The organism is uncultured Aquimarina sp. (genome assembly GCF_947496855.1).
Lineage (GTDB): Bacteria > Bacteroidota > Bacteroidia > Flavobacteriales > Flavobacteriaceae > Aquimarina.
The window spans coordinates 576,713-634,383 of record NZ_CANMED010000003.1 but is presented as its reverse complement, the minus strand read 5'-3'; the positions used below and the strand labels follow the sequence as shown (position 1 = coordinate 634,383).

At 32.2% G+C, this 57,671-nt stretch carries 50 protein-coding genes (2 of these 50 running past the window's edge); 22 read left to right on the top strand and 28 right to left on the bottom strand.

What is annotated here, in order from left to right; translation table 11 throughout:
* Window positions 1-365, bottom strand: the beginning of a protein-coding gene (locus Q0921_RS12240) for a LuxR C-terminal-related transcriptional regulator (protein WP_299257190.1). 622 nt of this gene lie to the left of the window's left edge; only the first 365 of its 987 coding nucleotides appear in the window; the start codon lies at window positions 363-365; its stop codon lies beyond the left edge, outside the window.
* A 145-nt stretch (window positions 366-510) separates the two neighbouring features.
* Window positions 511-2,397 (bottom strand): molecular chaperone HtpG, encoded by a 1,887-nt coding sequence (gene htpG, locus Q0921_RS12235; RefSeq protein WP_299257188.1) that lies wholly within the window; start codon window positions 2,395-2,397, stop codon window positions 511-513.
* 257 nt (window positions 2,398-2,654) lie between these two features.
* Here htpG and Q0921_RS12230 point away from each other — a divergent pair, with 257 nt between their 5' ends.
* The 4 genes from Q0921_RS12230 (at window position 2,655) to Q0921_RS12215 (ending at window position 7,524) form a co-directional block, all read left to right on the top strand.
* Window positions 2,655-3,320: a TetR family transcriptional regulator C-terminal domain-containing protein gene (locus Q0921_RS12230; RefSeq protein WP_299257186.1), complete on the top strand. Its 666-nt coding sequence runs from the start codon at window positions 2,655-2,657 to the stop codon at window positions 3,318-3,320.
* A gap of 42 nt (window positions 3,321-3,362) precedes the next feature.
* Entirely contained in the window at window positions 3,363-4,670 is a 1,308-nt protein-coding gene (locus tag Q0921_RS12225; RefSeq protein WP_299257184.1) for an AarF/UbiB family protein, read from the top strand.
* A gap of 537 nt (window positions 4,671-5,207) precedes the next feature.
* Window positions 5,208-5,339: a hypothetical protein gene (locus tag Q0921_RS12220; RefSeq protein WP_299257182.1), complete on the top strand. Its 132-nt coding sequence runs from the start codon at window positions 5,208-5,210 to the stop codon at window positions 5,337-5,339.
* 1,174 nt (window positions 5,340-6,513) lie between these two features.
* Window positions 6,514-7,524 (top strand): 3-oxoacyl-ACP synthase III family protein, encoded by a 1,011-nt coding sequence (locus Q0921_RS12215; protein WP_299257179.1) that lies wholly within the window; start codon window positions 6,514-6,516, stop codon window positions 7,522-7,524.
* A 268-nt stretch (window positions 7,525-7,792) separates the two neighbouring features.
* Here Q0921_RS12215 and Q0921_RS12210 read toward each other — a convergent pair whose 3' ends face one another.
* A complete protein-coding gene (locus tag Q0921_RS12210) occupies window positions 7,793-10,213 on the bottom strand; it encodes a TonB-dependent receptor (protein ID WP_299257176.1) in 2,421 nt (806 codons plus the stop codon).
* A gap of 435 nt (window positions 10,214-10,648) precedes the next feature.
* Between Q0921_RS12210 and Q0921_RS12205 the strand changes: the two genes are divergently transcribed.
* Window positions 10,649-11,011 carry a CoA-binding protein gene (locus tag Q0921_RS12205; RefSeq protein ID WP_299257174.1) on the top strand — a complete coding sequence of 121 codons (363 nt, stop codon included), beginning with the start codon at window positions 10,649-10,651 and terminating at the stop codon, window positions 11,009-11,011.
* On the opposite strand, the gene Q0921_RS12200 is transcribed toward Q0921_RS12205, so the two are convergent.
* From Q0921_RS12200 to Q0921_RS12185, 4 genes are all read right to left on the bottom strand, one after another.
* Window positions 10,988-12,445: a sodium:solute symporter gene (locus Q0921_RS12200; RefSeq protein WP_299257172.1), complete on the bottom strand. Its 1,458-nt coding sequence runs from the start codon at window positions 12,443-12,445 to the stop codon at window positions 10,988-10,990. The genes Q0921_RS12205 and Q0921_RS12200 overlap by 24 nt on opposite strands.
* 611 nt (window positions 12,446-13,056) lie before the next feature.
* Window positions 13,057-13,743 carry an ABC transporter ATP-binding protein gene (locus tag Q0921_RS12195; RefSeq protein ID WP_299257170.1) on the bottom strand — a complete coding sequence of 229 codons (687 nt, stop codon included), beginning with the start codon at window positions 13,741-13,743 and terminating at the stop codon, window positions 13,057-13,059.
* Between the two features lie 66 nt (window positions 13,744-13,809).
* A complete protein-coding gene (locus Q0921_RS12190) occupies window positions 13,810-14,382 on the bottom strand; it encodes a hypothetical protein (RefSeq protein ID WP_299257168.1) in 573 nt (190 codons plus the stop codon).
* 21 nt (window positions 14,383-14,403) lie between these two features.
* The gene (locus tag Q0921_RS12185) at window positions 14,404-16,269 is read right to left on the bottom strand and encodes an ABC-F family ATP-binding cassette domain-containing protein (protein WP_299257166.1); all 1,866 of its coding nucleotides are present in this window, start codon (window positions 16,267-16,269) and stop codon (window positions 14,404-14,406) included.
* A gap of 151 nt (window positions 16,270-16,420) precedes the next feature.
* Between Q0921_RS12185 and Q0921_RS12180 the strand changes: the two genes are divergently transcribed.
* The gene (locus Q0921_RS12180) at window positions 16,421-17,872 is read left to right on the top strand and encodes a hypothetical protein (protein WP_299257164.1); all 1,452 of its coding nucleotides are present in this window, start codon (window positions 16,421-16,423) and stop codon (window positions 17,870-17,872) included.
* 31 nt (window positions 17,873-17,903) lie between these two features.
* Here the strand turns inward: Q0921_RS12180 and lnt are convergent, their stop codons facing one another.
* Together lnt and Q0921_RS12170 are read right to left on the bottom strand one after the other, a co-directional pair.
* Window positions 17,904-19,490 (bottom strand): apolipoprotein N-acyltransferase, encoded by a 1,587-nt coding sequence (gene lnt / locus Q0921_RS12175; protein ID WP_299257162.1) that lies wholly within the window; start codon window positions 19,488-19,490, stop codon window positions 17,904-17,906.
* A gap of 93 nt (window positions 19,491-19,583) precedes the next feature.
* Window positions 19,584-20,672 (bottom strand): PorV/PorQ family protein, encoded by a 1,089-nt coding sequence (locus Q0921_RS12170; RefSeq protein ID WP_299257160.1) that lies wholly within the window; start codon window positions 20,670-20,672, stop codon window positions 19,584-19,586.
* A gap of 127 nt (window positions 20,673-20,799) precedes the next feature.
* On the opposite strand from Q0921_RS12170, the gene Q0921_RS12165 reads away from it, so the two are divergent.
* The 4 genes from Q0921_RS12165 to Q0921_RS12150 are packed head-to-tail and all read left to right on the top strand — an operon-like array spanning window position 20,800 to window position 25,578.
* A complete protein-coding gene (locus tag Q0921_RS12165) occupies window positions 20,800-21,570 on the top strand; it encodes a CDP-alcohol phosphatidyltransferase family protein (RefSeq protein ID WP_299257158.1) in 771 nt (256 codons plus the stop codon).
* Window positions 21,571-21,583: 13 nt separating this feature from the next.
* The gene (locus Q0921_RS12160; RefSeq protein WP_299257156.1) at window positions 21,584-22,129 is read left to right on the top strand and encodes a hypothetical protein; all 546 of its coding nucleotides are present in this window, start codon (window positions 21,584-21,586) and stop codon (window positions 22,127-22,129) included.
* Between the two features lie 15 nt (window positions 22,130-22,144).
* On the top strand, window positions 22,145-24,616 hold the full coding sequence (locus tag Q0921_RS12155) for a DUF3160 domain-containing protein (protein WP_299257154.1): 2,472 nt from the start codon (window positions 22,145-22,147) through the stop codon (window positions 24,614-24,616).
* 20 nt (window positions 24,617-24,636) lie between these two features.
* A complete protein-coding gene (locus Q0921_RS12150; protein ID WP_299257151.1) occupies window positions 24,637-25,578 on the top strand; it encodes a CapA family protein in 942 nt (313 codons plus the stop codon).
* Window positions 25,579-25,591: 13 nt separating this feature from the next.
* Here the strand turns inward: Q0921_RS12150 and lptB are convergent, their stop codons facing one another.
* The 4 genes from lptB to Q0921_RS12130 form a co-directional block, all read right to left on the bottom strand.
* Complete coding sequence (gene lptB / locus Q0921_RS12145; protein ID WP_298546783.1) at window positions 25,592-26,332, bottom strand: LPS export ABC transporter ATP-binding protein; 741 nt, start codon at window positions 26,330-26,332, stop codon at window positions 25,592-25,594.
* 169 nt (window positions 26,333-26,501) lie between these two features.
* Window positions 26,502-26,852: a carboxymuconolactone decarboxylase family protein gene (locus tag Q0921_RS12140; protein WP_299257149.1), complete on the bottom strand. Its 351-nt coding sequence runs from the start codon at window positions 26,850-26,852 to the stop codon at window positions 26,502-26,504.
* The gene (gene tatC, locus Q0921_RS12135) at window positions 26,852-27,682 is read right to left on the bottom strand and encodes a twin-arginine translocase subunit TatC (protein ID WP_299257147.1); all 831 of its coding nucleotides are present in this window, start codon (window positions 27,680-27,682) and stop codon (window positions 26,852-26,854) included. Before tatC ends, Q0921_RS12140 begins: the two co-directional genes overlap by 1 nt.
* Before the next feature lies 1 nt (window position 27,683).
* Window positions 27,684-28,649 (bottom strand): KpsF/GutQ family sugar-phosphate isomerase, encoded by a 966-nt coding sequence (locus Q0921_RS12130; protein ID WP_299257145.1) that lies wholly within the window; start codon window positions 28,647-28,649, stop codon window positions 27,684-27,686.
* A 230-nt stretch (window positions 28,650-28,879) separates the two neighbouring features.
* Here Q0921_RS12130 and Q0921_RS12125 point away from each other — a divergent pair, with 230 nt between their 5' ends.
* On the top strand, window positions 28,880-31,087 hold the full coding sequence (locus Q0921_RS12125; RefSeq protein ID WP_299257143.1) for an ATP-dependent DNA helicase RecQ: 2,208 nt from the start codon (window positions 28,880-28,882) through the stop codon (window positions 31,085-31,087).
* 72 nt (window positions 31,088-31,159) lie between these two features.
* Here the strand turns inward: Q0921_RS12125 and Q0921_RS12120 are convergent, their stop codons facing one another.
* The 8 genes from Q0921_RS12120 to Q0921_RS12085 all read right to left on the bottom strand — a co-directional run bounded on the left by Q0921_RS12120 (window position 31,160) and on the right by Q0921_RS12085 (window position 41,385).
* On the bottom strand, window positions 31,160-31,387 hold the full coding sequence (locus Q0921_RS12120) for a hypothetical protein (protein ID WP_299257141.1): 228 nt from the start codon (window positions 31,385-31,387) through the stop codon (window positions 31,160-31,162).
* A 260-nt stretch (window positions 31,388-31,647) separates the two neighbouring features.
* Complete coding sequence (locus tag Q0921_RS12115; protein ID WP_299257139.1) at window positions 31,648-32,853, bottom strand: hypothetical protein; 1,206 nt, start codon at window positions 32,851-32,853, stop codon at window positions 31,648-31,650.
* Window positions 32,854-32,990: 137 nt separating this feature from the next.
* A complete protein-coding gene (locus Q0921_RS12110; protein ID WP_299257137.1) occupies window positions 32,991-34,196 on the bottom strand; it encodes a lanthionine synthetase C family protein in 1,206 nt (401 codons plus the stop codon).
* 77 nt (window positions 34,197-34,273) lie between these two features.
* Window positions 34,274-34,522 carry a hypothetical protein gene (locus Q0921_RS12105; RefSeq protein WP_299257135.1) on the bottom strand — a complete coding sequence of 83 codons (249 nt, stop codon included), beginning with the start codon at window positions 34,520-34,522 and terminating at the stop codon, window positions 34,274-34,276.
* A 236-nt stretch (window positions 34,523-34,758) separates the two neighbouring features.
* Entirely contained in the window at window positions 34,759-37,449 is a 2,691-nt protein-coding gene (locus Q0921_RS12100) for a CHAT domain-containing protein (protein ID WP_299257133.1), read from the bottom strand.
* A 57-nt stretch (window positions 37,450-37,506) separates the two neighbouring features.
* Window positions 37,507-38,004: a hypothetical protein gene (locus Q0921_RS12095; RefSeq protein ID WP_299257131.1), complete on the bottom strand. Its 498-nt coding sequence runs from the start codon at window positions 38,002-38,004 to the stop codon at window positions 37,507-37,509.
* A gap of 152 nt (window positions 38,005-38,156) precedes the next feature.
* Window positions 38,157-40,871: a CHAT domain-containing protein gene (locus Q0921_RS12090; RefSeq protein WP_299257129.1), complete on the bottom strand. Its 2,715-nt coding sequence runs from the start codon at window positions 40,869-40,871 to the stop codon at window positions 38,157-38,159.
* 31 nt (window positions 40,872-40,902) lie between these two features.
* On the bottom strand, window positions 40,903-41,385 hold the full coding sequence (locus Q0921_RS12085) for a hypothetical protein (protein ID WP_299257127.1): 483 nt from the start codon (window positions 41,383-41,385) through the stop codon (window positions 40,903-40,905).
* A gap of 103 nt (window positions 41,386-41,488) precedes the next feature.
* Here Q0921_RS12085 and Q0921_RS12080 point away from each other — a divergent pair, with 103 nt between their 5' ends.
* The 5 genes from Q0921_RS12080 to Q0921_RS12060 all read left to right on the top strand — a co-directional run bounded on the left by Q0921_RS12080 (window position 41,489) and on the right by Q0921_RS12060 (window position 45,850).
* Window positions 41,489-42,055, top strand: coding sequence for an RNA polymerase sigma factor (locus Q0921_RS12080; RefSeq protein WP_299257125.1), 567 nt, complete (start codon window positions 41,489-41,491; stop codon window positions 42,053-42,055).
* Complete coding sequence (locus Q0921_RS12075) at window positions 42,052-42,849, top strand: hypothetical protein (RefSeq protein ID WP_299257123.1); 798 nt, start codon at window positions 42,052-42,054, stop codon at window positions 42,847-42,849. Before Q0921_RS12080 ends, Q0921_RS12075 begins: the two co-directional genes overlap by 4 nt.
* Before the next feature lie 480 nt (window positions 42,850-43,329).
* Window positions 43,330-44,262 (top strand): peptidylprolyl isomerase, encoded by a 933-nt coding sequence (locus Q0921_RS12070; RefSeq protein ID WP_299257121.1) that lies wholly within the window; start codon window positions 43,330-43,332, stop codon window positions 44,260-44,262.
* A 255-nt stretch (window positions 44,263-44,517) separates the two neighbouring features.
* Window positions 44,518-45,318, top strand: a complete 801-nt coding sequence (locus Q0921_RS12065) for a hypothetical protein (protein ID WP_299257119.1) — start codon at window positions 44,518-44,520, stop codon at window positions 45,316-45,318.
* A 10-nt stretch (window positions 45,319-45,328) separates the two neighbouring features.
* Window positions 45,329-45,850 carry a YfiT family bacillithiol transferase gene (locus tag Q0921_RS12060; RefSeq protein WP_299257118.1) on the top strand — a complete coding sequence of 174 codons (522 nt, stop codon included), beginning with the start codon at window positions 45,329-45,331 and terminating at the stop codon, window positions 45,848-45,850.
* Here the strand turns inward: Q0921_RS12060 and Q0921_RS12055 are convergent.
* Together Q0921_RS12055 and Q0921_RS12050 are read right to left on the bottom strand one after the other, a co-directional pair.
* Complete coding sequence (locus Q0921_RS12055; RefSeq protein ID WP_299257117.1) at window positions 45,840-46,370, bottom strand: GNAT family N-acetyltransferase; 531 nt, start codon at window positions 46,368-46,370, stop codon at window positions 45,840-45,842. The genes Q0921_RS12060 and Q0921_RS12055 overlap by 11 nt on opposite strands.
* 3 nt (window positions 46,371-46,373) lie before the next feature.
* A complete protein-coding gene (locus Q0921_RS12050) occupies window positions 46,374-46,931 on the bottom strand; it encodes a thioredoxin family protein (RefSeq protein WP_299257115.1) in 558 nt (185 codons plus the stop codon).
* An 89-nt stretch (window positions 46,932-47,020) separates the two neighbouring features.
* Here Q0921_RS12050 and Q0921_RS12045 point away from each other — a divergent pair, with 89 nt between their 5' ends.
* Complete coding sequence (locus tag Q0921_RS12045; RefSeq protein WP_299257113.1) at window positions 47,021-47,485, top strand: DUF962 domain-containing protein; 465 nt, start codon at window positions 47,021-47,023, stop codon at window positions 47,483-47,485.
* Window positions 47,472-48,350 (top strand): alpha/beta hydrolase, encoded by an 879-nt coding sequence (locus Q0921_RS12040; RefSeq protein ID WP_299257111.1) that lies wholly within the window; start codon window positions 47,472-47,474, stop codon window positions 48,348-48,350. The genes Q0921_RS12045 and Q0921_RS12040 overlap by 14 nt, the downstream gene beginning before the upstream one ends.
* A 54-nt stretch (window positions 48,351-48,404) precedes the next feature.
* Here Q0921_RS12040 and Q0921_RS12035 read toward each other — a convergent pair whose 3' ends face one another.
* From Q0921_RS12035 to Q0921_RS12020, 4 genes are all read right to left on the bottom strand, one after another.
* Window positions 48,405-49,049 carry an alpha/beta hydrolase gene (locus Q0921_RS12035; protein WP_299257109.1) on the bottom strand — a complete coding sequence of 215 codons (645 nt, stop codon included), beginning with the start codon at window positions 49,047-49,049 and terminating at the stop codon, window positions 48,405-48,407.
* A gap of 14 nt (window positions 49,050-49,063) precedes the next feature.
* Window positions 49,064-51,577, bottom strand: a complete 2,514-nt coding sequence (locus tag Q0921_RS12030; protein ID WP_299257107.1) for a M14 family metallopeptidase — start codon at window positions 51,575-51,577, stop codon at window positions 49,064-49,066.
* Between the two features lie 104 nt (window positions 51,578-51,681).
* Entirely contained in the window at window positions 51,682-52,077 is a 396-nt protein-coding gene (locus Q0921_RS12025; RefSeq protein ID WP_299257105.1) for a PUR family DNA/RNA-binding protein, read from the bottom strand.
* A 78-nt stretch (window positions 52,078-52,155) separates the two neighbouring features.
* Window positions 52,156-53,913: an ABC transporter ATP-binding protein gene (locus Q0921_RS12020; RefSeq protein WP_299257103.1), complete on the bottom strand. Its 1,758-nt coding sequence runs from the start codon at window positions 53,911-53,913 to the stop codon at window positions 52,156-52,158.
* Window positions 53,914-54,054: 141 nt separating this feature from the next.
* On the opposite strand from Q0921_RS12020, the gene Q0921_RS12015 reads away from it, so the two are divergent.
* The 4 genes from Q0921_RS12015 (at window position 54,055) to yajC (ending at window position 57,062) form a co-directional block, all read left to right on the top strand.
* Complete coding sequence (locus Q0921_RS12015) at window positions 54,055-55,149, top strand: Glu/Leu/Phe/Val dehydrogenase dimerization domain-containing protein (protein WP_299257101.1); 1,095 nt, start codon at window positions 54,055-54,057, stop codon at window positions 55,147-55,149.
* A 166-nt stretch (window positions 55,150-55,315) separates the two neighbouring features.
* Window positions 55,316-56,227: a transcription antitermination factor NusB gene (nusB, locus tag Q0921_RS12010; protein WP_299257098.1), complete on the top strand. Its 912-nt coding sequence runs from the start codon at window positions 55,316-55,318 to the stop codon at window positions 56,225-56,227.
* 49 nt (window positions 56,228-56,276) lie between these two features.
* Entirely contained in the window at window positions 56,277-56,756 is a 480-nt protein-coding gene (locus Q0921_RS12005; RefSeq protein WP_118457773.1) for a DUF1573 domain-containing protein, read from the top strand.
* Between the two features lie 6 nt (window positions 56,757-56,762).
* Entirely contained in the window at window positions 56,763-57,062 is a 300-nt protein-coding gene (gene yajC, locus Q0921_RS12000; protein WP_299257096.1) for a preprotein translocase subunit YajC, read from the top strand.
* Window positions 57,063-57,135: 73 nt separating this feature from the next.
* Here yajC and Q0921_RS11995 read toward each other — a convergent pair whose 3' ends face one another.
* On the bottom strand, window positions 57,136-57,671 hold the 3' portion of the coding sequence (locus Q0921_RS11995) for a mechanosensitive ion channel domain-containing protein (RefSeq protein ID WP_299257094.1). Its footprint extends 343 nt past the window's final position; the window shows 536 of its 879 coding nt (coding positions 344-879); its start codon lies beyond the right edge, outside the window; the stop codon is at window positions 57,136-57,138.

The window sequence follows — 57,671 nt, the reverse complement described above, 5'->3', positions numbered from 1 at the left end:
GTTCCTTTTTCAAAGGAGATGGAATCATTATTTGATAAAATGAATAATTTAGAGTTTTTAGGTATATCTGTATGTCTTGATACTGATTTAATTGGATTAATATGAACTTTATATATTTGGTCTTTGTTATCAAACCATTTTTGATCAAACGAAAAATACCCTTCTTTAGTAATAACCGAAGAAGCAACAGGTATATAAGTATGTCCATTAGCTGTACCGTCGTTTAATTGTACTCTGCTTAGATTCACTTTTTCTTCCCATTTCTCGGGCTTTTCTAAATGTAAATATCCAGAAACAATTTCTTGTCCATTCGCTTTAAAGCAAAGTAATAGTGTTAGTACGAAAAGAAAGATTATATTTTTCATTTGTCTTATTATCTAGATAGAAAAGCAATATTGTAAAAATAATAAAATATGTAATACATAGGCCAGAAATAAAAAACCGCTCCAACTGAATCTAACAGTGAAGCGGTTTAAAATCTAATAGCATTAGCGATCTAATTGCTAACTTTTATTTTATCATTTCGAAACTACGTTTAACAAATTCAGTCAATTCTTCACCTTTTAATAGATTTTGAGAAAGTCTTGCTAAATCCAGTGATTGCTTAATCAAACGCTCTTTCTTCTTATCTGTTTTAGTATCTTTAATTTGACCAATCAACTCGTGATTTGTATTTACAATCAGATTGTACATTTCGGGCATATTACCAAACATGTTCATTCCGCCACCGCCAGTCTGTTGCATCTCTTTCATACGACGCATAAACTCTGGTTGTGTAATCATAAATGGAGAAGCATTGCTATCCATAGCTTCCATCTGTACAGTGTACTTTGCAGCAGGAATAACTTTTTCCAGATCAGCTTTCAGGCTGTCTTTTTCTTCATCAGATAATTTAGAAATAGTTTCCTCATCTTTTTTAATCAGGTTATCAATGTGATCACCATCAACACGAACAAAAGAAATATTTTCCTTACTAGTTTCTAATTTTTGGATCAGATGTGAAACAATAGGTGAATCTAGTAATAATACTTCGTATCCTTTGTCTTTTGCCGCAGATATATAAGCGTGCTGCTCATCTTTGTCAGAAGCATACAAGATAACTAGTTTATTATCTTTATCTGTTTGATTTTCTTTGATCTTTTCATGTAACTCTTCAAAAGTAAAAAAGGTTTCATCAACAGTAGGATACAAAGCAAATTTATCAGCTTTCTCAAAGAATTTGTCTTCCGAGAGCATTCCATATTCAATCACTACTTTAATATCATTCCATTTCTTTTCAAAATCTTCTCTATCATTTTTGAATAAAGAGCTTAGTTTATCTGCCACTTTACGCGTGATATAACTAGAAATTTTCTTTACAGCACCATCAGCTTGTAAGTATGATCTGGAAACATTTAATGGAATGTCCGGAGAATCAATCACACCACGAAGCATTGTTAAAAATTCAGGAACAATACCTTCTACATTATCCGTTACGAAAACCTGATTTTGATATAATTGAATTCTATCCTTCTGCGTATTTATATCCTGACCAAGCTTAGGGAAGTATAAAATCCCCGTTAGGTTAAACGGGTAATCTACATTAAGGTGAATATTAAACAAAGGTTCTTCGAACTGCATTGGATACAATTCTCTATAAAAACCTTTGTAATCTTCATCTTGTAGATCAGCAGGTTGTTTAGTCCAGGCTGGATTAGGATTATTAATAATGTTCTCTACCTCCTGAGTTGGTGCAGGATCTTCTTCTTTTGCTCCTTCTGGTTTCGGTAATGTTTCTGTTTTAGTTCCGAATTTAATCGAAACAGGCATAAACTTATTGTATTTTACCAATAATTCATTAATTCTACTTTCTTCCAGAAATTCTGTGTCATCGTCCCCAATATGTAGGATGATCTCTGTTCCTCTTTCTGTTTTATCGTGAGCTTCTATTGTATATGTAGGAGAACCATCACATATCCAATGTGCAGCTGGTGCATCTGTATACGATTTAGAAATAATCTCTACTTTAGTAGCGACCATAAATGCTGAGTAGAATCCTAGACCAAAATGCCCTATGATTCCAGAATCTTTTGCGCTGTCTTTATATTTTTCTAAGAATTCTTCAGCACCAGAAAAAGCGACCTGGTTGATATATTTTTCAACCTCTTCTGCTGTCATACCGATTCCTTGATCGATAATGTGTAGTAACTTGTTTTCTTTGTCAATTTTAACTTCAATCTTAGGATCGCCATATTCTACATTAGCTTCACCAATATTAGTTAAATGTTTTAGTTTTAGAGTCGCATCTGTTGCGTTAGATATTAACTCTCGTAAAAAGATCTCATGATCAGAATACAAGAATTTTTTAATCAAAGGAAAAATGTTTTCTACTGATACATTAATACTTCCTGTTGCCATTTTATTTATGTTTTAATTTTAATTATCTCTTATAAAATCTTTATAGTCAAAAAAAATACCAATTCTACATTGCTGACAAACTGACACAGAAGTAATAGGTAGATTTATAAAACGTAAGGATATTATCACTGTTTCGTCTATTATAAAACGAAGAAATTAAGTTTCATTTTTTCTGAAACAACTTTAACAAATTTTTTGTTTAGGTTTTTTATAAAAAAGTTAAACAATCGTTATCTTTACAACATAAATTAAGAATTATGGCTTCTCCAAAAAAAAAACAGACAATTGATAGTCACTATATTATTACCAAGTATATGAATTATGTTTTAGAGCATGATTCTTATCCCAAGTCAGTTTTTAAATTCTGTAAAGAATCTAAAATAAAAGAAGAAGAGTTTTATGAATTCTTTGGTAGTTTAGATAGTGTAAATAAAAGAATTTGGAATACTTTTTTTAGCACTACAATAGATGCAATGAATAGCAATGAGGAATTTGAAAAATTATCTAGTAAAGATAAAATGCTCACTTTCTTTTACACGTTTTTTGAGTTATTAACTCTAAATCGTAGTTATGTACTGTTTGCATTAAACTATCATGAAATGCCTCTTAAAAATATGAGTCAGTTGAAGGGACTTCGAAAACATATAAAAGACTTTGCGAAGGAACTTATTGAAGTTGATAATGATGATAAAATGTTTCGAATCGCTAAAAATCCAGTTTCTATTTACTCAGAAGGTGCGTGGTTACAGTTTTTATTTCTTTTGAAATTTTGGATCGATGATGAATCGGCTGGATTCGAAAAAACGGACATTGCAATAGAGAAATCGGTGAATACAATTTTTGATTTATTTGACAATACGCCACTTAGTAGTGTTTTGGATTTTGGAAAGTTTCTTTGGAAAGAAAAAACAATGTGGAACTAATTATTACAGATAATCAAATCATAAATATTTTAAAGATATAAAATGAAGACTATAGATAAAATACCAACCACAAAATTAGGAAGAACAACAGAATTGGTGAAAACCGGTGTGAAAGTGGGTGGAAATTATCTGAAGTATTATAGTAAAAAAGCCGTTAATCCTAAGACTACTAGAGATCAGCTTAATGAAAACAATGCTGCTGATATCTATGATGGATTGAAGAACCTGAAAGGTAGTGCACTAAAGGTAGCGCAGATGCTTTCTATGGAGAAAAATATACTACCTAATGCATATGTTGAGAAGTTTTCTCTAGCACAATTTAGCGTTCCTCCATTGTCTGCACCATTAGTTAGAAGAACATTTAAAAAATATCACGGAAAGTATCCGGAAGATTTATATGATACGTTTGCAACTCAATCTGTTAATGCTGCCAGTATCGGACAGGTACATAAGGCTTCTAAAGACGGGAAAAAACTTGCTGTGAAAATTCAATATCCTGGAGTTGCAGACAGTATAAGTTCTGATTTGGCGATGGTAAAACCCATCGCCATCAGAATGTTTAATTTAAAAGGTAAAGATTCTGATAAGTATTTTCAAGAATTAGAAGGAAAGCTCTTAGAAGAGACAGATTATATACTAGAAGTGCAACAAAGTAAGGAAATAACTGGAGCTTGTTCTAGAATTCCTAATCTTAATTTTCCTAAATATTATGAAGAATTGTCCAGCAAACGTATTATTACGATGGACTGGATGGATGGTGTGCATCTAAGCGAATTTGCAAAACAAAATACAGATCAAGAAAAGGCTGATAAAGTAGGACAGGCCCTTTGGGATTTTTATATGTATCAAATGCATATCCTTAAAGCAGTCCACGCAGATCCACATCCTGGTAATTTCTTAGTTGATAAAGATGATAATTTAATAGCAATAGATTTCGGTTGTGTTAAAAAAGTTCCGTTAGAGTTTTATAAGCCTTATTTCGAATTAGCTGAAAAAGAAAATATAGAAAATCCGGAATTTTTTGCCCTGAAAATGTTTGAGTTGGAAATACTTCGAGAAGATGATTCTCCTGAAGAAAGAACTTTCTTCTCGGAGTTGTTCCATGAAATGCTCAGTCTTTTTACTACTCCTTTTCAGAAGGATACATTTGATTTTGCAGATGAAAAGTTCTGGGGGGCAATAACAGAATTGAGTGAAAAATATTCTAAAGACACAGAAATTAGAAAAATGAATGGTAATAGAGGTAGTAAACACTTCCTGTATATCAATAGAACATTTTTCGGTTTGTATAACTTATTACACGATTTAGGAGCGACAATTCGTGTCAAAAATTTTGAAAAGTACCTTTAGTCAGTCTACGACTGGCTTTGGTTTGTTTATTTATTGGTTAGGTTGTTAGAAAGGCATGCTGTGGTTGGCGTGCCTTTCACTTTTTTAGCTATAATAAGATTAAGAATGATTGTGAGATTTTTATAAAAAAAACCGGAAGCTATGGGGCTAGCTCCCGGAAAACACCTTTTAAAATTAAATTAGATGATTGTGTGTTAAGTTTAATTCAAAGATATTTTTTTGGTTGGGGACAAATTTATATCCGGAGGGCAATTATAATTAAATAAGAAACCTCCGGAAAAACGACAATACTAAATAACCCGCTGTGCACTTTAAAACACCAAAATAGAGTATTGCGTTTATGGTTTCGTAAAACCGGGAACTAAATAATAGTTCCCGGAACCAATTCTGTGAAATAGTGAAAATGGAGGCTGCTATCTTAACTAACAGATTTTCATGGTTTTCAAGATTGGTTTTGCTGTCTATATGATATTTTAATCAATCATTATATATGTTTTTAATCATCTCTAAGTTTATGCTACTTAAAAAACTTGAAGAATGATGCAGGCAATAAGTAAAACGATTATTAAGGCAGTTAAGAATAAAGAAGTTTTGGTTAATATGCGATGGAATTTATCAAATCTATTCATTATACGTTCCGTAGCATTGAACCCGCTTATTCCTGATTAAAAGGAGATGAGATTTGCTTAAGTAAAGATGGTAAAAATTTAATATTGTTTCCATAGTTTATTATTTAGAGTTGGTTGCTCTTTTTTGAATTTTTACTATGATAACAGCCTCGGGTCAAATGTAGGAATTACACTTCGATAATAAATATGGTTTTACATGAATTAAAATATGGTTTTGACTTATTTTTATATTTTTAAGATATTTTAAACATCTTTAATTAAGATGTTTAATGTGTTAAATTAACGATATTTTATGTTTAATTTAACAATTGTTATTGTAGGTTTAAACGGGTGTTTTAACATTTTGTAAACTCTTTTGTCGGGATATCGTACTATTTGATAGAAAGTAGTTTTTATGTTTCACAAGAGGTGCAAACTTTATTTCAAATTTTTAATAAGGGATTTTTCCGATGTTAGTATCATGATATTTACTGTTTAATGAGTTATCTTATTAGAAACTAAAAATCATGTAATTCGTTTTTCTGTTTTTTTTAGAAAATGATAATCGAAGGTTATTATTGATATACGTTTGTAGATTTTATTAATCATTAGTCGAAAAAAGTGATTTTTACAAAAAGTTTTCGCGCTACTCAGATATTTTAAATCAGTAGTTTTAGTCATAATGATTCTTAATATTAATTCTATCTAAAGTATTAAGAATTATTATTTTGAAACAAGAAAATAGTTTAATATGAATACACATTCTATATTTAAAAATGATTTAAAGGAAACTTTAGAGTATGCATTTTCTGTATATTTAATTTAATCTTCAAATGTTATTTATATAGATTTAGATGAGGAGGATGCTAATGTTTCTTTTGTCTTATATAATAAAAAAAGGCAAATTATAAAATCAAAAAATAATTTGTCTTTAAATTCTTTTCTTCAGGAGTGTATAGGGTTGAGGTCACTGATAATGTGAATAAAATATCAAAAGAAATATTAAAGTTTTAACTGTTCTTTTTGTGTTAGGTTATTGCCAATAAACATAGTATTTTCTTGGAATACTCTTAATATGTAATTGAAGAACACGGTGATTTTGTTATGCGTGCATACAATAAGATTGCGGTTTCTTTTATCAAAAAGGCAAGAATACATATCTTGCTCTTTAGTTTTTCTAGCATAATAAGTATTATGCTATAATTACGCACAATACACACTCAATATTATAATATATGTATACTTCAAAAGTAACAGGATTAGGTAGTTATGTTCCTGAAAATGTTGTAACTAATAACGATCTTTCTAAAGTAATGGATACTAATGATGCCTGGATTCAGGAACGTACCGGTATAAAAGAAAGACGTCATATCAAAAAGGGAGATGGAAATAGTACTTCTGTTATGGGAGTAAAAGCAGCAAAAATAGCTCTAGAAAGAGCAAAATTAACAAAAGATGATATAGACCTTATCATTTTTGCAACATTGAGTCCAGATATGTATTTTCCAGGAGGCGGAGTCAGGGTTCAGGATATGATGGATATGAATACGATACCGGCCCTAGATGTTCGTAATCAGTGCAGTGGATTTGTATATGCGGTATCTGTAGGAGATCAGTTTATTAAAACGGGCATGTATAAGAACGTTTTGATTATAGGTAGTGAAAACCATAGTGGAGGACTTGATATGACTACAAGAGGTAGAGGAGTTTCTGTAATATTTGGTGATGGAGCAGGAGCAATGATATTATCCAGAAATGAAAAAGAAGATGGAAGCGGTGTGTTATCTACACATTTACATAGTGAAGGTGCGCACGCTAAGGAGTTATCATTAGAAGGGCCAAGCACAGAACATTGGGTTCCTGAGATTATTGAAGAAAATGATCAGGAAAATATACCTTATTATCCATATATGAATGGTCAATTTGTATTTAAAAATGCAGTAGTGCGTTTCTCTGAAGTTATCAATGAAGGATTACAGAAAAATAATCTTGCTGCTACGGATATAAACATGTTGATACCTCACCAAGCCAATCTAAGAATTTCTCAATTTGTGCAAAAGCAATTTAGATTATCCGACGATCAGGTATATAATAATATTCAGCGATATGGTAATACTACCGCGGCTTCAATTCCAATTGCTCTAACAGAGGCTTGGGAAGAAGGAAAAATTAAAGAAGGTGATTTAGTAGTGTTAGCAGCTTTTGGTAGTGGTTTTACCTGGGGGAGTGCAATTATTAAATGGTAAAAAGAATTAAAACTTGAATAAAATAAAAATCGCGAAACTAGTTAGCTTCGCGATTTTTTATTACCGGGTTATTTTTTTTCTTTAAAGGCTAATTCAAATAAATTATAACCATGATGGTACTGTAATAGACGTAACAATTTTCATAGTGTTACAAAAACAGTATATTTTTTGCGTTTTTTTAACTTTGAGTGTTTTTTGTTTGTGTAATATATAAAATTAACAAATAATATACGAATAATTTATATAATTAACATATTGTTTGACTTCTCTAAAGTATTCCTCCACCTGATTTTTCATTTTTATCTCTTCTTTTTCTGGAAACTTTTCTGTTTTTTCCACTACCAAAACGATATGATAATCCAAGAAAAACGGTTTGCGTTTCTCCTTGAAACTCTCCATTTTGTTCAAAAGGAAAATCTCCAGAAAATCGAAAGCGCATTGTATTAAAAATATCATTAAAATTAATACTTGCAGTCCCTTTTCCTTGTAAGAAATTATAACGTGCTCCAGTATTAACGAAATAAAATGGTTTTGTTTTAAATTGGATTCCTTCTTGTTCGCCTCGGTAAAACCCAAATATTTGAAAGGTTAAGTTTTTGGTAGCTTTAAAATTATTGTTTATTCTAAAATTATAAACTAGAGCTTCCACTTCACTAGATACTTGGATAATTTCATCCATTCCATTAACTTCTATAATATCTTCTACAATACCTTTTTGAGTCTGAGCATAGAGATCAAAACTTGCATTAAAATTCCACCATTTTGTTGGACGATAATTACTGGAAATTTCTATTCCATAGGCAGAATTATTGTCAAAATTTTCAAAAGTAAGTATCTGACCTTCTTCTACAGTTGGATCCGCCAGTAATGTTTGATTGATTTCATCATTAATAAGACGATAAAATGTTCCAGCAGTAATGGATCCGCCAATTAGTTTACGAGTGTAATTTAACTCAATAGAATTTGTGAATTGAGGATCTAACTCAGGATTTCCTCTAGAAGTAATTCTAGGCGTACTCCATTCTCTAATTGGGTTTACTTGATTTAATCCTGGTCTATCTACTCTACGACTATAGCTTAATTGATAAGTGTTTTTTTCTTCTGGCGCGTAGGTTAGATAAGCAGATGGATAGATCGTAAAAATATCATCTTCAAATACCTTCTCATTATTAAAAATTGCTTCTACTTGATAATTTTCCAATCTCGCTCCAAGTTGATATGACCATTTCTCATAGTTTTTTCCATAAGTAGCATATAGTGCGTGAATATCTCTATCATATTGATACTTAGAATCATCAAATAAAGTAGACTCATATTCGTTATCAGTTCGCCTTAATCGACCTTCATAACCTAGTTCTAGTTTTGCTTTTTCTGATAAAGGGTTAACATAATCCAAGTTGATTGTTGTGTTTGTTCTTTCGTTATTTAGTACATCATTATAATTTAATGTAGATCCTCCAATAAAGTTGAAATCATCGTCGCTATCCCCATCGAAAACATTATAATCAACTTCTAGTTCTATGTTGTGCCCTTCTTTTTTGAAGTCATGCTTATAATCAAAGTTATAAGTAGACCCAAGATTATTATTGTTATTTATAAGATCTTGAAAAATATTGTCTTCTGGTGTATCAAAAAAGAGTATATCTGTTGTTCCCGACGTGGCGCCGTCGAATAAATTTTGATTTGTGTAAAAGGATACTGTATTATGGTCATTTATATAATAATCAAATCCTACCTTAAATAAGTGAGATTTGTTGTTATCCTGAAAACGAAAATTAGTTCTATAATTTTGGTCTCCTCTAAAAACAAAACCTTGATTTAAGTTTTTGGTAATGTTTGCACCATAATTTCCGTATACATTTATTTTACCACTTCTGTAGTTTAGATCTATGGAACTGTTAAATCGTGCGTTTTTATCCCAATTTACTCCTAGATTTATGTTTCCATTAAATCCGATATTGGCGTTTTTACGTAATACAATATTAATAATACCACTCATTCCTTCTGGATTATATTTGGCAGAAGGGTTGGTAATTAACTCTACAGATTTAATAGAAGTAGAAGGAATTTGTTTCAATAGTTGTGTTGGAGAAATATTGGTGGGTTTACCATCTATTAGTATTTGTACATTGGGATTACCACGTAATGCAATATTACCATCTTGATCCACATTTACCGATGGAATGTTTTGCATAATTTCAGCAGCAGTACCTCCAGTAGTTGTTAGATCTTTTCCAATATTAATTACCTTTCTATCGATTTTTTGCTCTATTGTGGTTCGCTCCGCAATAATGGTGACATCATCTAATGCCTGAGCTTCTTCTTCTAAATAAATTATACCCGCATTTATATCTTTACTTTTTCTAGAAACTTCAATAGGTTGGGTATAACTAGTATATCCTATAAATTGTATTTTTAAAGTATAACTTCCTTTTGGAATATCCGTAATTAAAAAAGTTCCGTCTTCTTTGGTAATACCACCACTGATTAATTTTTCAGCCCCATCATTAATAATAATAGTGGCGTAGGGTATAGGTTGGTTAAGACCTTTATCGATTACTGTTCCCTTTACAGTTCCTATAACTGCATCATTATTGGGTTGTGCTGTTACTATAGCACAGCATAATGATAGAAAAAAAAGAATTAGTTTTTGGCCTGTATATCGACCAAGTAGATTGATTGTTTTCATCTGAACGTTTATTTGATTGATTTTTATGTTAAGCAATGTACTTTGTATTGCATAATACGTTTGCACATGTTTTCAGTTCTTGCACACGTTGATTAGGCGTGTTTGATATATGACGACTTAGTGTAAAATCTGTTACACCATAAGTCTTTTTTAACAATAAATTATATAATCAAAGACCGCCCCTGGATAAGGGGCGGTCTTCTATAATAATCAAATAGTAACACTAACCATCAACTATGAATAAAATTTGATTATTAAGTAACTAACTAACTAACTAAATTTATGAAAAATCTTATTTCTTTCTTATAAGACGCGAGAGGCAGGGCTTATGTTACAGCTCGTTTTTGTTTTTAACATTTTTGGGTTTATTTTTAACGTTTAAACGATGAAACACTATGGTATTAACTTTATTTTGCGGTTAAATTATTAAGTAATATGTCCAAAAAGACCTTGGTATTGGGAGCTTCCTTAAAATCTAATCGATATTCTAATCTAGCTATTCATAGATTAGTAAACCATAAACAGAATGTAGTTGCTTTTGGGCTTCGCGAAGGAGAAGTGTCTGGGATTAAAATAGAGACTGATTTGATTGATTTTGATGATATTGATACCATTACGTTATATCTTAATCCAGCTCGACAAAAGCAATATTATGAATATATCGTGAGTCTTAATCCCAGAAGAGTCATTTTTAACCCGGGAACTGAAAACCCAGAATTGTATGACATCCTGAAGCGATCTACTATAGAAGCTGAGGTTGCTTGTACATTAGTGTTACTTTCTACGAATCAATATTAGTCCTATGAATGTAAGTAACCCATTAAGCGGAAGTAATTCATAACCAATTTTATAATCACCGATTAATTCAGAAGGTATTTTCCATACACCAATAATAACCAAAACAGAGATCAACGCTACAATCCACGTATACTTATCCTTTACTTTGTGATTGGTAAAAATCCCGAAAGCAAATAATCCTAGTAATGGACCGTAGGTGAAAGTAGCAACAGTTAGTAAATTACTGATTACATTTTCGGTTAATACATGTTTGAAAATTATAATCACAATAATTAATAAGACACTCATAGCAATATGAGTCTTCTTTCTGATCGCTACTTGATCTTGCTTGTCTTTTTTCTCGATTCCTAAAAAATCAATACAGAAAGAAGTTGTTAGGGAAGTCAGTGCACTATCTGCACTACTATATGCTGCAGCGACTAAACCAAGAATAAAGGCGACAGCCAATACGATGCCTAATCCACCATTAATTGCTATTTCAGGAAATAACAAATCTGTTTTGGTATTTCCATCTACTATTGGAGTAGCTATATTAAATTGATCTGCGTATATAAAAAGTAAAGCACCTAATAAAAGAAAAATAAAGTTTACTACAATTAGTACTAGACTAAAAGAAACCATGTTTTTCTGTGCCTCTTTTAAATTACGACAAGTTAAGTTTTTTTGCATCATATCCTGATCTAATCCTGTCATACATATAGCAATAAACATACCTCCGATAAATGACTTGAAGAAATGATTTTTTTCTAAAAAGCTGTCAAAGAAAAATATTTTATCATAGTTTTTTAATTCTTCGGAAGAAAGAAACTCTGAGAATGACCATCCTAATTGATCATTAATATAAAATATCGCAGTCCCTACTGCTATTAACATAAATAATGTCTGTAATGTATCTGTCCAAACAATTGTTTTGATGCCTCCTCTAAAAGTATATATCCATATAAGAAGTATCGAAAGGATAACAGTAATTTCGAAAGGTATATTCCATTCATCAAAAATGTATTGTTGCAATACAATTGCCACAAGATATAGTCTAAAAGAAGCACCTAAAACTCTAGATATGAAGAAAAAGAAAGCTCCTGTTTTATAACTAACTACTCCAAACCTTTCTTCTAGATATTGATAAATAGAGGTGACATTCAATTTGTAATAGATAGGCATCAAGATATATGCAATGATAAAATACCCAACCAGATATCCGAAAACAACCTGCATATAACTAAACTGTGCACCCTCGACCCATCCAGGAACAGAAATAAATGTTACTCCACTTAATGAGGCACCAATCATTCCAAAAGCAACTATATACCAAGGGGATTGTTTATTTGCTTTAAAAAAAGCTTCATTTCCTGAACTTTTTCCTGTGAAATATGAAATTAAAAGTAATACACCAAAGTAAGCAGCGATTAAAAGCAGAATATGTATGGGTTGCATATAGAAATCCGAATTAGTAAAACACCAAAATACGAATTAATTTTATTGATGCATGTTTTTATGAAAAATCTTATAACCTAAGAATTCGATTCATATTATTTCTGCTATATCAAGTGTCAATATAATTGTTAAAGATAAACCTAGTAGTGAGGCTATCGTATTTGTATTTCCTAATTGGGATTTTGGAATGTTATAAGTTAAACTGCTAATTATGCGTAAGTTCATTAAAAATATAAACAAAATAGAAAATAAAATCACTAGTAAAAATAAAATAATTTCTAAGGTTAGTATGTCATCTAAAATTTCAAATATGAGAGAAAATAAAGTTTTAAAAAAGAAAAAATAGAAATAAGAAGTCATAAAAATCCAGCCTATTTTCTTGTTTAAAAAAATTCCAATAAATGGCAAAAATAGAATGGATACAGGACGGAGATATTTTCGATTAAACATCATTCGTAAGTAGCTGAATACTCCAGAATTATCATTCAGGTTATATTCAAAATTTAATTCTTTAAAACCTTTATACGTATATAATAAGAATAAAAATAAAATGATTGATTTTATAAAACAAAGTAAATAAAAGTGTGTTGTATTTTGTTTAGAAATTAACACTATCGATTCCTTACATCACTTTCGACTATACCATCTCGTAATCTAATTACACGATGTGCGTGAGCGGCTACTTCTTCTTCATGTGTTACTAAAATCACAGTATTACCCGCAGCGTGAATGTCATCAAATAATTGCATGATCTCTAGAGAAGTTTTAGAATCTAAGTTTCCAGTTGGTTCATCTGCTAGAATAATAGAAGGTTTATTGACCAATGCACGACCTACAGCAACTCGTTGTCGTTGACCTCCTGAAAGCTGATTAGGTTTATGATCCATACGATCTGCCAGTCCAACATCTGTTAATACTTCTTCAGCTCTTATATTCCTATCTTTTTTAGAAATTCCGGCATATACCATGGGTAAAGCAACATTATCTAGTGCAGTGGTTCTTGGTAGAAGGTTAAAGGTCTGGAAAACAAAACCAATTTCTTTATTTCTAATATCCGCTAATTCATCATCCGTCATTTTACTTACATCATTACCGTTTAGATCATAAGTTCCATCTGTTGGTGTATCAAGACAGCCTAAAAGATTCATTAAAGTAGATTTTCCAGATCCAGAGGGTCCCATAATGGCAATGTAATCTCCTCTTTTTATTTCCAGATCAATGCCTTTAAGTACATAAACGGTTTCCTGACCCAATTGAAAATTTCTAATGATACCTTTAATATCGATAACGTTTTCCATGCGATGTATTATGTTACAGTTGTAAGATACAATTTTAGTCTATATGACGCATCATCGATAAAGTTGTTACAATCTAATTACAAAATGTTCCTTTTCCTGCTCTTTTCTGAAAAATACAAACCCAAAATGATACGTATTAATGGTTACTTTAGCTTTGGGGTGATTCTGTAATTGTTCCCAAATACTTTGATTTTCTTTGGACTTATTTATCGAATTTAGAAGAAGAAGAGAATCATTATGGACTTTAGAAAACAAAATATCCAAAAACTTTTGATGTTTTTTCAATTGATCAATATCCAAATAAATGAAATCAAACTGACCCAGGTCTTCTAATGAATAATAGATTGTAGAAGAATTATCAATTGATAAAACCTGCCCTATGAAATTCCATGAATTATCAAGAATTAATATCTTCTTATATTCAAGATATGCTATTAACCTGTTTAGAAGCTTTATGTTCTTTAAGCTTATCTCCGGAGTATTGTCTTTATGGATAGCTATAATCGATGGATAAGATGCTCTTTGCTTTCTATTGTAAAAACATTTTGTAACTAGGTTGTATACAAAAGGAGAATGTACACCATGTTGATTGGTGGATTTCCATAAAAAATATAGATATGATTTAATTTTAAATAGCATCAGTACTAGAAATAGATTTAGTTACTCCATTTTCTCAGATAGTTCTAACCAACGCATTTCCTTTTCCTCTATATCTTCTATAATCTTTTTTAGTTTTGCTGACTCTTCGTTGATTTTGTCTCCTTCTAATGAACCACTAGTAAAAAGCGCTTCGATTTCTTTTTTCTGAATCTCTAATTTTTTTAGATCACGTTCTATACGGTTGTATTCTTTTTGCTCATTATAAGGTAAAGCAGTCTTGCTTTCTTTTTTCCAGGAAGTTTTTGTTTTAGGTTCAGCATCTACAGTTTTGATTTTCTCTGGTGTACGACTATTTTCATAAGCGCGATAATCAGAATAATTACCAGGAAAATCTTCAATGATTGCATTTCCTCTAAATACAAACAAGTGATCCACTATTTTATCCATAAAATAACGGTCGTGCGATACCACAATTAGACAACCTGGAAAATCAAGCAAGAAATTTTCTAAAACATTTAAGGTAACAATATCTAGATCATTTGTAGGCTCATCCAGAATTAAAAAGTTAGGGTTTTGTATAAGAACGGTACATAAATATAATCGCTTTCTTTCGCCACCACTTAGTTTTTCTACAAAATCATATTGCTTTTTACGGTCGAATAAAAAACGTTCTAATAATTGTTGTGCAGAAATCTGTCTTCCTTTTTTTAAGGGAATGTAGTCACCAAATTCTCTGATTACTTCGATTACTTTTTGTCCTTCTTTAATGGTAATTCCCCGCTGTGTGTAATACCCAAATTTTACGGTATCACCAACTACTATTTTCCCTTGATCTGGTTGGATAGCTCCAGTAAGCATATTCAGAAATGTGGATTTTCCAGTTCCGTTTTTTCCAATAATACCAACTCGTTCTCCCTTTCTGAATACATACTCATACTTGTCTAATAACGTTAGATTTTCAAAGCTTTTAGAGATTTTATGGATTTCGAGAATCTTACTTCCCAGACGTTCCATATTAATTTCTAATTGTACTTCGTGATCATTTCTTCTCTGATGAGCACGTTCTTTGATTTCATAGAAATCATCAATTCTAGATTTGGATTTTGTTGTGCGGGCTTTGGGCTGTCGTCGCATCCAATCCAATTCTTTTTTATAAAGTTGTTTTGCTTTACCGGTTTCAATTTCTTCGTTAGCTATTCTAGCTTCTTTATTCTGGAGATAATAGGCATAATTACCTTTGTAGCTATACAACTTACCATTTTCCAATTCTACAATCTCATTACATACATTTTCCAAAAAATAACGATCGTGAGTTACCATAAAAAGTGTAAAATTCTCTTTAGCAAAATACTCCTCTAGCCATTCGATCATTTCTAGATCCAGATGGTTAGTGGGTTCATCAAGATAAAGTAATTCTGGTTTACTTAGTAATATATTCGCTAATGCAAGTCTCTTTTTTTGTCCTCCGGAGAGTTTACTTACTTTTTGATCTAGATTTTCGAGCTTTAACTTAAAAAGAATTTGCTTGTATTGTGTCTCAAAATCCCAAGCATTAAGAGCGTCCATTTGTTCAAATGCTTTTTGGTATGCCTCTGCATCATCTGGATTTTCTAAAGCTTTTTCATAGGAGTTGATTACCCGCAAGATCTCATTATCTGCCGCAAAAATAGTTTGCTCTATCGTTAAGTCAGGATTTAGGTTTGGTTCTTGAGGTAAGAACGCAACTTTTAGATTTTTTCTATAAACTACTTGTCCCTCATCAGGTTCTTCATCACCAGCAATAATATTAAGTAAGGATGTTTTTCCCGTTCCATTTTTTGCAACAAAACCTACTTTCTGACCTTCATTTATTCCAAAAGAAATATTTTTAAAAAGGATGCGCTCCCCAAAGGATTTGGCTATATTTTCGACTGATACGTAATTCACTTATTAATTTTAAAATTGACGCAAAGATAGATAGAAATAGATTCTATGAAAGCTTTTACGAGATCTATAATCTTTCTTTTAGATGACAATTAGATATTTTTCTTATTTTTAAATACTTTTGATTTCCCTAAATTGAACTATAACACAGCCTATGAATAAACCTTTACTTACGATTGTTATTTTTTTATGCACACATTTTTTCATAGCCCAAGAGACTTATCGTGATGAATTTGGTATTGTTTCATATGCCAATAATGATGGGACTTCTAACTGGGTGGGAAATTGGGTAGAGGTTGAGCCTTTTGATATTAATGATAATCCTGCTGGAGGGTTTATTGCTATTTTAGGAAATCAATTAGACTTCAATTGGATTTGGTCAGAAACTATTACAAGAAGTGTTAATATTGCTGGAGCCACATTGGCAACCTTATCTTTTGATTGGGAGACTAGAACTTTAGATGCAAATGAAGAGTTGTCAATTCAGGTATCTGATGATGGAACTACATTTACCACACTAGCAAGTTTTGGAGGCACACAAACAGGATCTTTTAGTCAAAATATATCTATTTACATTTCAGCTAATACTACGATAAGATTTGTTAATACGAATTCTAATTGGACAGATTCCGGAGATATTGCGATTATAGATAATGTGCAAATTGAAGCTTTGTTTCCTGATGAACCTCCTGTAATTGTCGTAACCGGTGATAGACATTTTTGTCCCAATGCAACTAATTCGATAGCAGTAGTAGAAACAGTTAGTATAACAGATCCAGATGATATAAATTTAGAGCAACTTACAGTACAGATTGCTACTGGTTATCAAAATGGACAAGATTTGTTAACATTAACAGGTGTTCATCCAAACATTACTGATACTTGGGATGTTACCGAAGGTCGATTGACATTAATAGGTCCTGCCACTCTTGCTGAGTTTGAAGCTGCTGTTTTGGCTGTAAATTTCTCTTCTATACCACCTGTAATTAATGGTTTAAGAGAGTTCTCTGTTGTTTTAGGAACTCCTTTATATTTGCCGGAAACAGGACATTATTATGAATTTGTACCTTCTTTAGGAATTCGTTGGGATGATGCTAGAGATGCAGCAGCTTTAAGAACGTTTTTTGGTTTCCAGGGATATATGGCTACACTTACTAGTGCTATAGAAGCTACTTTTGCAGGAGACCAAATAACAGGAACAGGTTGGATAGGGGCTAGCGATAATTTTGGATCGGGAGAAGGAGATTGGCAATGGGTAACAGGACCAGAAGCAGGAACATCATTTTGGATAGGAAATCAAACAGGTACTGTGGTACCTGGAGAATTTGCATTTTGGAATAACAATGAACCAAATGATTTTCCTGATGCGGGAATCGATGGGCAAGAAAATTATGCGCATATAACGGACGATACTATTGGTGTGCAAAATTCGTGGAATGATCTGCCAATAGGAGGTGGAGGAGGTGCTTATGTTGCTCAAGGATATATTGTAGAATATGGAGGATTACCTGGCGATCCAGTGCTACAAATATCAGGTGTAACAAGATTGAGAATTAGTTGTACTGTGATTACAAATAGAAATAAAACGTACAGAGTTAATTACTAATTATACTTGTATTGGTAGGTGTTGGTTTAGTTTAACTACCCATTTTCTTTCTTCGTCTAGTCATGGAAAATAGAAAAATAAAAATCATAAGAAAAATGGCAACTCTTGCCAGATAATCTCCAGCTTTGACATAAAAGGTTATTTTGTCATTAGTTTTAAGCGTTCCTTTTAGCACTCCTTGCTCATTATATGCCAGAGAAGAAACAATAGTTCCGGTTTGATCGATGATAGCAGAGATTCCAGTGTTGGCACTTCTAGCAATACTTCTTCGGGTTTCTATGGCCCTGAATTTTGCATAAGCTAGATGTTGTTTATGTCCCTGCGTGATTCCCCACCACGCATCATTGGTAATGATAGCAAGAAAATCGGCATTATTCCTTACATAACCTGATACAAATTCACCATATACACTTTCGTAGCATATAATTGGTCCTGCACCAATACCTTCTTTTGTAAGGAATACTTCACGATCGGATTGAGTTGTTTTTTTGGCAACAGTACCACCCAAATCTATCATAGCATCTCCAACAATTGGTTTAAAAACACTTTGATAAGGAAAATTCTCTACTCCAACAACCAATTTACTTTTGTGGTACAGTTCATTGGTTCCATCTGGTCTTACGAAGAATGCAGAATTATAATCATCATAAAATACACCACTTTTATGTTCATTTGTCTGAGGATGAACTTTAGATGGATCTTTGAACACATCGAGTAGTGAAATACCAGATAAGAAATTCGCTTTTGGATATTTATTAATGATGCTTAAAGCAGTTTTTTTGGCAATAGAACTCTGAAAGTTTTTTAATCTGTTATTATCCGCAAAAACAGTTTCTGGTGCTATGATAAAATCTGTTTGATCACTAATCTCTGTTCCAGTAAGGGAACTTAATAAACTCCCTACACGATCATCCGTAGTATTATACTTTTCTGTGTAAGGGTTTATATTGGGTTGTAAGATTATTACTTCTATATCTTGACCATCTTCATCATAGGTTTTCAGGATAACAAAAGAAATTAAAATAGGAATGAGTATAATTAATCCATTTCGTATTGCTGATCGATATAAGATGGATTTATCTTTGTGCTCTATAAAAAGTAACGCACTTTTATAGATTCCGATATTTACAATCCAGATCCATAAGGTTCCTCCAAAAGTACCAGTGTATTCATACCATTGTATCCACGAGGTGAAATTAGCAAATCCATTACCTAAATTAAGCCAGGGCCATGAAAACTGCCATTGTAAATGCAAGTATTCGAAACTCATCCAGATACATATCAGAAAAATAGATCCAATAGTAAATGATGCCCGTCTAGCTATAATATGATAGATAAGAAATACTAACGCCATGAGTAGGCTATTCACAATTTCGGCAAACCACATACCGAAAGGAGTAGAGTTGTAAATCCACCAAGTAGTGATCATATTCCATATAAATAGTGCTAAAAATGCCAATCCAAATATCTGACTTTTATGATATTTATTATAACGTATTTTATATTCGGTAATTAGTAACGGAACAAAGCCGAAAAAAAGAAATAGCGGAAAACCATAAGTTGGCCATCCAATAGCGAGTAACAAACCGGATGAAATTGCAAGTAAGATATTCTTCATATAAGAGTGTTCTGTCTTAATAACGAAAATAAACTTATTTCGTTACAATACTTAAAACCTAAATTAAAAAAAAATGTAATTATTGTAAAGTATCTATCTAAAGACACTCCAGTCTACCTTAATTGAAAATACATTAGAATAAATCGCTGCACTTTGATCTCCAATATCAGTTAAAGCGTAATCAACTTGTATGCCTTTATATTGAAAACCTATTCCAAAATTAGGTTGAAAACCTACATTGTCAGATCCATCAAACTGCTCTATATTTTGAAAATTACCAACACCTCCACGTAAATAAACAATTTTAGCGTAATCCAATTCAAAGCCAAAAGCGGGTGTGATACTAAGAGCAGAAGAAGAAATAATGTCATTAGTTTCTGCAAAACGGACAATCATGTCTAATTCTGTATTTAGTCCTATTTTCTTACCTAAGTCAAAATTTCTTGCAGCACCAAATTGTAGTTTTGGGATAGTTATTTCTGTAGTTTCTGGTAATTCTTGATCTCTAATTTGTGGTATTTGGTCTTCATCAGGGATACCATCGCCATTAAGATCACCAATAGCAAAATCATCTACACTCCACGCATTAAAAGTAGTGGTGATATCTCTTACCATAATTCCAAATTGCCAATTGTTTTTCTGATATTGTAATGCCGCATCAAGACCAAATCCCCAGGAAGACGCAAAATCCCCAATGACTCTTCGGATTACCTTTGCATTTACTCCATAACTTAATCCCTCAATAGGTAGTTTTCTAGAATACGAAAATGTAAAGGCATAATCTGCTGCGGAGAATAAATTGATCCTAGTATAATCAATATTTCCATCGGCATCTACTAGGCTCGTGGTATCAAGAATATCATCTACTCCAAATCTAATTAAAGAGAGCGCAATGGCACTTTTTTCATCCAGTGGCATGGCAAAAGCTAAATAGTCATAATTAGCAATATTCGCAAAATACGCTGCGTGCATAAAAGATACTTGATTATCTTCTAGGTGAATTAATCCAGCAGGGTTCCAATATCCAGAATTTACATCTCCAGAAGATGCTACCACAGCATTAGCCATACCTAAAGCACCAGCATCTACACCAATGTTTAGAAATTCATTAGAGTATTTTCTAGTCTGTGCCAAAGAAATTGATACAGTTAGAAAGAGTAAAACAATTATAATTCTTTTCAATCCAAGCGATTTTTCACAAATATCTCACTATTTTTCAACATGATAAACTTTATTTGCGATTTCATATTGTGCAGTCTATGTTAATAGACGAAAATAGTTTGTTATTTTTACACAAAAATCAAACCATATGCAGTTTAAAAAGCAAATTCCTAATATTATTACGCTACTTAATCTTTTTTGTGGATGTATAGCTACAATTTTAGCAGTTCAAGGAGCTTTAGAATTGGCGGCGCTTTTTGTGGTGCTTGGCATTGGTTTCGATTTTTTTGATGGTTTTGCTGCCAGAATTCTTAATGTTCAGAGTGAATTAGGATTGCAATTAGATTCTTTAGCAGACATGGTCACCAGTGGATTAGTGCCAGGTGTTGTAATGTATCAGTTACTTACAAAAGTTTTTGGTTATCCTTATCGTTTTGTTTCTGAAGAATCAGAATATATTACTTATAGCGAATTTGTCTTAAAAGATTTTGGGATAGTGTATCTACCATTGTTAGGACTTCTTGTGACTCTGGCTTCTGCTTATAGGTTGGCTAAGTTTAATGTCGATACGAGACAAACTACATCTTTTATTGGATTGCCGACTCCTGCAAATGCTTTATTAATTTTAAGTCTACCATTAATTCTGCAGTTTCAAACAGAAGTTTGGATCTCAGATATTATACTTAATCAATGGTTTTTGATTGGTTTAACACTAATAAGTTGTTATTTATTAAATGCTGAAATTCCGTTGTTTGCATTGAAATTTAAAACATGGGGATTTGCAGAAAATAAAGTGCGTTATATATTCTTGTTAATCAGTCTAGTGCTTTTATTAATTCTTCACTTTACCGCAATACCTTTTGTGATATTGTTATATGTACTGATATCTATTATTTTTAAAGAAAAAAGCACTCTTTAATACTTATAAGTAAATGAAAAATGTTTTCATACTACTGTTTTTTTTGATAGGTATAGCTTTTATATTTAACTGTTCGAATGAAGTAAGAAATACAGTTAAAGAAAAGAATGACGGTATCGTGTTAGTTAAAAAACATGATTCATTATATTATATACAGATTAAATCAGATTCTTTAATAGACTCTTGGAAATTACCATATCCTGTGTATCAATTTCAAATAGGAGATGTAAATGCAAATGGAAAGAAAGATATATTAGTGGGAGTTATTAAAACTACTCGATTTGACTCTGTAAAGGGTAAACGTCTTTTTATTTTTAAAAACTATAAAGGATATGTCCGTCCATTATGGTTGGGATCTAGGTTAGGTAAACCGTTAATAGATTTTAATTTTGTAAAAAGAAAAGACGGAAACTTTATTAGAAGTATTGAAAAAGAAAAGAGCGGAAAAGTATTAATAGCAGAATATAAATGGCGTAGATTCGGATTAGAATTTAAAAGATATATTCATCGAGAAATAGATAGTGTAGTAGCAATGCGTATAGTTAAAAACGAAAATTGATAAATAAAAAGAATTATGAAAAGACAGATACTCTTTACTAGTTTCATTTTGTTTTTAATCGCCTGTGGAGGTGATAAAAAATCCGAAGAAAAAAAACAAACTGTTGCTTCTCCAAATGTTGTTGAAAAAGTAGAAAAGCATGAAGAACTTAATGAAGATGTAGAGAATCCTATTTTGATCAATGGCGAATTAGATATAGAACAATTAGGAGGAGATATTGATTTAAAAATGAATGTTTCTTCGTTAAGTCTTTATGAAATTAGGATTTTGCGTAACAGTTTTGCTGCTAAACAAGGCTATTGTTTTATGAAAGGTGATCTCAGATATACTTTTAGTGCTACAAGTTGGTACGATGAAAGAATGGAAGATCGTTATTGGGCAGAAGAAGGAGGGAAGGATATAGAACCTATTTCCTATTCGAATGAAGAAACAATTTTTATTGAGAAATTGAAAAAAAGAGAAGATGAATTAAAAGGACAAAATTTAATACAAAAAGGGGGCAAGCAATTGGCGAATGTGAGTAATGTCGTGAACCTTTTTCAATTAAATGAACCCGCACCTGAGTTAATGAGCATGTTAGGTAAGAATGGTTTTGCAATTGTACCTAATAACAATATTCAGTTATTTCACTTATACGAACAGAATGATTACGCAGAGTTCCCGAATTTTGTAACAACAGATATGTATATGCAATTGTTCCATATGTATTTTGGTTACATCCTTAAACAAATAGAAGAAGAGCAATTTATTCCTATCCTGTCTCAGATCTGTGAATCAATGATAAAGGATATGCAAGGGTTAGTAACTTCTGCCTCTGATGAATCTATCAGAGAAATAGCAAAATTCAATCATACATATTATGCGATAGCATATACTGTTTTAACTGATAAAAAAATAGAAGTACCATCAGGTTATGAGCAACATTATGAAACTGAATTAATGTCAATTAAGAATGCAGAAGATAGTACTTCTAAGTTTTTAGAATTTCAGGAGGTCAACTTTCCTTATAGTTTGTTTAAACCTCGAGGTCATTATACTAGTACCGAAACGTTAAAACGATATTTTAGTGCAATGATGTGGTTGCAATCTGCGCCTTTTTGTCTCAATAATGATTTGCAATTCAAAAGAGCTTTGGTGAATGCATCTGTTTTAGGAGACAGTCCAAATTTTAAGAAAGAGACATTACAGAAGTATAAGGCAATAATGGAACCGATTAATTTTATAATAGGTCAGCCCGATAATGTTTCCTTTTTAGATTTGATAGATTTAATTGAAAAAGAAGAACTTCCGATAGAGGAGATTTTACAGAATACAGCTGTTATAGAAAAAATGAAGGAGGAAGTGAAAAAAATGGCAGATATTAAAGATAAAATAAAATCAGGTGGTGGAAGTTGTAAAATAAAAATCAACTTTATCCCACAACGATATTTATCTGATAACGATGTTCTTCAGAATTTAGTAGATCTAAAAAGTAAAGTTTCTAAACGCCCATATCCACAAGGTTTAGATGTAATGGCTGCTTTTGGGAGCGCATCAGCAGAAAACTTATTATTGAATGAGTTAAAAGAAGGTGAAAAATGGAGTGAGTACCCTACGTTGCTTTCTGATATGCAGCAAGAAATGGGTGATCTTAATTGGGATGCTACTTTATATAGTAAATGGATACAAAGTTTATTGGAGTTACAAAAGCCGAATGATAAATATCCTTATTTTATGCAAACTTCGCAATGGGATAAGAAGAACTTAAATGCATCATTGGCATCTTGGGCAGAACTTAAACACGATTCTATTCTTTATGCAGAACAACCAATGGCAGCTGAGTGTGGATCTGGAGAAGAGGTGCCAAGTCCATATACTGTCGGTTATGTAGAACCTAATATAGGATATTGGAATACCGTTATTGAATTAATAGATTTAACAAAATCTGTCTTAGAAAGAAATAAGTTGTTAAACTCTAATATTTCTAGAATCACAACCGGTTTAAGAGAAAATGCAGAGTTTTTATTATCTGCGAGTAAAAAAGAACTTGCCGGTAAGAAGTTATCTGTACAAGAGTATGGTCAGATAGAAATAATAGGTAGTACATTCGAATGGTTGACATTAGACCTTGTTAAACAAAAAGATCAATACCTCGATGGTTGGCATAACGTAAAAGGAGCTGATAAATCAGTGGCGGTTGTAGCAGATATCTATACAGCCAATGGTGATAACAACCCCGACAAAGGTATTTTGCATGTAGCAACGGGAAACGTAAACGATATATATGCAGTGGTAGAAATTGAAGGATATTTATATATAACCAAAGGTGCAGTATTTGGATATCATGAATTTCATCTTCCGATGGGAAATCGTTTAACAGATGAAGAATGGCAGGAAATGATAGAAAACAATGAAGCAAAAGGAATACCAGAATGGATGAAAGATATTATTGTGCCAATACCTGTTCCTGAAACCAATGAAAAAATATTCTATAGTTCGGGATGTTAAAAGAAACTAAACATTCTTTTTTGATTCAATACAAGTTTTACATATTGGTTGTTGTATTGCTGATTACCCTAGTAGCGTTTGATTCTTGTGATGTGTTTAATAATAGTTCCAATGAGGTTAGTATTGTTTTTGCTGGAGATCTGTTATTAGACCGAGGGGTAAGGAATCGTATTGAGCATTTAGGAATGGATAGTTTGTTTGATTCATCTATAGATTCAGTTTTTGGAAAAAGTGATGTTGTTATTGCAAACCTAGAATGTCCTGCTACAGCTATAAAAGAACCGATCAATAAAAAATTTATTTTTAGAGCAGAACCGTCTTGGTTAATGTCATTAAAAGATCATGGAATTACTCATCTTAATATGGCTAATAATCATTCTATGGATCAGGGTAGAAAAGGTCTTGTAGATACGAATAGGAATATCCTAGATACTGGTTTGACGCCTTTAGGATATGGCAAGGATACTAAACAAGCTTGTCAACCGCAATTAATAGCAACCACTCCTAGAAATGTTTATGTGTTCTCCTCTCTTCAGGTTCCATCAGAAAATTGGATGTTCCTAGAGGATAAACCTTGTGTATGCGAAGATTCTTTTGAAACAATTTCTTATAAGATTAAGAAATTAAAGAGTAAGGAGCCTAATTCGGTAGTTATAGTTCAATTACATTGGGGAGCAGAACATACGCGGGTTCCACTAACATATCAAAAGCAGCAAGCGTATCTATTAATTGATTCTGGGGCTGACGGTATTATTGGACATCACCCTCATACAATCCAAACAGTAGAGTTGTATAAACAAAAACCAATTTACTATAGTATAGGTAATTTTATATTTGATCAGAATAAGCCTATAAATTCTAAAGGATTATTGGTACAGTTAAAAGTGAGTAAAAAGGATATTACTTTTAATCAATTAGAATTTATAATTGAAAAATGCACACCAAAAATTTTATATGAATAGAATAAGAGTCGATCTAAAAATCTAATTTCTTTTTTCTTAATTCAAAATTTTGACCAAGATATACTTTACGCACCATTTCGTCTTCAGCTAACTCTTCTGGTTTTCCTGCTTTAAGAATACTTCCTTCGAACATTAAATAGGTTCTATCTGTGATTGCAAGTGTTTCCTGTACATTATGATCAGTAATCAGAATACCAATATTTTTGTTTTTTAGCTGCGCTACAATCCTTTGAATATCTTCTACTGCTACTGGATCAACTCCTGCAAAAGGTTCATCAAGTAGAATAAAATTAGGGTCGGTAGCCAATGCTCGGGCTATTTCTGTTCGGCGTCGTTCACCACCACTTAATAAATCACCACGATTTTTTCTAATATGTCCTAAACCAAATTCTTCTATTAGGGACTCCATCTTATGCAGTTGCTCTTTTTTAGACAACTTTGTTAATTGTAGAACACTTAATATATTATCTTCAATACTTAATTTTCTAAAAACAGAAGCTTCCTGTGCTAAATATCCAATTCCATTCTGAGCACGTTTATACATCGGAAATTTAGTGATGTCCGTAGTATCTAGTGTGATTTTACCACCATTAGGTTTTACCAGGCCAACAATCATATAAAAAGAAGTCGTTTTACCAGCTCCATTAGGTCCTAAGAGCCCTACAATTTCTCCTTGGTTTACTTCCAAAGAAATCCCTTTTACTACTTTTCTTCCTTTGTATGATTTTATTAGATTTTCTGCTTTTAATTTCATCTGTTATTTTTGTTTATTTTTAAAGGTCAGATGGAATTCGCCATTAAAAATGCATCATTAAAATTAACTTTTCACCAATGTCTCATTTTATAACCAGAATGACTTCTTTAAATATTTAGTGTTGCTAAAATGAGCTGATAAATTTACACTATTCTTTTGAACCTGAAATTTAAGATTCTTTTGCTTCCAATGCATCCCAAAACTCATATGCACGACGTAAATGAGGTATTACAATAGTACCACCAACCAAAGTAGCAATACTTAGGGTTTCTACCACTTCTTCTTTAGTTAAACCTTCTTTGTAGCAGGTCTCTAAATGATACCTTACACAATCATCGCATCTAAGAACAGCTGAAGCTACTAAGCCTAACAACTCTTTTGTTTTTACATCCAAAGCTCCTTTCATAAAAGCATTAGTGTCTAAATTGAAAATTCTTTTAATGATTTTATTATTGTCTTCTAAAATACGAGAGTTCATTTTCTCTCTATATTCATTAAACTCTTCTACTACGTTACTCATTAGGTTTTCGATATTAATTTGTTTTGTTTTTTGATCACCATTTTAGAAATAAAGATACTTATCTCGTATAACACTAAAATAGGAATTGCAACAATAACCTGACTTGCAATATCCGGTGGTGTAATTACTGCTGATAAAATTAAAACAATTACCAGAGCAAATTTTCTGTATTTTTTTAAGAATTCTGGAGTTACCAAACCTACTTTAGTTAGGAAAAACATGATTACTGGCAACTCAAATATTAACCCACAAGCAATTACTGAAGCTCTTAATAGTCCAATATAACTATCAATATCGAATTCATTAAGGACTTCTTCACTTACCTGATATCCGCCTAAGAAATTAATAGATAATGGAGTAATCACGTAGTATCCGAAAAGAACGCCTAGGAAAAATAGAAATGAGCAAATTATGATAAACCCTTTAGAATGTTTTTTTTCGTTACTATGCATTGCAGGAGCAATAAATTTCCAAAATTCATATAAAACATATGGGAAAGCAGCTATAAAACCTGCCGTAATAGATGTCCAAATATGGACAGAGAACTGTCCAGCAACTTTTCGACTTTGTACACTAAAAGGTAATTCTTTAAAGCATAGGCTTTCATCCAAGCCTAATAGTTTTGATAAGTTACAGAGTCCTTTATATGTAGGAAAATCAGGTTTTTTAGGACCAAAAATTAATACGTCAAAGATAAATTCTTTGGCTATAAAAGCAGCGATCGCTGCAATTAAAATAGCTACGGTAGCTCTGATTAGATGCCAACGTAACTCCTCTAGGTGATCCAGAAAAGACATAGCTTGTGGATCTTTCGTCGTTTTTTCCTCCATATTATAAAATACCTTCTCTCATTAGATCATGAATATGCAAAAGCCCTGCATACTTACCTTTTTCTTCTGCTAATAATTGTGATATTCCATATTCTTCTAGTCTGTCTAGGGCATCAACGGCCATGGCATTTACATCAATACGTTTAGGATTTGGAGACATAATATCTTCTGCGGTCAATCCTTCAAAAGAAGTATTAGTGGTTAACATTCTACGTAGATCTCCATCTGTAATGATTCCAATAATTTCGCTATCTCGAGTTACTGCGGTAGCACCCAATCTTTTTTCGGTCATTTCTACAATAACAGAATTGATATTAGACGCTGCACTAACTTCGGGCTTTTCGTTTTTTGAGGTAATATCGTTTACACGAAGATATAATTTTTTACCTAGGGCTCCACCAGGATGATATTTGGCGAAATCATTACTAGAAAAACCTTTTAAATTCAATAAACATACCGCAACGGCATCGCCTATAACTAATTGTGCTGTGGTACTTGTAGTAGGGGCTAGGTTATTAGGACAAGCCTCTTTTTCTACAAAAGCATTTAATACAAAGTCTGCTTCTTTTCCTAGAAAAGATTCTTTATTAGAAGTGATCCCAATTAAAGTATTGTTAAAGTTTTTAATTAAAGGAACTAGTACTTTGATTTCGGGTGTATTTCCACTTTTAGAAATGCAAATCACCACATCATCTTTAAGAATATTACCTAAATCTCCATGAATGGCATCAGCAGCATGCATAAATACCGCTGGGGTACCGGTAGAATTCATAGTAGCGACTATTTTTGAAGCAATAATAGCACTCTTACCTATTCCTGTAATAATAACGCGACCGTTAGAATTATGTATGGTGGTTACAGCTTCGGCAAATTCCTGGTCGATAAGTTGTTCCAGATGTGCAATAGCTTTGGCTTCTTCGTTAATGGTTTTTTGGGCAAAAGAAATAATAGTATCGAGGGTGTTCAAAATTTATAAAATTTGCGTGTTATAACTAAAGATTTTATTATCTTTAATTATGCAAAGGTATGTAATACCTTATGAATTTTAAATAGTGCCGAAAAAAAGCTTACTATTTTTTGTTTGCTTATCTTTGGTAACTTTTTGAAAAAAGAACAATCCACTAGATCTTTAATGGGGAAAAAGGTTTTAGTGATAACGATTTTAATTTAATTGGTATATAAAAGTTAAACAATTTAATGAGTTTGAACGAAACCGACTTACAAGGAGCTTTAAAAAAGTACTTTGGTTTTAGTCAATTTAGAGGATTGCAGGAAAAGGTAATAGAAAGTATTTTAAGTAATCAAAATACTTTTGTTATTATGCCTACAGGTGGTGGAAAATCCCTTTGCTACCAGCTACCTGCTTTAATGTGTGAAGGAACGGCTATTGTAGTTTCTCCTTTGATCGCACTAATGAAAAATCAAGTAGATGCTATTCGAAGTATTTCTTCAGAAGAAGGAATAGCTCATGTACTGAATTCTTCCCTTAATAAATCTGAGGTTAAGAGAGTAAAAGAAGATATTGTCAATGGGGTAACTAAATTGCTTTATGTAGCTCCGGAGTCTTTAACAAAGGAAGAATACGTAGATTTTTTAAAAGAACAAAAGATTTCTTTTTTGGCTGTTGATGAAGCCCATTGTATTAGTGAATGGGGTCACGATTTTAGACCAGAATATAGGAATCTGAAGAATATTATAAAGAGAATAGGAGAGAATATTCCAATTATTGGACTTACCGCAACAGCTACTCCAAAAGTGCAAGAAGATATTCTTAAGAATTTAGCAATGAGTAATGCTACAACTTTTAAAGCATCGTTTAATCGTCCTAATTTATTTTACGAAATACGCCCTAAGACGAAGAATGTTGATGCTGATATTATTCGTTTTGTAAAACAAAATAGTGGTAAAAGTGGTATCGTATATTGTCTAAGTAGAAAAAGGGTAGAGGAACTTGCTCAGACGTTAGAAGTAAACGGAGTGAAAGCAGTCCCATATCATGCTGGTTTGGACGCTAAAACACGTGCAAAACATCAGGATATGTTTCTTATGGAAGATGCTGATGTAGTAGTTGCTACCATAGCTTTCGGAATGGGTATTGATAAACCGGATGTACGTTTTGTAATCCATCATGATATACCCAAAAGTATAGAGAGTTACTATCAGGAAACAGGTCGTGCTGGTAGAGATGGAGGAGAAGGGCATTGTTTAGCATATTATGCATACAAGGATATCGAAAAACTGGAAAAGTTTATGAGTGGTAAACCTGTGGCAGAACAGGAAATAGGTCATGCACTTTTACAAGAAGTAGTGGCTTTTGCAGAAACCTCAATCTCTAGACGTAAATTTATATTGCATTATTTTGGGGAAGAGTTTGATGACGTTACAGGAGATGGCGCGGATATGGACGATAATGTGCGTAATCCAAAGAAAAAGCACGAAGCAAAAGATGAGGTTCAATTGCTGTTAAAGGTTGTGAGTAAAACCGGAGAAATTTATAAATCTAAAGACTTAGTAAGTACATTAATTGGTAAAAGTAATGCACTGATTATTTCTCATAAGACCCACGAACAACCATTTTTTGGGACTGGTAAATCTAGAGAAGATAAATATTGGATGGCATTAATCAGACAAGTGTTAGTCGCTGGATATTTAAAAAAAGATATAGAAACATATGGTGTTATCAGAATAACTCCTAAAGGAAGAGAGTTTATTGAATCCCCAGTTGGTTTTATGATGACAGAAGATCATGTCTTTAATGAAACTAAAGATGATTCTATTATTACTGCTGCCAAATCTGCAGGTAAAGGAGTAGGAACAGATAATCGATTGGTGGGGATGCTAAAAGATTTAAGGAAAAGTGTAGCAAAGAAATTAGGAGTTCCACCTTTTGTGGTATTTCAAGATCCGTCTTTAGAGGATATGGCACTGAAATATCCGGTAAATATTGAAGAATTAGGGAATGTACATGGAGTAGGAGAAGGTAAAGCTAAAAAATATGGAAAAGAATTTGTAGCACTTATTTCTAAATATGTAGAAGAAAATGATATCATGCGTCCGGATGATTTTGTTGTAAAAAGTACTGGAGCTAATAGTGGTCTTAAATTATATATCATCCAGAACGTAGATAGAAAATTACCGCTAGATGATATCGCTGCGGCTAAGGGTATGAATATGAATGAGTTTATCAAGGAGATGGAGGCTATCGTATATAGTGGAACTAAGCTTAATATTACGTACTGGATTGATGAAATACTTGATGAAGACCAACAAGAGGAAATCCATGAATATTTTATAGAAGCCGAAAACGATAAAATAGATACTGCTATTGAAGAGTTTGATGGTGACTATGATGATGAAGAACTAAGACTATATCGAATCAAGTTTATTAGTGATGTAGCTAACTAGTGATATATAAAAATATAAAAAGGTGTAGAAGCTAGCTTCTACACCTTTTTATGAAATTTCACTTATTGCTAATTAAGCCCAAATCTCAATACCATCGTCATCTCCATTACATTGTGGTGCATTATGAATAATTGCAGGGCAGTTTAGATAATTTCCATTACTTAATCTCGCGGTTGTGCCGCTACAATAATAGTTACAACTTGGAGCTTCTATTAGGATAGGATTTCCTCCTTGAACTGATTTTTGTTCTTCTTTTTCTAATTTTTGAACTCCATTTAAATTTAAAATGTTTTTTAACATACTATAAATTTTTAATAATGATTTGTACCATCTTGAACATTTAGAGACACTCAAGATATATGTCTTTATAGTAGTTAATGTTACTACGAGAAGAATTGTTACTTAATGTTGTGTTAAAAAAAAAAGAGTTTTAGCTCTTTTTCCTTTGACTTTATTGCTCAGGTTTTTTTATTAGAAATTTACCATTTCTTTAGAACAAACAAAGAAGGCTTTGAAACATTTCAAAGCCTTTTGTTTTAAATTATATGATTGTTTTCCGATTAGAATATATTCACAGAGAGATATAAGCTAGAGGTAGTCAACTCTGAGTCTGGTATCAGTGTGCTTTTAGATATATTTTTGCTGGTGTACTGTCTAAAACCAACTTTAAAACGACCAGAACCAAAACCTCCACCATAAAAATAATCTGTTGTGGTATTTTCTATTTCGTTGTCATCAAAAACATTCGACTCAGTGCCAATATTAAAATCTACTGTTAATCCACCTTCCAGGAATAATTCGAATTTAGAACTTAAGTAGATGTGAAATCGGGGACCTACAGCTACATTGATACTTTTATAATCTAGTTCGAATTCACTGTTAGCAATGGCAAGATCACGACCATCCATCGTAAAAGCTTTGTAGGTAGATTCTAAAAAGAAACTTAAATCTACTTTAGAAAACGGTATAAACGTTTCTACAAATATTCCATATCTAGGAACAAAAACATCTTCATAACTTACATTTCCGGCACTTCCTGCTATTGAGTTATGAGTAAAACTACTTAAATCAACAGCTGCTACAATGCCAATTCTGGTTTGATTGATTTTTTTGCGAATGATATATTCGATCTTATTTCCTTTACACTCATTATACTTTTTAAAATATCTTTTTAAGTCACCTTGAGTATACGTTAATTTGGATACATCCTGATTTTTGCAATTTACCTTTTCTTTTAGCTGCTGCTGATAGGTGTTATTTTCTTGTGGGATGATTTTTTTTCCTGGTTTTCTTGTTTCATCGGGAGTGTAGAATACTTTATAAAGTAATAATTCAGGGTATATGGTGTTTGGATCAGTGTAGAAAAGACGATGAACATTATTTTCTGAGTATTGATATAATGTTGTTTTACTTTTTAGGATCGTTCTAAGAAATATTTTTTTGTATTTAAGATTTGGATCTTTTGATTTAGTCGATTTACCTACCGTGTCTCCATTTAAATCAAATTGCAAGATGTATCTTTTAAATCTATAATCTTCGCCTACTGCAAACTCTTTAATGTTTTCAATTGTTTCGGTTTTGGAACTAGAGGAGATGGTTCTCTTCCATTCGAACTCTGTTGGATTACTTTTCCAAGATAGTTTTTTGATCAGGCATTCTTTTCGGTTTCCATCGTTATCAATAAAATAACCGGCTTCATAGATGCTCTGTGCACTACTAGTAGAAATAAAAAATAAGCCTACTACAAAACAAAGTAAAGATTTCATGTGTGTGACGATCTGAGTTTGTGAAGAAGCAAATATAGCTTTTTTGTTAAAAAACGAATGTTTTTATCATTGAATTATCCTGAAAATGCGAAGATTAGATACAATGAATATTCAAAAATTATACTACTTAGTATATATCAACTTATCATTAAACACTCATCCCAACTGGTTTCGAAATCGGCTAGATAATCTATTAAAGTAAGACCGATACCTGCAATCCCTTCTAATAGAGAAATTTCCTTTTTCCATTCATCTGGACCTTTCCACTGTTTGTATCCAGCATATCCATCAATATGAGTTGCTTTATTTAATCCATCCTCTATCCAGAATTCGCAAGCGTTTTTAAAAATGTCATTGTTTGTTTCTTTAAACATTCTTAGAAAGATCTGCGCATTACCAAAAGAACCGTGACATATTCCAGCATCCTTCACCATGTTTTGTTTATTATTGGTTCTTTGGGCAGCGTGTTCCATGATAGTAATAGCAGTGTTTTGTAGTGACTCATCCTGTAAAACTTTGGAGGCATGCCAAAGTCTAATTCCAATGCCTAAGTCTCCATAACACCAAGCTAGTCTACTTTTATATTCATAGCTACCATTTTCGTATATGATATTTGGAAAAAGTGTAGCGTCCTCTTTGTTTGGGTTTTCATATTGTAAGATGTAAGATATCGTTCCTTGAAGCATTTTTTTTGAGGTCTTCTCGAAATCCTCATGTCGGGAGAGTTTGGTTAGAATACCAACAATACTGGACATCCCGTGAGAAAGACCTAGGTTATATACTTTTTCTTTGTGTTCTAAACCTATTTCCGAAATCCATCTTAGTGTATTTTTGTAATCTTCTGATTTATTACGTATTAGATGTATGAAAGAAAGTAGGTACGTCTGATAGTTTTTTCTCGCGCTATCAGATTTTGTGTTTTCATATCTGCTAAGAAAATAAAATGCATACCCTAAACCACCGTGTAAAAAGTCGTAATTTCCCTTTTGTAGATCGTCAATCATTAATTGATAGAGATAATTATCTAAATCTAAACATAAATTGTCAATATCAATTTCAATAAAATCATTTTGTTCTAAATGATTGAGAACCCATCCCATTCCTGAAATTCCCGAACAATACGTACCATAGTTATAACCTTCATTAATTTTTTGGATACAGTTTTCTATTAACTTGTAACCAGTGTCAGTAATGTCTTTATCTAAAAACTTTGCATAATAAAATTGGAATAAGGTAATGCCTGATAAACCAGATAAAACACCAATATTCTCTTCTTGATATTGTTGTTGATCAACAATAGTATTGATTTCTTTCAGTTTTTGATGAAGCTTATTAATATTCATAGCTTCTGTTAGGTTTATTTATTAGGAGAGAAAAGTCTATTCTTTTCTCTCCTAATTTTAGGGTTAATACTTGATGTCTATAAACAGTGTACTTGTATAGAGTCACAGTTCATATCTGTTTCTCCGCAGATATTTTTTGATACAACTTCACAATTTTTAGAAAAACAATCAGGAGTAGCAGAATCAGTAGGACAATAACGGGTTCCTACAGTGCATACAGGGCCTATTAGTGAAGTATCATTACCACCACCTTTTATCGCAGAACTACCAAGTCTCGAAACTACATTCTTTTTCAAGGATAAACCGTTTAACTTTTTTTTCTTCATGATTTTAATTTTAGAATAATAAGATTCTGAACATTTATAGACACTCAGAGTTTATGTCTCGTAATTGTTCATGTCATTAGAATAGATATTGTTTCTTAATTTTTTGTTAAGAAGGAGAAGATGCTTATACTATACGTTCTTATTTTACCTAGTTAAGTTTATAGATAACGTATTACATTTGAATTGCTTTACTTGTAATAAGAGGCAATTAGTGTAATGTGTTTTTTAGTAGTAGATCATTGCTTTTTCTTTCTCAAGAAAAGTCCATATGGAATAATTAAAATCAGAATTAAACCCAATCCAATCCATAAAAACATCCAATAGTTAGTGGCTGGCAATAGTGTCCCACTGTCACCAATCAGTACCAAAGATGCCCAATAATGAGGAGATGCTTCTGCATCGGTATTATTGCGTAAGTAATTAAGTTTTGCGTTTCGTAAAGCAGCTGATTTAGTTTGTCCCTCACTAAGATTTTTATAAAAATCAGAAGTGATCGTTGCAGTAGTCTTATCATTCGTACTCCACAAGGATGGAATCACAGATTTAGCTCCGGATTTAAAAAATCCACGGGCAAGACTCATTATACCTTCACCACTACGAACCTCTCCCAGAGATGTATTGCAAGCACTGAGTACTACTAAATCAGCATTGTTTTGCAGTGTATTAAGTTCTTGATGGTATAGTTTATCATTCCTGAATGCAATCCAGGGATTTAAACTGTCCGAAGCATTTGCATGGGTTGCCAAATGAACAATTTTATACTTGTTAACTTCTTTTGTGAAGTTTTTCTTTGTAGCTGCCTTTTTAGTCAATAGAGAACCTGAATAATACGAATTAGCTTCAGAGATTTCTTCTAAGCTTTTGGATAATGTTGTTTGTTGATCCTCAAATTGAACTGGTGCTATTCCTAAGAAATCTTTAGAGGTTTCTCTGGATAAAGAAGCATTTTCTTTCATAAATGAAAGCGAATATCCATAGTTAATTTCATTACTTTCTATCAGATAAGAGTTTTTTTCTATATCCGTTATTAAAGCCTCAAACGGTATATAGTTCAATATATAATCAGCCGAAATAGTTATTTTTTTGTTTTTAACTAAAGATTGTATTTCTTTAGGGAATAAGGATTGATAAATACTATATGAAAGTTTGTTATACTCCTGTATTTCTTCTTGAGTTGTAAAAGGTTGATTTAATTGTTCTCTTAATGTGTAAATGTTCTTCTCAAACTGCTTAAGATTATCAATCTTAAACATTTTCTTGGAGGTATTGGACACCAATAATCCATAAGCTTCAAAATCAGCACCAGCAACATTTTTTTCCATCACATATTCTAGTATGATTTCATCATCAGATAATTTTAAATCCTTTAATGTTGTAATCGCTGGTAATGTAGAAGAAGTAAAGTGTTTTGGGTATTTTATAGAGAGAGAATCTGTAAAATCTTCTAAGTGTCGTTTTTCATTAAATACAATCGAAGATATAGAGTCTTTCTTACTATCATCATTAGTAGTGATTAGTTTTTTTTGAAGCTCTATAATCTTTCTTTTTACAGCATTTTCTTGTTCTAGTATTTCTTTTGGGACCGTATTCTTTTTTCTTTCTACTTCTTGCATCAATAACAAGGCCTTGCTTTTTTCCATAAAGTAAAAAGCATCTTCTATTTTGTCCATTTCATAACAGGCTTCCAGCGCCATAATGTAGATTTCTGAGGCTAGATTTCTCCACAACAATTTTGCACTGTTTGAAATATCTTCTTTAAGCAATATATTTATCAAGACATCACAAGTATATGCTGTTTTTATAGCCTCCATAAAGAAGGATGGGTTGTTTTCTTTTTTAGCAAGTAGTATCCAGGCTTTTAATTTTCTTTTTAATAATTCAAGAAAATAAGCCTTATCTACAATATTTTTCATTCGATTTTCTTTTGGCAACCAATAAATATCTGGTGTAGCAATACCAAAATGATATGAAAAAGCGATGGCAAAATTTTGTTGGGCATCTAGATATTGTCGTTCTTGTATATTTTTAAGGCCTAATCCCATATATACATCGGGTAATAAGTTAGAATCTTTTGGAAGATAGGATAATGCATTATGAAAATACTCTTCTGATTTAGAATGATTGACTTCAATATGCGTGATTCCTAAATTGATACATACTTGACCTAATTGCTCCATGAACTGATTAGCTTTTGCTATTTCCAGTGCTTTTTTTAGATAAAAAATAGATTTTTCAGAATCCTTAATTTCAGACCCGGAACTGTATAGAGCTCCAAAATTATTATTTATATGAAATAAGGACTTTTGACTTGAATTTTTACTTATGATAGTTAAGGAATCGGCAATGGTTAGATGATAAATAGCTTTTTTAGTACTCGCAGCACTTCTAATGTTTCGGTATGAAACGGCGAGGTTATTATGAATACTAATTATTCGATTTAATTGTTTTTCTGAATTATAAAATTCAAATGCTTTTGCATAATAAGTAACTGCTTTATGATAATCTCCAATTTCATCATAAATACTCCCAATAATCGAGCAAGTTCTTCCTTTTAAAAAGTTGGTCCCTCCAAGTGCTAATATTTTTTTTAGATAAGTAGTAGCAATGTCTAAGTTCCCTTTTTTTTTATTGTAAATAGCGTAACCATAATAACTTACTTTTAGTGATCTAACATCGAACGGGCAAGCAATTTCCCTAGCTTCATAAGCAATTTTTATGACCTCAATAGCTTTGTCCCATTTTTTTTCGGCGTGTAGCCATTTTGCTAGTTTGTGGGCATCATATCCTAATTGAGTATAGTTTTCTTCTTGGACATATGTATCCAAAAGGTTTTGGTATATATTTAATTTTGCAAAATCTGTTTCTGGAAGCTTATGAATAGAATCTAATCGCGTAGATATTCCTTGACTATAAGAAATTATAGTCAAGGAATATATTAGGGTTAGTATAAAACGGGATATTGATTTTTTCAATATAAAAGTTTGTTAATTACCTTCGATACGATTTATTATAGCACAAAAATTCTCTAGGCCAATTAATTCTGGATTAGATTTAGAGTCGAAAGGAAAAGTATCAGAACCTTCCGTAAAATCAGGTACATCTTCGTTTACATCATTTGACGCTCTAACTACAACAACTTCTGGCTTAGGTGCTTCATCTCTAAGAATTCCAAGAAAAAAATCTACATTTTCACAACCATCATTTAGTTGTATGAAAGTTATAAATAATACATTTTCTCTAAAATATTCAAAATAATCTAATCTATCTTGAAAAGACATATCAGGAGGGTAATAAAGATAAACCTTACGAATTGGGCCGTCTGGAATATTATTATCATTATTATTAATAATAATAGATTGCCTTTTAGATAGACCGTTTTCTTCAATAATATTTTCCTCTTCAATTCCAATTTCATCTGTTGAGCAGCTTTGTATTCCAATTGTAAAAACTGCGGCTACTACTAGTAATTTGATTTTTTTCATTCTTAAATCTTTTTTTGTTTATATATTTATTAGAATGTTTCCCTAACCTAATAAATGTTACCACGCAAAAGTAAAAAAAATCAAATAGTTAAAGATATCTTAATGCAAATAACTGAAAAAGATATAAGTACATATGTATTTACGTAAAGGTTTCATCTCAATTTTTTGGATACGAAATAACCCAGTAAAATTACCAAAATAACACCCAACCCAATCCACAAGAATAACAGATTATTAGCCCGTGGCAATAGTGTCCCACTGTCACCAATCAGTACTAAAGATGCCCAATAATGAGGCGAAGCTTCTGCATCCGTATTATTGCGTAAGTAATTAAGTTTTGCGTTTCGTAAAGCAGCTGATTTAGTTTGTCCTTCACTTAGATTTTTATAAAAATCAGAGGTGATCTTTGCAGTAGTCTTATCATTCGTACTCCATAGTGATGGAATCACAGATTTAGCTCCGGATTTGAAGAATCCACGAGCAAGACTCAACACACCTTCCCCTCTACGAACCTCACCAAGAGAAGTGTTACAGGCACTGAGCACCACTAAATCGGCGTTGTTTTTCAAGGTGTTCAACTCTAGATGATACAATTTTTTATCTCTAAAAGCAATCCAGGGATTTAAACTGTCAGATGCATCCGCGTGAGTCGCTAAATGTACTATTTTATATTTATCAATTTCTTTTTTAAAGTTTTCTTTTGTAGCTTTATCTAAACTTAATAACTCTCCATCATAATAACTATTAGCATAAGAGATTTCTTCTAAACTTTTAGATAAACTAATTAGTTTGTCAGGAAATTCAACTGGAGCTACTCCAAGAAAATCTTTGCTCGGTTTTCTTATAAACGAGTTGTTTTGTTTTTTAAACGAAAGCGAGTATTCATAAGTAATCTCTGTTTCTTCTATTAAATATAGATTTTTTTCCACATCTATTATTAGAGCTTCGAAAGGGAAATAATTAAGAATATGATCTCCTATTATGGTAAGCTTTTTATTTTTTATATCATTTCTAATCTCTCTTGGGAATAAAGAATTATATACTGTATTAGAAAGTTTTTTATATTCTTCAATTTCTTTTGAAGTATTAAAAGGTTTATTTAATTGTTGTCTTAATTTGTAAATGTTTTTCTCAAACTTTTTAAGGCTATCTATTTTAAACAACTTTTTTTTGTCCTTTGATAATAACATTCCATAAGCTTCGGGCGCTACACCATATACCCGTTCTGCCATAGAGTATTGAACAATAATCTCATTATTTGGTAACGTAACATCCTCTAAAGAAATAATAGTGGGAAGTTCTGTGGATGTAAAATATTCTGGATAGTATGGGGCAAGAGAATCTTTGTATGCTTGGAGTTTTGTTTTTCTGTCTAATAGAAGTGAGGATATCGAATCTTTTTTACTTTCTTTTGTGTTAATCAGCGTATTTTGAAGATTAATTATTTTATTTTTCAAAAAATATTCTCGTCCTAGTATACTATCAGGAATATCAATTTTTGTTTTACTTACATCTTGCATTAATAATAAAGCTTTGCTTTTTTCCATAAAAAAGAATGCATCCTCTAAATTATTACTTGCGTAGCAGGCATCTAAAGCTATAATGTATATCTCAGAAGCTAAGCTTCTCCAGAATAGTTTTGACTCATGCGAAATATCTTCTTTTAAAAGATAATCTATTAAATCATTACAGGTGTATGCAGTATGAATAGCTTGTTGATAATATTCTAAATTATGGTCTCTTTTACCCATTAATATCCAAGTATGCATTTTTCTTTTTAACAGTTCCAAGAAATATGCTTTGTCATCTAAAACACTCATCTGATCTTTTTGAGGTAACCAATGACTATTTGGGATTTCTTTATTAAAAAATAAAGAAAAAGACTTCCGGAAATATTCTTGCGCCTCAGTATATTCTCCGTTTTGTTTTTCATCATATCCAAATCCTGCATAGATATTTGCTAAATAGGGATCGTCTTTTGGAATATATAATAATGCTTGATCAAGGTGATGTCTAGAAAGAATAGAATCTACTCCTATATAAGAGATGCCGATATTATGATGTATAAAGGGTAATTCAGACAAAAGATTATTTTTCTTAAGAACTTCCAACGCTTTATCATAATAATCAAACCCTTTTTTTATATCAACCGTACCCGCTCCTTTTTGATATAGATTAGCTAAGTTATTATAAACATTACTTAGTTTTAGAAGATTAGGTTTTTTACTTTTTTTAATTAAAGATTCTGCGATCAATAAATGATGTATCGCTTTTTTATTACTTATTTCATTTCTAATATTAGTATATGTGATGGCAATACTTATATGATTACTTATTGTATAGTTTAGTTTTTTATTTTTACTGAAATACTCAAAAGCCTTTGATTGATATTCTATTGATTTATAAAGATCATCTAATATCTCATAACATTTGCCTATAAGTGCATTGGCTCTTCCTTTAAGGTAATCGGTTGTACTCACTTCGATTACTTTTTCGAAATACTCAATAGACTTAATTATATTGCCGTAGTTTTTATTATAATTAGCATAATTATAATAGCTTCTTTTTAACAATTCTGGATCATATGGATTGGCTTTTTCTCTTGCCTCATATGCCATCTTAACTATTTTGATGGCCAATGGTCTGTCGTTTTCTCTCAGCATCCATTTAGCCAACAAATGGGCGTCATACCCTAATTGCGTATGATTTTTTTGTTCGCTGTAAGAATCCAAAAGCTTATAATACATATCAAGCTTGTCGTGATCAGTACCAGGGCTGTTATGAATAGAATCTAATGTAAACGATATATCCTGACAATGAACATTCATCACCAGGATATAAAATAAGAAGGGGATATATTTTTTCAATTGATTAGATTCTAATTTTGTGGATAATTGATTAGAGCATAATTGTCATACAACCTGAAATTAAACTTTCTAAATCAGTATAAGTATCTAATATTTCGAAAGCTGAGACGTCACCATCTTCAGTATCTACGTCAGAGCCATTTCTTGTATTGTAAACGATCGTAGAACCTTCAACAGTCCCGTCACCATATTCCCTAGGAATTTTAGAACAGTCTACTCTCCAGATTTCTATGAATTGACATTCAGTAGCTTTAAAGGTAAAAAATCCAAATGATTCTGTGCTATTCATATGTTGAAATCTAATTACATCACGCTCATTAGAGCTTGTGGTACTCGGAAATACTGCAAAAATTTTGCAATAAGAAGTTGGACCTTCTAACGAATTGTTAGATGTTAGTTTTTTAGATAATAATTCCTGTAATGTTACCTCTTCAATTCCAATTTCATCCGTTGAGCAGCTTTGTATTCCAATTGCAAAAACTGCAGTTACTACTAGTAATGTGATTTTTTTCATTCTTAAATCTTTTTTTGTTTTCATTATTTATTAGTATGTTCCCCTAACCTAATAAATGTTACTAGGCAAAAGTAAAAAAAATCAATTAGTTAAAGATATCTTAATGCAGATAACTGAAAAAGATCAACTTAAGCAACTCGTTACAGGGGATAAAGAACTTATGCAAGACTTGTATATAAAAGAGTTTCCTAAAATAAGAAGTTTTGTTCTTGGTAATAGTGGAGATATTGCAGATGCAGAAGATGTTTTTCAGAAAGCATTGATGCAACTAATCGCCAGATATAAGGTAAAAGCCTTTGTAATAGAAAGCTCTTTTAGCGCTTATTTCTATGCAGTTTGTAGAAATTTATGGCGTAGAGAACTAAATAAACAAAAAAGGATAGTAACAAATGATGAGGTTTTGGAACACTCTAAAGAAATAGAAGACATGACTATGGCGACTTTAGAACAAGAAAAATGGGAACTTTTTCAGGAGAAATTAACAAAACTGTCCGATAGCTGTAAGCAATTATTACAGTTGTTTTTTCAGAAAACACCTTATAAAGATATTATGGAAAAACTAGGATATAACACAGATAATGTAGTGAGACAACGTATTTTTAATTGTAAATCACAATTGACTAAATTGATTAAAAGCGATACCAGATATAATCAAATTAAAGAATTATGAAGGACTACCCAATAGAAATTGATGATTATCTGAGTGGTACTATGTCTGCATCAGAAAAGCAAGCATTCGAAAAAAGAGTTGCTGAAGACTCAGCACTAGCTGAAGAACTAAAGTTGCAAAAAGATATGCTAACCATTTATGAGGACGAAGAATGGGTGCAAGGTGATAAAAAAGTATTAAAAACAGATAAAGCTTTACAACTGAAATCTTTTTATGAAAGTGATAAAGCAGTTAATTTGAAATCTACTATTAATGAAGTAATCGCAGAAAACAGATCGAGTTCACAGAGTAAAACCTTTTGGTTTATTGGAATTGCTGCATCTATTGCTGTTTTAATCACAATTTCTTTATTTGTTTTTAAGGATACTAATTATGATGAGTTATATGCTTCTTATGTCCATATGGATGAGATACCGTCATTAGTTACTAGAGGCGAGGATGCTAATACATTACTAGAGAATGCACAATTGTTATTCGAAGATAAAAAGTATCAAGAGGCAACAGAGTCTTTTGCAACATATCACGAAAAAGAAATTGCTATCGACCCCTTAAGCTATATCTATAATGGTATTGCTTATATCGAACTCAATAAGTTTGACGAAGCCTTAGCACAATTCGAACTATTAACCAATTCTAATACTTTGCAGTCTAAAAAAGCAAATTGGTATAAGGCTTTGGTGTTTTTGAAAGAAAAGAATAAACGTAAGCTTAAAACTGTTTTACAAACAATTACGGCCGATAAAAGCAATTATAAATATACAGAAGCTCAAGAGCTGTTGGATAAAATTGATTAAATCTATTAGAGATTATTTTTTTAGACCTTAAATTTATTAATTCGAGAGATTCGACCGAATAGCAGTTTCTTTATTAATTTTAATAACAGTATCTTTAATGAAAGCTCCAAAAGAATCTATTTTGTTACACTAAGCTTGTCGAAGTGTAATTGAATACAGAGGCTTTATTGATCTTCGACATACTCAGACTGACCTTTGTATTCCTTAACTTAATGATATTGGTTTTCGCATAAAACTATATCTCTAGTATTACCTTTTCAGTAAACAAGATTTCTTTAAAAAAAAATGCATTGTTAAAAACCTTCAGTAACCGCGGAGCTTGTCGAAGAGAGAGTTGAGATTTAGAGGCATATGCCTTCAATAAAAACCTTGCATAGAAATCACTTTAATTGGGAAACAATCCTACGTTTTTGTACACTAAACATTAAGCAATTACCTATCTTTGCAGCTTAAAATTTAATAAGCTTAAAACACGCAGTTATGCAAGACGGATTATACGCAAAATTTAATACAACAAAAGGAAGCATTCTAGTAAATCTAGAGTATGAAAAAACTCCGGGAACAGTTGGAAACTTTGTAGGTTTGGCAGAAGGAAATATGGAAAACCAGGCAATTCCTCAAGGAAAACCTTATTATAATGGGTTAAAATTCCATAGAGTTATTCCTGATTTTATGATTCAAGGAGGAGATCCTCAAGGTTCAGGAGCTGGTGGACCAGGATATCAATTTGATGATGAAATTCATTCAGATCTTACGCACGATGGACCAGGAGTATTATCTATGGCTAATGCGGGACCGGGGACTAACGGAAGTCAGTTTTTTATTACTCACGTAGAAACTGCTTGGTTAGACGGTAAACATACTGTTTTTGGTAAAGTGGTAGAAGGTCTAGATGTTGTCAATGCTGTAGCACAAGGAGATACTATTGAATCTTTGGAGATTGTTAGAGTAGGAGCTGATGCAGAGAATTTTAATGCAGTAGAGAGGTTTAGACAGTTTAGTGGAGCTAAAGCAGAGAGAGAAGCTGCAGCAAAAAAAGAAGCAGAACAACAGTTAGAAGAATTGGCCGCTGGATTTGATAAAACAGATAGTGGTTTGCATTATAAAATAATTCAAAAAGGAGATGGAGCACAAGCGGAAAAAGGAAAAACCGTTTCTGTTCATTATAAAGGGAGTTTAACAGACGGTACTGTTTTTGATTCTTCTTACAAGCGTAATCAACCAATAGATTTTCCATTAGGAATGGGGCAAGTAATTCCAGGATGGGATGAAGGTATTGCTTTATTACAAGTAGGAGATAAGGCACGTTTTGTAATTCCACCATCTTTAGGGTATGGAGCAAATGGTGCTGGAGGAGTAATTCCACCAAATGCTACTTTGATTTTTGACGTAGAATTGGTTGCGGTGAAATAAATCCCTTTTTTAAGGATAAAAAAAACCTCTGAAGTTTATTTCAGAGGTTTTTTTGTGCTGATTGTCTGTGATTTTATAGTGATAAATATTTTTTAACTTTTCGTTAACACTTGTAGGCAGCCTTAAAAGGGGTGTTTTTACGTCTCAATTTGCAATTTTTACCGAAAATAGTAAACTTTTCCATCTATAATTTAGATATTTACATCCCCTTTTTGGAGTTGGGAACAAATAAAGAACCCCTTTTTTTTGTTAGTTATGAAGTGGATACTAGTAGTTTTTTTAACATTTTGTTGTATAAATTTTTCTTTTTCTCAGAAAGATGAGGCTACAATGGCAGCTATTAATGATCAGATAGAAATCATCGATAGTTATATGGAATCTGATGTGTTTTCTTTAGATCCAGAAGAGTTTCTTGATCAAATTGCTGATCACGGTGCAGAACTTAATGGATATTACGAGCACGAGCGTCTAAAGAAAATAATAAGAAGAATAGGTATGCCTAATGCGATGGTGATTACTATTTTCTATTTCTGGAACGATCAATTAATCCATGTAGACTATAAGCAACGTCAATATATGGAAAAGAAAAATGATGATGGTTTCGTAGTGATGGATTATTCTAATGCTTTCACAAAGTATGAATCTAAGTATTATTTTGATAAAGGAGAAGAGATCGATAAAGTAGTTACAGGTAAGGCAGTTACTAATATTGAGCCCGAAGAAACTTTTGTGGATTATAGCCTTCGAATGAAATCGTTGTTGGATAATAAATTTAAGAACAGAAGTACGTATGATGCTCTTCAGGGGAAATGGGTGAATGTTCAATTTCCTGATGAACATATGATTTTCGAAGAAACCATACGATTTAATTTCCGAGATGGTAAGTTTTTAAAGCGATTGAAGGTAAAAATTAAAGATAATGTTATGTATTGCTCATCTCCCAAAGACCAGTATATTTATAGATATAAAATAGAATCTTTAAATGCAGTTGAGTTAGTAGTTAAGGATTTACAGGATACATCCTCTAACTTAGTTTTGTATAAAAAGGTAGAATAAAAATGATACTATGAATCTTCAATATCCTATAGGAGAATTTGAATGTCCTACGAATATTACTAAAGTACATATCTCTAAGTGGATAAACGATATAGAAGAGTTACCTGCAAAAATATCTGAACTTGTTTCAGGTTTTTCTGAAGAACAATTAGAGACTTCTTACCGATCTGGTGGATGGACAGCAAGGCAAGTTATTCATCATGTTAATGATAGTCATCATAATGGTTATATACGTTTTAAATGGGCACTTACAGAAGACAAGCCAGTCATTAAAGCTTATTATGAAGATCGATGGGCAGAATTATTTGATACTAAATCAGCACCTATTCATCTCTCATTAGATTTGATTAAAGCATTACACGCAAAATGGGCATATTTCTTAAAAGGACTATCAGAGAATGATTTAGAAAAAGTATTTATTCATCCAGAAGGTACTGTAGAAATTTCGTTAGCAGAAGATATTGGTATCTATGCTTGGCATGGAAATCATCATTTGGCACATCTGCAGATAGTGGCAACAGCTACAAAATAGAGAGTATCATTCGTTGCATTTCTCTATAACCATCCTTTAATCCAGAATAGTCTAGATTATAATAAGAAATAGTCTTAAATCCCAACTTTTTATAAAATTGAAGGGCAGGACTTGTGGTCATAACATCAAGCCAAATAATTTTTTTATTCAATTCTTTAGCTAGATTTTTTGTGAAATCTAGAGCAAATGTACCTATGCCTAATCCCGTAGCTTCGGACAGAAGATATATTTTTTCAAGTTGGAGAGCTTCAGTTTTTGTGTATCCTACTAATTCTTGATGCTTTCTTAGTTTTAACAATCCGAGAACCTTGTCGGATTTTTGAATTAAAAAATAAATAATATTTTCAGATTCAATGTTTTTTTTAAAAGCGGCTGTAGTAAAACTTAGATTGACATAAAAACTAGTGTCTCCGTTTTTCCAGATATGTGAGTAGTGTTCTGGATAGAATTGTTGGCTTACTTTTGCTAAAGCCTCAATATCGTTTTCTGAACATCTATGGAATTCAATTTCAAAAGTCATACGTTACTCTTTCCACTTAATATTACAACCTATACTAGGTTTTTGTGGTTCAATAACTTTAGAGTTTTTAAGAACAGCGTCTAGTGCTTGGCGAAGATCACGACCATTTACAGGTATTCCGTTTCCTGGTCTGGAATCATCTAATTGTCCTCTATAAATAAGTTCTAATTCTCCATCAAAAAGATAAAAATCCGGTGTGCAAGCAGCATCATACGCTTTAGCTACTTCTTGGGTGTCATCAAACAAATAAGGGAATGTATAATTGTTTTTCTGAGCGGTTTTCCACATATGTTCAGGAGCATCTTGTGGATAATTTTCAATATCATTACTACTGACAGCAACAAAACCAAATCCTTGCACACGGTAGTCGTTAGCTACTCTCACAATCTCTTCATTGACGTGGATAACAAAAGGACAATGATTGCATATAAACATAATTACGGTTCCTTTTTCGCCCTTGATGTCTTTTAATGAAATTTTATTGTTAGTAACACTATCTACCAACGTGAAATCTGGAGCAGTTGTACCAAGAGGTAGCATATTTGAAGAAGTACGAGCCATGATGTTAAATTTTTAGGTTTTCGAAATTACAATTTTATACTTTATGAGTCTAAAAATTGCTATCTTAGTTACATTAAAATTCCATAGTTATGAAAACTTTAGAGACTTGGTTTCAAGAATATGCGGTAAGTCATCAAAACAAAACAAATATTGCAATTCATTTCATATGCGTTCCTGCGATATTTTTTTCTGTTGTAGGTTTGATTATGAGTATTCCTAGTGGTTTTTTGGCTTCAATTATACCTGGTGAAAATCCTTTTATAGAAAACTGGGCCTTTGTGGTAGCCTTACTTATTCTTTTGTTTTATGTTAGATTATCTGTGAAAATGGCACTACAGATATTAGTTTTTGTTGCTTTCTGTATTATAACTAATTATTATATTAGTCAATATGCACCATTATGGATGGTATCTCTTATTATTTTTGTGGTTGCCTGGGTAGGGCAATTTTATGGACATCATCTAGAAGGAAAGAAGCCTTCTGCAGCACAGGATTTACAGTTTTTACTAATCGGACCTGCTTGGGTAATCCAAAAAATGTTTGGAAAAAAGTAATATGCGATTACAGGATTGGAAAAATTCCGGATCATATTATTCATACAAAAAATATCAAATTTTCTATAAGGAAGAAGGAGTAGGAGTGCCGCTCATTCTAGTTCACGGATTTCCAACCTCTTCTTGGGATTGGAATAAGATTTGGAACACTCTTGTCAAGAAATATAAGGTATACGCTATCGATATGTTGGGATATGGTTTTTCTTCTAAACCCACTGATTTTAGATATACCATAGCTTCGCAAGTTGATTTATGGGAAACGTTTTTAAAAGAAAAAGCGATTACTTCTTTTCATATATTGGCACATGATTATGGGGATACAGTGGTTCAGGAAATGTTAGCTAGGTATAAAGAAAATCTTGAATATGAATTTAAAATTGAATCTGTTTGCTTTCTTAATGGTGGAATGTTCCCAGAGACCAATTTCCCTACACTTACACAAAGAATGTTGCTAACTCCTTTTGGTACTATTCTGAAACATTTTATGGGTCGAAATACGTTAGCAAAAAATTTCAAAAAGATATTTGGAGAGTATACGCAAGCCAGTGAAGAGGAGATAGATGAGTTTTGGGAAACGATAGACTATAATGCTGGCAAAAATGTAATTCCAAAACTTATTAAATATCTAACAGAAAGAGATACTTATAAGATTCGATGGCGTGAAGCGGTACAATATTCGGATGTGCCGAAAAGGCTTATTGATGGAGGAGTAGATCCGATCTCAGGAAAGCATATGGCGGAATTCTATAAAGAAATTGCACCTAATGCTGATGTAGTGATATTAAGTACAATTGGACATTATCCACAAACAGAAGCTCCTGAAGAAGTGTTGTATCACTATGAAGAGTTTAGAAAACAATTATAATTTTTAAAATAGTGCCTATTCAGAAAAGACATTAGTATGAGATGTCATTATAATTCATTCATATTTTTCAGATGCCCATTGTATAGTAGGCTCTATCCATTCTTTTAATGGTTTGAAAAGAAATCCGTGACCCATTCCCGTAGTAAGTTCAATTTCTTTAAAATGTATAATATTACAGGTCGAATTTTCTTTTCTTGCTATAGCAGATACTCCAAAAGGATCTGTTTTTTCATAAATAGTCAAAATATTTCCGCAATAATTGATTTCAGGAATATCTATAATATCACGATCTCTAAAACTGGCTATAAACACAAAATTTAAATTAGAATTGTTTGCCAAAGTTGATACATATTGAGCAATATATCCACCTTTCGAAGTACCTACTACAGTTATTTTTTTAGGATCAATCCCTTTTTTTAATAAGCTGTCTATTTGATGTACAACTTTGTTAGCATATGTTCTAGCATTCACATTGGCATTTCTTTTTTCACTAATAACCTTGAAATCTTTTTTTTCAAACCCTCCAATGATTTCTTTGTATTCAGTTCTTCCAAATTCTGGATGAAGTTCATTCAGTTCATGAGTTTCAAGAAATCGATTATGAAAAAAGAAAATAAACCGATCATTTTGATCGTAATTACTTCTACATGATGATAACATCCAGAGGAATAGAACGGTAAACATTAAATGAGTGTTCATGAGTCTCCAAGTAATTACATTTCATCACTAAAGAAAATAGCATTCATTAGTAATTTGTTAGTCCCGTACCAAAAAGCTCTAAAATTAGTATTATCTGTGAATAGAATAGTATTTCCTCTTCCTAGACTTTGATGTCTAAAGGGTACAGTACCTGATAAAGAATCTAGATTCTTTTTACTAATGTATCCGCTTAATAATGGAGCTTTTGTATATTGAATAGGATTGCTGTAGCTTTGTTTATCAGCTTTGATAAATAACGTAGTATTTCTAAACATAGCTATTTTGTCATTTTTGTAGCCAAAATTGATAGGATGTGATCTATCGGTTTTAGCTTGAAAAATTGCTCCTCCAATGACTTGAGCACCAAAGAAATCTCTTCTTTGTTCAAAAGAGATGTTTTTGGCATCGTTTTCTGGTTTAGAAAATTCGATTTTCATTAGTTCGTTATTCTTAAAGAATTGAGCAGCGTTTCTATAGCCAATCAATGTTCCTCCGTTTCGAATCCATGTTTTTAGTTTATCGATAACATTTTTATTCATTGTCTGATTCCAACTATTTGGTAAAATGATATGCGTATAACTAGATAGATTTCTTCTTTCTAGATTATCTGTATTTAGTTTCGTGATCGGAATATTATAACGTTGGTCCATTAGGTGCCAGATTTCACCAGCATCATAAGGGGTAATTCCAGCTCCTGTAAATAGCGCAATTTTCGGTAAGGTTAAGGCTCTAAATTGAGTGCTACCCAGGTCAATTCCGGTAGTAAGTCCTGTTGATACTCCTGTAATATTTACGTGATTTTCTGAAGCAATTTTTTGTAAAAATGAATATATTTCTTCAGAGTTTAATTCCTGGTTTTGAATTGGAATCATAATAGTTCCATAATCATAATTTTTGTTTTCGATAGAAAATGGTTTCATACCTACTTTAGCTCTTAATCTTTTATGTAAGATTTTATATAACACAGCGGGCGTGTAGTATTCGTGCCATTCCATTAAGTAAGCATAATTACTTTTATTAATCGCATTGGGTTTGTTGTGCCTTAACTCAGTAATTTCATTTCCTAAATCCGTAGTAACTGATTTTTCAGAATAATCTAGGTTAAATGCTAGAGGGAAGGTCCAAGCAGAAACATCATAAAACAAGCTATCCCGAAATGTAGTTCTTTTCTCAAACATAGCTTTTATCAAACGACTTTGTTTTTGGTTTTTTGGTACTACATAACTATATCCTTTTTTGAATTTTTTGCCATCTGAGGTGATGTCATTTTTTAGATTGTAAAACTTGATTTGATGACGTTTTAAAATCTCTGCCAAGTGGTATGCAGAAGCTGCATCTTTTTCATTACCAAAAATGTAAGCTCCATTCTGTGTTTCTTTTCTTGCATTTACATAAAAATTCTTTTGGTATTGAAGCAATTCTATACGCATCGATTTTGCGGCTTCTAATGTAGAAAGTGTTGCAGTAAATTGATTTCGTATGGTAAAAGGAAATGTCAATACCCCATTATCTGTTTCCTGAGCATGTCCACGAGAACTTCCTTGTTCAAACAGAATACCAATTCCTCCGTTAATATCTGGAAAAGTAGAGCCTTTTCCGTAATAGAAATCATCAAAATTTTCTTCAGTAAAGTATAAAGATCCTATTTTGTTAAATGCATCTGCGTGATAATTTGCAATCTTTTTGGTAAGTTCTTGATTTAATTTAGGAGTCAGAGGGTGTGTCCTGGATTGTATTCCTGGCTGAAAGAAAAAAGTACTATTAGCTCCCATTTCATGATGATCCGTTAGGATATTTGGATACCATTGATGAAAGGTTTTAATTCTTGCTCTTGATTCTGGTAATTGCACAGGTAGCCAATCACGGTTCATATCAAACCAATAATGATTGGTTCTTCCTCCAGGCCATACTTCGCTATATTCACGATCCTGAGGATCTGTATTTATGTTTTTACTTTTGTTGGTATTCGCCCAATATGCAAAACGTTGGAGTCCATCAGGGTTAAGTGAAGGGTCAAATAAAATCACAACGTTGTCTAGAAGCTCGTCAATCTGGCTTCCTTGTCCAGCGGCCAGATAATATGCCGCTACCAAACTGGCGTTGGATCCACTAGGTTCATTACCGTGAATAGAAAAACCTTGGTATACAACTGTAGGCATAGATGGGATATCTACTGTGCTAGCATTCGTTTGTGTGAGTTGAAGATGTTGGGTTCTTATTTTTTCAAGGTTTTGATGATTTTTTTCTGAAGTGATCGTTAAGAGAATAATTGGACGATCTTCAAAAGTTTTCCCACGATCCTCTAGTGTGATACGTGGAGAAGCTTCTGCTAAGGCTTTCATGTATTCTATTAGTTTGTCGTGTGTGACATGCCATTTTCCCGGAACAAATCCTAAAACACTTTGTGGTGTTGGAATTTCAGGATTGTAAGACACTCCTTTTGGTAAATAATAATCTAATGATAGGTTTTCTTGAGAAAAGGAAGAAAAGAATAACAAGGATAAGATAATAGTAAAGAAGTGCTTCATTTTAGATGATTTGTGCGAGTATTGAGTTTATAGTCATCGAAAATAAAAAAAACCGCCTCAGAGATTGAAGCGGTTTGCATAAGTTTAACATAAGTTATTATGTCTTATATGTCATCGAAGCTTACATCGGTAAAACTTTCTGTAGAAGCAGTAACTTCTTCATTAGCAGTTGCCGTTTCTTCTGCATTTTGTTCGTAAGATTTCTGATAATCTTTTTGATGTCTTTCGCTTATAACTTCTTCGCCTTTTTCATTGACAATGAAATCAGTCATCTCAGCTAAAATTTCACTAAATCCTACAAAGTCTTCTTTGTATAAATAGATTTTATGCTTTTTGTAGTGAAAAGATCCATCATCATTAGTGAATTTTTTACTCTCTGTAATGGTAAGATAGTAATCTCCAGCTTTTGTTGATCTTACATCAAAGAAATATGTTCTTCTTCCTGCTCTTAAAACTTTTGAGAAAATTTCCTCTTTCTCCAACATTTCATTATCGCTCATAATCCGTATTTCTTAATTAATTAGTCTGTTACGATGGAATCAAAAATCTAAAAAAATTGTTAATCGTACAACAAAATATCAAATTTCTTTTTCGCTCAGTTGTTTTAAATATAGTTCTTTATAATATCCGTCGATGTCTAATAGTTGATTATGAGTGCCTTGTTGGATGATTTCCCCTTCGTTTAAAACAATTATTTTATCTGCATTTCTTACAGTAGAAACCCTATGACTTACAATAAAAGTTGTCTTATTTTTAGATATTCTATTGAGATTGTTGAGTATTTCTTCTTCAGTTTCCGTATCTACCGCAGATAAACAATCATCAAAAAGGAGGATAGATGGGTTTTTTATAATTGCTCGGGCAATAGAAACTCGCTGTTTTTGTCCACCAGATAAGGTAATTCCACGTTCTCCTAAAACGGTATCATATCCTTTACTAAACCCTTGGATATTTTCGTGAACAACGGCATTTTTTGCAGCTTCTAAAACCTCATTGTCTGTAGCGTTTACTTTTCCGAATTTTATATTATTTCTTATCGAGTCGCTAAAGAGAAAAGCATCCTGAGGAACATATCCTATTGATGTCCTAAGATTTACTAAATTTAGATCTCCAATAGGCTTTCCATCGATTTTAATTTTCCCATCAGAAACATCATACAATCTTCCTAATAGATCTAAAATTGTGGATTTTCCCGACCCTGTTTTTCCAATAATAGCAATCGTTTGCCCGGAATTAATTTCAAAACTTATGTTTTTTAATGCCGTAATATTAGTATCATCATAGGTAAAAGAAACATTATCGAAGGTAATATTTCCTATTATCGGTGTCTTATTTGTAACAGAATTTGTGATTTCCGGTTCCTGACTTAAGAACTCATTAATCCTTGCTTGAGAAGCTTCTGCCTGTTGTATAATCGAAGTTACCCAACCTACAGTAGCAACTGGCCAAGTGAGCATATTAACAAAAATGATAAATTCTACAATCACACCAAGGTCCTTAATCGTGCCATTAATATACTGTTTGCCACCAATATAAATAACCAAGATATTGCTAATACCAATAAGCAGTACCATTAATGGAAAAAATAATGCTTGTACTTTTACTAGGTCAATGTTCTTTTCTTTACTGGTATTAGATAACTCTGTAAAGTTTCTTAGCGTTTGTGGTTCTATTCCATAAGCTTTGATGACAGAAATACCGCTAAATGATTCTTGGGTAAATGTCGTTAGCTTGGATAAAAATTGTTGTACGATGGTACTCCTTTTATGTATAGCTACACTTAGTTTATAAATAGAAATAGAAAGAATTGGCAGTGGAGCAACCGTGTACAGGGTTAATTCTGGAGCAATACTAATCATATATCCTATTACTACCACGAACAAAGTAATCGTATTTACGCTATACATAATAGCAGGACCAACATACATTCTTACTTTGGACACATCCTCGCTGATACGACTCATCAAATCACCAGTCCTATTCTTTTTATAAAAATTGAGGGATAGTATCTGATAATGTTTGAAGACTTCATTTTTTAGATCGAATTCTATAAATCTGGAAACTACTATAAAGGTCTGACGCATTAAAAAAGTGAAGAAAGCAGCAATTAAAACAGATCCAAGAATAAAAAGGATATTGGTCATTAATCCTGTTTTTACTTCATTAATATCAGTGATGTTATTATTTATATACTGTTCTACAACATCTACAGAGTCTCCAACAAATTTAGGAACAGCAATGGCAAAAATTCTGGCTATGATTGTGATCACAAAACCGATAAGAAGGCGGTATTTATATTTAAAGAAGTACTTGTTTAGATGGCGTAATGCACGCATAAAGTGTTGATTTTTAGAAACTGAATTATTAACAAATTCTTAAAGTTTAACAACAAAAAATTTAAAATTCGTAAAAATACATTATTTTAGCACCTCAATTTTGACTATTATATAATTTATAACATTTTAAAATTTCCGAAAATGATAACCGAAGTGCTTACTGCAAATCAATTAAAAAAAGAGGCTCCTGTATTTGGCCAATTGTCTTTTAACGATCACGAACAAGTTGTTTTTTGTCAAGACAAAGATACAGGATTAAAGGCAATAATTGGGGTGCATAACACAATTTTAGGACCGGCTTTAGGAGGTACTAGAATGTACAATTATAATACAGAATGGGATGCTCTTAATGATGTGTTGAGGTTATCCAGAGGGATGACGTATAAAGCGGCTATCACAGGATTGAACCTTGGGGGAGGAAAAGCTGTTATTATTGGAGATCCCAAAACACTAAAGACTCCTGCTTTAATGAAACGTTTTGGAGAATTTGTGCATACTCTAGGTGGGAAATATTATACAGCGGAAGATGTGGGGATGGAAACTTCTGATATGGATACAGTTCGTGAAGTAACACCTTATGTAACTGGGATTTCTGAGTCTAAAGGTGGAGCAGGAAACCCATCTCCGGTAACCGCTTATGGTGTCTATATGGGAATGAAAGCCTCAGCAAAATTTGCTTATGGAACAGATAACCTAGAAGGAAGAAAAATATTAGTACAAGGTATAGGTCACGTTGGAGAAGAGCTTGTTCGTCTAACTGCAGAAGAAGGAGCTAATGTTATTATATCTGACATAAATCAAGAAAGACTTCACGAAGTAAGTAAAGCGTATGGAGTAGAGATATATAAAGGACAAGATTTGTATTCAGAAACGGCTGATATTTATGCACCTTGTGCATTAGGAGCTACAGTTAACAATGAAACTATTAATAAGTTAAAAGTTAAGGTGATTGCAGGGGCTGCTAACAACCAGTTAGCTTCAGAAAATATTCATGGTCCATTATTACAAGAAAAAGGGATTGTGTATGCACCAGATTTTTTGATCAATGCAGGAGGGATTATTAATGTATATGCTGAGATTGAAGGATATGGAAGAGATCAGATTATAACTAAAACTGAAAATATCTACAATACTACATTAGATATTTTAAATAAAGCAAAGGCTACTGGTATGACTACAAATACCGCTGCCGTTAGTATTGCAGATGAAAGAATCGCTGCCAAAAAAAAGCAATAAATAGATTTGTATGAAATTTACTTCATAAAAAGTAAATTTTAGAATTGGTAGAATAAAAATAATAGTATTTTTGCAGGGCGAAAGTGATATACACTTTCGCCTTTTTAAATATAATAGTTCTTTGTAATTTCTTATGTTAACCAGAAGACATATCCGAGTTAAAGTAATGCAGTCCCTCTATGCCTTAGAGCAGACTCAAAGTGATAATCTAGATAAAGAAGAAAAGTTCTTGCTTTTTAGTATTGAACAGATGCATGATTTATTTCTTATAAATCTTCAACTTCTAGTAGAAATAAGAAAACATGCAACCGATTTTCTAGAAAAAAGCCAGAAAAAATATTTGGCGACCTCAGAAGAAAAAAACCCAAACCAAAAGTTTATTAATAACGAAATTCTTACGTTGTTAGAAAAAAATACTGAGCTTAAGGAAGCAATAGATCATAAAAAAATGAACTGTTGGCATCTTGATGATGAGTATGTGAAAATTCTTTGGAAAGAAATTAGTGAGAGTGAACTCTATGCTGATTACATGAAAACAAAGATGAGTTCTTTTAAAGAAGATAAGGATTTCATTATTGATGTTTTCAAAGAAATTATAGCACCTAACGATAAGCTATATGAATATATAGAAGACAAAAGACTTACTTGGATAGATGATCTGCCTCTTGTTAATACAGGAATCATCAAAATGCTTAGAAAAGTGAAGCAAACTCATGATGAGCACATGTCTTTGCCAAAATTGTATAAAGATATTGATGATAAGAAATTTGCCAAAGATATTTTTAGAAAAACGGCACTTAACGAAGAAGAATATGCTAAAGAAATAGAAGGAAGAACTCCTAATTGGGATAAAGACCGTATCGCAGAATTGGATAAAGCAGTCATTAAAATGGCTATTTGTGAGTTCCAAAAGTTCCCTTCTATACCTGTAAAAGTAACAATTAACGAATATTTAGAGATTGCCAAAGAATATAGTACACCAAAGAGTAGTATCTTTATCAACGGTATATTAGATAAAATATCCAAGGAATACCAAGAAAGCGGTAAACTAAATAAAGTAGGCCGAGGTCTTATGTAGTTCAAAAAAAATAGTATTTTTAACCCTCAATTAATTAAAAACCCAAGTAATGAAAAAAGGAATCTTGATTTTAGCTGGTGTTTTTGCTTTGACATTTATGTCTTGTAAAGATAATGCAGCAGAAAAAGTTAAAGAAGAAAATGTAGCAGATGCTGCAGATCGTGATGCAAAGAATACAGATTTCCCTGTAATGAACTTTGATCAAACTGAACACGATTTTGGAACAATCAATGAAGGTGATGTTGTAGAGCATACATTTACATTTACTAATACAGGTAAAGCACCATTAGTAATTGTTAATGCAAAAGGAAGTTGTGGTTGTACTGTTCCTGAGTGGACAAAAGAGCCTGTTGCTCCTGGAGCTACTGGATCTATGTTAGTAAAGTTTAATTCTAACGGTAAGCCAAACGCTCAAAACAAACAAGTTACTATTACTGCTAATACTGAAGCAGGAAAAGAAATCCTTAAGATTAAGGCAATGGTAACTCCAAAAGCTAAACCAGTAAGCGGAACTCCTGTAAGCGAGTAATTTTTTATGGAACAAATTCAATCGTTTGCTCCTTTTATTCTAATATTTGTGGTGATGTATTTTTTTATGATACGACCACAAATGCAAAAGGCAAAAAAGGAGAAGAAATTCGCTGCAGAACTTAAAAAAGGAGATCGCGTTGTAACAAAAAGTGGTCTTCACGGAAAAGTTTTTGACTTTAGTGAAAAAAGTAATGCTGTAGTTATTGAAACAGGATCAGGTAAGTTAACATTTGATAAATCTGCTATTTCTTTAGAAATGAGTCAGAAGTTAAATGCGCCACCACCTGCTGAAAAGAAGAAGTAATTTATCAGCTAATAAATAAAAAGCGTCGTATTAAATTAATACGACGCTTTTTTTGTGCAGTAAATTATGTTTTTTATGATTTCATAGTTACAATTCGCTGTGGTAATGGGGCAGCATAATCCGCATTACCTAGTGCTTCAACAATTTTTTGTCTTGTATCCCAATATACATCCCAATAATCTTCGCAAGTAGAATAAGGTAGTGCTAACAATTCTACACCATTTGCTCCTAGGTTATTTACCGCGACTCTTGGTGCAGGGTCTTTCATTACTTTTTGATCAGCTTTCATAACGTCCATAACGATTTGTTTTGCTTTTTCGATATCTGTACCATATTGAATACCAAAAGGCATATCTACTCTCAGGTTGCCTATGGTTGTTAAATTAGTAATAGTGCCAGATGTAATCGCTCCATTAGGGATAATTTCTGTTTTATTCTGAAAAGTTTCTAGAATCGTAACAAAAACCGAGATCTCTTTTACAAAACCTAGTTTTCCTCCAGTTTCTATAAGGTCTCCAACTTTAAAAGGTCTGAAAATAAGTAACATTACTCCAGCGGCCATATGACCTAGAGAACCGTTAAAGGCGCCACCAATAGCTAATCCTACTG

Coding starts and splice junctions, on each gene's coding strand:
- htpG (WP_299257188.1), bottom strand. CDS start 2,397: ATGGCAACAGGAAGTATTAATGTATCAGTAGAAAACATTTTTCCTTTG.
- Q0921_RS12230 (WP_299257186.1), top strand. CDS start 2,655: ATGGCTTCTCCAAAAAAAAAACAGACAATTGATAGTCACTATATTATT.
- Q0921_RS12225 (WP_299257184.1), top strand. CDS start 3,363: ATGAAGACTATAGATAAAATACCAACCACAAAATTAGGAAGAACAACA.
- Q0921_RS12220 (WP_299257182.1), top strand. CDS start 5,208: ATGATGCAGGCAATAAGTAAAACGATTATTAAGGCAGTTAAGAATAAA.
- Q0921_RS12215 (WP_299257179.1), top strand. CDS start 6,514: ATGTATACTTCAAAAGTAACAGGATTAGGTAGTTATGTTCCTGAAAAT.
- Q0921_RS12210 (WP_299257176.1), bottom strand. CDS start 10,213: ATGAAAACAATCAATCTACTTGGTCGATATACAGGCCAAAAACTAATT.
- Q0921_RS12205 (WP_299257174.1), top strand. CDS start 10,649: ATGTCCAAAAAGACCTTGGTATTGGGAGCTTCCTTAAAATCTAATCGA.
- Q0921_RS12200 (WP_299257172.1), bottom strand. CDS start 12,445: ATGCAACCCATACATATTCTGCTTTTAATCGCTGCTTACTTTGGTGTA.
- Q0921_RS12195 (WP_299257170.1), bottom strand. CDS start 13,743: ATGGAAAACGTTATCGATATTAAAGGTATCATTAGAAATTTTCAATTG.
- Q0921_RS12190 (WP_299257168.1), bottom strand. CDS start 14,382: ATGCTATTTAAAATTAAATCATATCTATATTTTTTATGGAAATCCACC.
- Q0921_RS12180 (WP_299257164.1), top strand. CDS start 16,421: ATGAATAAACCTTTACTTACGATTGTTATTTTTTTATGCACACATTTT.
- lnt (WP_299257162.1), bottom strand. CDS start 19,490: ATGAAGAATATCTTACTTGCAATTTCATCCGGTTTGTTACTCGCTATT.
- Q0921_RS12165 (WP_299257158.1), top strand. CDS start 20,800: ATGCAGTTTAAAAAGCAAATTCCTAATATTATTACGCTACTTAATCTT.
- Q0921_RS12160 (WP_299257156.1), top strand. CDS start 21,584: ATGAAAAATGTTTTCATACTACTGTTTTTTTTGATAGGTATAGCTTTT.
- Q0921_RS12155 (WP_299257154.1), top strand. CDS start 22,145: ATGAAAAGACAGATACTCTTTACTAGTTTCATTTTGTTTTTAATCGCC.
- lptB (WP_298546783.1), bottom strand. CDS start 26,332: ATGAAATTAAAAGCAGAAAATCTAATAAAATCATACAAAGGAAGAAAA.
- Q0921_RS12140 (WP_299257149.1), bottom strand. CDS start 26,852: ATGAGTAACGTAGTAGAAGAGTTTAATGAATATAGAGAGAAAATGAAC.
- tatC (WP_299257147.1), bottom strand. CDS start 27,682: ATGGAGGAAAAAACGACGAAAGATCCACAAGCTATGTCTTTTCTGGAT.
- Q0921_RS12125 (WP_299257143.1), top strand. CDS start 28,880: ATGAGTTTGAACGAAACCGACTTACAAGGAGCTTTAAAAAAGTACTTT.
- Q0921_RS12120 (WP_299257141.1), bottom strand. CDS start 31,387: ATGTTAAAAAACATTTTAAATTTAAATGGAGTTCAAAAATTAGAAAAA.
- Q0921_RS12115 (WP_299257139.1), bottom strand. CDS start 32,853: ATGAAATCTTTACTTTGTTTTGTAGTAGGCTTATTTTTTATTTCTACT.
- Q0921_RS12110 (WP_299257137.1), bottom strand. CDS start 34,196: ATGAATATTAATAAGCTTCATCAAAAACTGAAAGAAATCAATACTATT.
- Q0921_RS12105 (WP_299257135.1), bottom strand. CDS start 34,522: ATGAAGAAAAAAAAGTTAAACGGTTTATCCTTGAAAAAGAATGTAGTT.
- Q0921_RS12095 (WP_299257131.1), bottom strand. CDS start 38,004: ATGAAAAAAATCAAATTACTAGTAGTAGCCGCAGTTTTTACAATTGGA.
- Q0921_RS12085 (WP_299257127.1), bottom strand. CDS start 41,385: ATGAAAAAAATCACATTACTAGTAGTAACTGCAGTTTTTGCAATTGGA.
- Q0921_RS12080 (WP_299257125.1), top strand. CDS start 41,489: ATGCAGATAACTGAAAAAGATCAACTTAAGCAACTCGTTACAGGGGAT.
- Q0921_RS12075 (WP_299257123.1), top strand. CDS start 42,052: ATGAAGGACTACCCAATAGAAATTGATGATTATCTGAGTGGTACTATG.
- Q0921_RS12070 (WP_299257121.1), top strand. CDS start 43,330: ATGCAAGACGGATTATACGCAAAATTTAATACAACAAAAGGAAGCATT.
- Q0921_RS12065 (WP_299257119.1), top strand. CDS start 44,518: ATGAAGTGGATACTAGTAGTTTTTTTAACATTTTGTTGTATAAATTTT.
- Q0921_RS12060 (WP_299257118.1), top strand. CDS start 45,329: ATGAATCTTCAATATCCTATAGGAGAATTTGAATGTCCTACGAATATT.
- Q0921_RS12055 (WP_299257117.1), bottom strand. CDS start 46,370: ATGACTTTTGAAATTGAATTCCATAGATGTTCAGAAAACGATATTGAG.
- Q0921_RS12050 (WP_299257115.1), bottom strand. CDS start 46,931: ATGGCTCGTACTTCTTCAAATATGCTACCTCTTGGTACAACTGCTCCA.
- Q0921_RS12045 (WP_299257113.1), top strand. CDS start 47,021: ATGAAAACTTTAGAGACTTGGTTTCAAGAATATGCGGTAAGTCATCAA.
- Q0921_RS12035 (WP_299257109.1), bottom strand. CDS start 49,049: ATGAACACTCATTTAATGTTTACCGTTCTATTCCTCTGGATGTTATCA.
- Q0921_RS12030 (WP_299257107.1), bottom strand. CDS start 51,577: ATGAAGCACTTCTTTACTATTATCTTATCCTTGTTATTCTTTTCTTCC.
- Q0921_RS12025 (WP_299257105.1), bottom strand. CDS start 52,077: ATGAGCGATAATGAAATGTTGGAGAAAGAGGAAATTTTCTCAAAAGTT.
- Q0921_RS12020 (WP_299257103.1), bottom strand. CDS start 53,913: ATGCGTGCATTACGCCATCTAAACAAGTACTTCTTTAAATATAAATAC.
- Q0921_RS12015 (WP_299257101.1), top strand. CDS start 54,055: ATGATAACCGAAGTGCTTACTGCAAATCAATTAAAAAAAGAGGCTCCT.
- nusB (WP_299257098.1), top strand. CDS start 55,316: ATGCAGTCCCTCTATGCCTTAGAGCAGACTCAAAGTGATAATCTAGAT.
- Q0921_RS12005 (WP_118457773.1), top strand. CDS start 56,277: ATGAAAAAAGGAATCTTGATTTTAGCTGGTGTTTTTGCTTTGACATTT.
- yajC (WP_299257096.1), top strand. CDS start 56,763: ATGGAACAAATTCAATCGTTTGCTCCTTTTATTCTAATATTTGTGGTG.